Genomic DNA, 51,138 nt, shown 5'->3' with positions numbered 1-51,138 from the left:
CCAGGGTGTGGGCGTTGGCATCGTGCTTGAAGAAATAGAACAGGCCTTCCTCGGTGGACAGGCGGTCGAACAGATAGAGGTCGGTGTCTCCGGCCTGGACGCAGTATTCACGCGGCGCATGCGGGGTATGGATGTAGGGCTGGTAATCAAGAACGCCGTGCTCGTCCAACACCGACTTGAGGATCTCGGGCACCGTCTTCTGCTGAAAAATACGCCAGTCGGAACTCAGGGCCAGGCGGGCCAGTTGCGGCTCCACCAGCAGGCGGTAACGGGTGCGGCGAAAGCCGGTTTTACCCTGGGTGAAGCTGCTGACCAAGCCATGCACATGCCGCACCTGCAGGCCGCCTTGCCAGATCGTCAGCAAGGCCGGCTGGTCGAGGATCTGGCCGAAGTCGATGGCACCGTTGTCGCTGGCCAGTTCGAGCGTCAGGCGAAAAGGCTCGGACAAGGCTTCTTCCAGGGTGAACTCGACGACCTCGAACGCCACCTGTGCGGTCAGCACGGAAAACGTGAACTGCAAATCCCTTTGACGCATGACACACATCTCCACTTAGAGAACCATTGGCCTTCCGAGCCCGACGAAAAAGACCGCAACCCTCCCCGCTCACGGACTATCTTCTGCATCGCGACATCCAGCGCGATATCCAGGACGGTTGCGCGCCCAGCGCCTCACGCAGTGCCTGAAGGCCGTCGCTACGCTCCTCCACATTGAAGGCCAACGCCGCTCGCAGGGCGGGCCAGCAATGCCCTGGAAGATGCTTGGGCGCCTGCAGGGTAAGCTCCAGTCGCTGATCACGCGCCTGGGTCGACGGCAAGCCTCGGAAGGGATGCTTGCCAGAGGCCAGTTCAAAGATCACGCAAGCCACGGCATACAGGTCGGCAGCGGCCGACAAGACACCGCCCTCCAGCAATTCGGGGGCAGCGTAGCCCGGCGTCCAGGCATTGAAGCGACTGCGGCTCAAGTGAGGCAGGCCAGGCAAGACACCCGCCTCGGCCTGACCCAGGCCGAAGTCGAACAGGCGCACGCCCTCTTCACCGAGCATCACGTTGCTCGGTTTCAGATCCCCATGCAGCACGCCGCGTCCGTGGCTGTAAGCCAGGGCGTCAAGCAGCGGCACGGCCACCTCCTGCAAGGCTGTCCACGGCAGGCCCGTCGGGTGCTCGCAGAGCAGCTTGTCCAGCGTCAGCCCGCGCATCAGCTCCATGGTGATGAACGCACAGTGACATTGGGCATCCACTTCAAAGCTGTGCAAACGCACGATGTTCGGATGGCGCAAGCGGCGCGTCAGGGCGAACTCGCTATACAGCACCAGGCTCGCATCCGGCGACTCGGAAAACTCCTCGCCCAACACCTTGAGGGCGTTGTAGGGATCGGGGTCGCCGAACTGTTCATGCAGCAGGTCGCGCGCGCGATAAACCGTGCCCATGCCTCCAGCACCGAGCAGCCGTTCAAGACGATAGCGACCCGCCAGCAATCGCGGCAGCGTGCCTACCGGCGCTGTTTGCGCAGCTTTGGCTTTGCCACGCTTTCGCGCCCGGCTGCGGCCCTTGCCCCTGGGACGCGCCACGGCAGGCGCAGCAGGTGGGGGTTTGACGAAGGCGAAATAGGTCAGGTCGCCGGCCTCAGCCTCACCGGCCAGGATGCGCTGCATATCGGGCTTCATATCCGTCATTGGCGGATCACCACGGCCGTCAGGTTGTCTCTGGCGGCGCCGCGCAATGCCCCTTCAAACAGGCGCTCCAGGGCGATCCGTGGCGACGCAAGGCTCAGCGCCCGGCCTAAGGCATCTCCGCTAAGTCCTTGGTAAAGACCATCGCTGCACAGCAGAAAAACATCGCCCGCATGGACCTCGAACTCCAGCACATCCAGGGCCAACCGCTCGCTGGCGCCCACCGCGCGAGTCAGGGCATTGGCATCGGGATGAGCACTGGCCTGTTCCGGACTCATCCGTTGCTCGTCCACCAATTGCTGCCTCAGCGAGTGATCCTTGGACAGTTGATACAGGCACTGCCCACGCCACAGATAACAGCGGCTGTCGCCCGCCCAGATACAGGCCGCGCGGTTGCCTTGCAGCAACAACGCCACCACGGTGCTGCCAACAATGCTGTCTTGGCGCCCCACACTGACCGTCAACTCCTGGCCAAGGCGCCGGTTGAGCCAGTGCAGGCATTGGCGCAAGTCATTGAGCCGCCCCTCGAAACTGTCACGCAGCGACAACTCCGCCAGGCTGGCGACAATCAGCTGGCTGGCAACATCTCCGCACTGGTGGCCGCCCATGCCATCGGCGACCACCCAGAGCCCCTGCTCCGGGCAATCGAGAAAGGCATCTTCATTGCGCAGCCGCACCTTGCCCGGGTCGGTCCGTGCGGCGCTGCGCCAAGTGCCGGCACCCAACATCAGAGCTGCGCCGGCATACGGAATGAGCGCAGCACGCCCATGTCGAACGGGTTCGGCGTGCGCTGGCTCAGCAGCAGATAGTTGGCACGCAAGCCACCCAGCTCGGCCTTGAGTACCAGCACATCACGACCGGTCAGGTACTCGGTCTGCATCAGGTCGAGCAGACGGAACAACGACCAGGGCCCGGTGTTCTTCTCGATACCGATGGGCCGGCCGACCATCTTGTCCAACACCAGGCTGGCACGCCCTTCTTCAGCATCGGTGGGCCACTTGAAGGACATCGGCACAATAGGGCCGTGCCGGTATTCCAGTTGCCGGTTGCCAAAACGGAACTCGGCCCGACTCACCGCCGGGTCGAGGGTGTAGGGCTCAAGCCTGAACTGCACCTGGGGCTCGGCCGGGTTCTCGGCGAAGAATCCCTGGCGAATCACTTGCGCGGCGACCATCTGCTCAAGGTACGCCTTGTTGATCGGCAGGCTTTGGCCGTCGATGCTGCGCAAGCGGTAGCTACCCGGATCACCACTGACGAAAGGTCGTATGTAGGTGTCGAAGAAGCGCTCGGCGATGCCCTGAGCCTTGAAGAACTCGCGAAAATCGTTGACGGCCACATCGCTGGTGCTATGGGCATTGAACGGATAGCGCTTGCGGATCGCCTTACCGTAGAAACTGTACAGCTCGCTCTGGTATCGCTGGTTGAGGTACTGGTACGAATCATTGAGCACCAGGCGCCAGGCGTCCTCGGCCAGCGAGTTGAACCACAGGCTCACCGGACGCGGCAGGCGCGCCGAGGCATTGCGCAGGCTGCTCAGGGCATCGCGCTGGCCGCTCATGCGCGCCTTGGCCATTTCAAACGCAGCCTGATCAGGCTGGCTGGCCCGCGCCAGGCTGGACAGCTGCAGCTGCAGGTCGTTGATTGCCAGCAACGCCGGGGTCAGGTCCGCCGCCGGGCCGTTGTTGTCGTCCAGCAAGCGGTGCAGCGGGTCGAAGCGACGTTGCAGCGCCTTCTTCGCCGTATCCGGCAGGCTCTTGGCCAGGGCCTGGCGGGCCTTACCTGCGACAGCGGCCAGCCCCTCGCCCTGCGCACCCGGCGCTGCATCCCCGGTCTTGCCAGCCTGCGCCGTCTCGTCGGCAGCCTCGAGCACGCTCTGGAAGCGGGTGTTCTCACGGATCTCCACCAGCAACTGCAAGAGCGGCGAGTTGGCCGCGGTCAGACTGGCCAGTTGTTCGGCCCCATCGCCGGCATCGTTGAACGGCGGCAGGCTGACCCGGCCCAGGGCTTCGCTCCAGTGGTTGGCATAGTCGCGAAAGTACAGTTGCTCCAGCTCGACCATCAGCCGACGCAGATCCATGCCACTGATTCCCGAACCTTCGCCCAGCACCCAGTTGTCACGCAGGATATCGGTGACCAGCGCCGTGCCCTGGATCGAAAAATACTGCTGATAACCCTGCTGGGTATAAAAACCCGGGATCACATAGTCAGTGCCGACAAACAGATTGCCTTGTGGCCCCAGGTGCTGGCTCAGACGGTATTGCGGCAAGCTGCGAGCCTGCTCGCGCAGCACTCGGTAGACCACGTTGGCCAACGATTCGCTGCGCAACACCTGACGGGCCTGGCTCACCAGAGCCTCGTTGAGCGGATAGCTGAATGGCAATTGGAGCAGGCGTTCGAAGTGCCCATTCAGACCGTTCTGCAAGGCGCTGTTGCCGGCGTAGCGGCTCGACCATTCTCGCGCCACCCAGTCCTTGAGCAAGGGCGGATCACGGCGATCCTGCAGGTTCAGCATCAGATACGCGCGCAAGCTGTTGAGCAGGCGTTCGCGATCGCGCATGTTGGCGCGAACCTGCCCTTCGAGCATCTGCGCAACCCTTGGCAACAGTTGCTCCTGCAACTCACGCTCATAGGCACGCAAGAGCACCGGACGGCTGGCATCGCCTTGATACAGCCCAACCCGCTCATGCAGTGGCACCTCGCCCCCGGGCGCAAAGACCTGGGTGGCCGCATAACGAGTGTCGAGGGGTTTGAGCAAGGCCTGCGCGTCATCCCGCGCACTCAAGGCCGCGCGTTGCTCACTCCAGCTCTGCGCCAGTGAACGCAGTTGCTCCAGGCGCCCGTGGTTGGCCGAGAAGCTCCCCGCCCACAGCATGCCAAACACCGCCAGGGCCGCCAGGGCGCCCACGTACAGAGCACGCTGGCCCCAGTGAATGCGTCGGCGCTCGCGTTGGTCCAGGCCGGCCAAGTCGGCCTCGGGAAAAATCACCCGGCTCAACAGGCGATGAATAAAGCGCGAGCGACCGCCGCGCAGGGTCGGCAGGACGGCAGCCGACATGCCCAGGGTCGCGCCGATACTGGCCGTATCTTGATCGAGCTGTTCGATCAGGTGCGGCGCACTGGTCAGGTAGAAGCCCCGCAGCTGGCTGGGGCGCTGATAGCGGTTGCCGGTGAATGCCATGTCGACGAACAGGCACAAGCGCTCTCCGATCTGTCCCAATTGGTGTGGGAAGTCGAGAATGCGCCCACGCCGCTGGGTGTCTCGCTCCTGGTGCATGCGCATGATCACCTGGCTGTTCAAGCGCCGCAGCAACTCCTCGAACTCCTGGCGAAGAACTGCCACATCGGTGCCGCTTTGTTCCTTGCCAAAGCTGGCGCCGAGTACCTGATCGCTTTCCTCACGGCTCATGTGATCAAAGAACTCGTCAAACCCCGCCAGTTGGTCGGCCTTGCTGAGCACCAGGTAGACCGGGACATCGACATGCAATTTCTGATGAACATCCTGCAAGCGCATACGCACCTGCTGCGCCAGGGTCTCCAGTTCCTGCTCGTCGGCGCTCAGCAGTGCCGCTACCGGAACCGTCACCAGCACACCATTGAGCGGGCGGCCACGACGACGCTTGCGCAACAGACCCAGCAAGGTGTTCCAGGCACTGGCGTCGACGTCGGCGGCGCCTTGGCTCAGGTAGCGGCCGGCCGTGTCGATCAGCACGCCATGCTCGGCGAAGTACCAGTCGCAGTGACGGGTGCCGCTGGTGTCGCGGGTCAGCTTGCGGCCCATTTTGTTGAGCGGAAACTCCAGGCCCGAAAAGTCCAGCAGGCTGGTCTTGCCGCTGCCTTGGGGACCGAGCAGCAGGTACCAGGGCAGGTCACTGCGCCAACGCTCGCTGCGACCGCGGTACAGGCTTGAGGTCTTTAGGGTGCGCAGCGCGTCCTTGAAGCGCTCATGGAGCTCTTTGTGCTCCTGGTCGATCAACTCGTCGCGCTGCATGCGCTGCTGCCCGGCCTCGCTGTCCAAGACGGCTTTCTTGCGGACACCGGCGCGCCAGCTGACAAAGACCATCGCCAGCCCCCAGATCAGGAACAACGCGCTGATGGTCAGCAGGCGCGAGGTTGCGCTGGCCCAGAACTTGTTGTCGTTGACGGCCAGTAGTGGCCCGACGAACCACACCAGCGATGCCACACTCAGCACCAACAGCAGCGTCCAGACCCAGGTCTGACGCAGCAAGGCGCCGGCTTTATTGAAGAAGTTTTTCATCACACGTCCCTGTCTTACTGCTGGGGCTGGACCACCACCGGGTCAAGCGGTTGATACGTCTGCAACAGGCTTTCGCGCTGCTGGCCCAGCACCCAGGCAAACCCCGAGTACATCACCAGCAGGCAAACCACGGTGAACAGCGCAACCATCCACCCCGGCACAATGCGCACCAGGCTGCGACGCTGATCGCCGAGCCCTTCCCAATGTGGCGACAGCTCACGAGGCACATCGCCCCGCAGCTGGCGGATCTGCCGGTACAAGGCGTCGCGAATCCCCTCAAGCTCGAGCACGCCGCGGGGAATGACCCGGTACTTGCCCTCGAACCCCAACGACAGGCACAGGTACATCAGCTCCAGCATCGGCAGATGCTTGACCGGGTTCTTCGACAGCCGATCCAGCAGTTGGAAGAACTTTTCGCCGCCGAAGGTTTCGTTGTGAAAGCTGCTGAGCAGACTCATTTGCGACCACTGGCTTTCATTGCCCCAAGAGGTGCTCACCACCGCCTCGTCGACCACGGTGCACAGCACATAGCGGGCGGCCATCACCTGGCTGCTCTGCGCACCGTCCTGCAGGGCTCGCGTGTCGAACTGCCTGAGGCCGGCACTCAGGCGCCTATTGAGTGCACGCAAGTCTTCGGCAGACGTGCTGTGCTTGAGGCGAACCACTTCCGACAGCAGGTCGGACGCCGCCGCCACGAGCGGGTTGAGGCTGACGCTGAAGGATTGCGCAGGGCCCAGGCGTGCGGCATAGATCATCCGTTCCTCTAACTGCTCGAAACGGGGGGGATCGGCGAAGTCGGTCAGCGGGTTGCGCTCCGGGCCATGCCCAAGGCGGTCAAGCAAAACGGTTTTATCGTCCTGAGGGTGTTCCAGATCCTTGATCATGTCGTTCAGTTCCTGATGGCCCAGAATTTCAGCTCAAGCTCGGCGAACTCACCGGAGACGTGGAAGGCGAAACCGCCCGAACGCTCCAGTTGCGCCAAGTCCTCGGGACTGAGGTCGAGGATGAAATAGGTCTTGTTGGAGTGGAATGCGATCTGTCGCGGCGCCACCGGCAAGGGCCGGACCTTGATCCCCGGCAGATGCAGGTTGACCAGTTGCCGAATGCTTTCCACCGGTCCGACCTTGAGGTGCGACGGCAAGCGATGACGCAGTTCTTCAGAGTCACAGTTGGCACTGGCCGCAAGCACGAACGAGGCCGACTCCAGCAGCTTGTGATCATGCAGCGGCGACACCAGCACCCCGTACTGACGGGCCTGCAGCACCAGTTCGATGGCGTGCTGCTCAAGCACCATCGACAGCACCTGGCGAATGGCGTCCATCAGTTTGCGAAAGCTCGCCCCCTGGTCGCTGTGCTGATAGCGGCTGTCCAGCCGTGGACGCTTGCTGTCACTGGCGAAAGTCGCCAGCTCCCCGAGCATGACCAGCAGCGAGCGGTAGAGCTCCTCCGGATGGACATGTTCAAGATCCAGGTAATGGCGCAACAGCAGTTCGGTGCGGTTGATCAGTTGCAGCATCATGAAGTCGCCCACCTCGGCACCACCGACCTTGCCGTTGGAGCGAATCCGCTCGGCGATGGTGTCCCCCCGATGACTGAGCATGCTGATGATCTCTTTCAGGCACGAAAGCAGATAGGTGCTGGCATGGGTGTGCAGGAAGGTCGGCACGAAATCCGGATCGAGGCTGATCACGCCATCGGAGGTGGCATCCAGCACTTCACAGACTTTCAACTTCACATAGGCCTGCCCGCTCTGCTGCTCGCCCAATAGCAGACGGAAGTCCGGACGGGCACAGCTGAGCTGGCTGCTGGAATCATCACCGGCGTTGGAGTCGGCGATTTCCGCCTCGTAGACGATGTAGCGCGCCAGCACATCGGATTGCTCTGCGCGCCGCGCTTCGATGTGGTTGCCCGTGACCAGCGGCAAAGCCAGGTAGACCGGCGTGCTCCCCGTGTTGGGCGGTACATCCAGGGCCAGTGGCTCGGTATCGTCCCCCAGCTCGAACAGGCTGCCGTCCGGCAAGATACCGGAGGCCCGGCTGATCACCAGCTTGCCCATGTTGAGGAACTGCAGATCGATCTCCAGCGCCAGAAATCCCCAACTGTAACTACCCAGCAGCTGGGTACGGGTTTTCATCTGGTAATCGTAGTAACGGTCGTTGTGCTGGAAATGCTGAGGCCGCAGCAACATGCCTTCCTGCCAAATGATTTTATGCACGTTCATCAATTGTCATCCGCTTGGGTGGACACATCGTTGCTGTTGCGGATGCCGGACTGGTCGAGGATCAGGCCGACCTCGGTCACCTCCTGCGGGGTGAGCTGCACCACATAACGCCACTGGCTTTCCGGCAAATCACGATAAGCCGCAAGCACGCCGACGAAACGGCTCCCGTCCTCGACCCGCAACTTGAATTCGAGGCTTTCCCCCGGGCGCAACTCCAGCTCTTCACTGGCCACCAGATCCGGTGCCAGGGACTCCCTGGCGCGCTCGTAGAGACTGAAAAAGTCGGCGTTCTCGAACGCGACGGGATGCTTGAGTTCCATCAACCGCACCACGATCGGCGACGCACGCCCATTGAGGTCGGGGTTGAGCCGGTCGCTGGCACTGAGCTTCAGGTTCAGCTTGGTCAGGGTCGAATACGGCGACATCGATGCGCAGCCGGTCAACAGCCCCAAGGCCATGAGCAGCGTCAGGGCCTTGAGTAATGGGTGGGTACGGCGAGACATGCAGGTCATCCTTGAGCATCGAGGTGGAGGGTGGAGATCAGGCGGATCTGCTCTTCATAGGCCTGAGCAAAATCCCGCGCCAGCAGGCGCTCGTTCCAATCGTCGTCCTGACACAGCGCCTGGTGATAGCGGCGGTACGCTCGCCAGCGGCTACCGGAAGTCGCCAGCAACGGTTGCTGGCCATCGCGCTCGAAACGTAGCGTCAGCTGTTGCGGCGAAAAGTGTTCGAGGGTGCTACGCACTGCTGCGCGGCTGGCGCTGAGCAGCGCCACCTGGTGCGCCTGCAGGTCGCGAAAAGCGCGGGAAATCGCCTGCTCGGCAGACAGTTGCCCAGGCTTGTGGTCCAGCAGCAGGATGCCCAGTAGCGCTTCGCAATCCACGGCGAACTTGAACGGGTTCTGACTGTTGCCCTGGGCCGTGGTGAGGGCCAGGCGCAGCTCGTTTTTCAGCTCGCTGCGGGTTCGCAAGCTCTGCTGCAAGCCCCCCATGCTCTGCTTGAACAGCCCCGCGACATTGATTGCCAGGGCCTCGCGCTGATCGAGATCGAGCGTCTGCAGATCCACCCCCAGGACCGCGCCAAAACGCGCCCAGAAAGCCTCGCTTTGGCAAGCCGGCGCCTTGGGCTCGGGTAGCGCCTGCGGCTCGGGGGGGGCCACCAGTTCCGGGACCAACAGGCATTCCCTATCGATGCGGGCATAGTCAGCTCGCTGTCCAGGCTCCTGGTGTGGCACATCAAGCGCGCTCAGCTCGTCTAGCTCTGCCCCACTGTGTTCCTGCTGGTCCAATGCGTTGAGCGGGTCGAGGTCAATGAATGCGTTATCCGGAATGATGCTGCCGGCCGCTTGTGGACGACCGGCTTCAACGGCGAAGGCTTCCGGGGCTTGCACCAGGCGTGCACGGATCTCGAAATCCCCCAGCAAGTAGACACTGCCCTGCTCGATACGCTGGGCTTGGCCCTTGCGCAGGCGCGCGCCACTGCCACGGTCCTGAATACCGTTGCTGCTGGTATCGGTGAGGAAAAACTGGCCATCGCGGTAGCTGACCAGCGCATGATGGTTGGACAGATGACGGTTGCTATCCGGAATCTGCCACTCGCAATCCTCTCCCCGGCCGATGGTGCCACCCGCCCGCCTGAAAGTTTTGCTGCTCAAGTCCGCCGGCACGAATTGCTTGGCATTGAGCACTTCAAAAACCAGTTCCATGATGCTGCTCCTTGCGCTCACTTGCCGCGATTGACCGCCTGCGGATCACCCAGCGGGCGATAGGTGTCATCGTTGAATTTGTAGTTGCCGCTGCAGGCGCCGAGGCCGACCACAACAACCAGGGTCAAGAGGACGGCTTGCCAGTGACGAACAGACATCAGAAGGTCTCCATAGGTAGACAGTGCACAAGACGCCCTCCCTTGCAGGCGCGCCCAGAAGTACGAAAAACCAGCCAAGGCTGCATGCCTCGCTAGACCACAAAGTCATCAAGATTGATGTTCAGGCGCCCCAGGCGGTACAGCAGCGTGCGACGGGGCAATCCCAGCTCCCGGGCCGCCAGGGTCTGATTGCCGTCGTTCTTGCGCAGGCAATCGAGCAACAGGTGGCGTTCGACTTTTTCCAACTGCTCGCGCAGGTTCAGACCCGACTCTTCGGGCATGACTTCAACGTTCAGGGAGAAATGCTCAGCCATCAGTTCACCGTCTTCACAGAGCAGCACTGCACGCTCCACCAGCCCCTTGAGCTCGCGCACGTTGCCTGGAAAGGCGTAACCGGACAGATGATTGAGGGCCGTCGGCGACCAGCTCACCGGGTCCTTTTGCAGGAAGGCACAGGCCTTGTCGGCGAAATGCCGGGCCAGGTCGAGAATGTCGCCTTCACGCTGTCGCAACGCCGGCAACTCGATCGGGAACTGAGCCAGACGGTAATACAGGTCCTCACGGAACTTGCCCTCGCCCACCAGCGCCGTCAGATCGCGGTGGGTGGCGGCGATGATCCGCACGTCGATGGTGTGCGTGTCGTTGGAGCCCAACGGGCGGATCTCGCCGTCCTGCAGTACCCGAAGCAATTTGGCTTGCAGGGACAGCGGCATGTCGCCGATTTCGTCCAGCAACAAAGTGCCGCCATTGGCCGCATCAAACAGTCCGGGGCGATCGCGGTCAGCGCCCGTGAACGCCCCCTTGCGATAACCGAACAACTCGCTTTCCAGCAGGTTTTCCGGAAACGCCGCGCAGTTCTGCACCACAAATGCCTGGGAACGACGCGGGCCGTAATCATGAATGGCACGCGCCACCACTTCCTTGCCGGTACCGGTTTCGCCACGCAGCAACACGGTGTAAGGGCTGTGCAGGACCTTGCTGATCAACTGATAGGCCTGGCGCATCGCCGGACTGGTGCCGATCAGGCCATAACCACTGGTGATGACCTCGGGGGGCAGAAGCGGCGCAGGCTCGCCCGCGGGCAGGCGCAAACGCTGGAGCAACGCCCATTGTCCAAGGACAAACGCCCCCAGTTGGCCCAACGACTGGGCAAAGGCTTGCAGGTCTTGCTGTTGCGGGCTGGCACACAACAGCAAGCCTTCGACAGCCTTGCGCGCGTTGACCAGCGGTACGCATAACAGTGACTGCCACGCAGCGCTGTGCACGGGCAGGAAGCTGGTGTCGTGGAGGCTGTGGTTCAGGCCCACCAGGCTCACCACCCGGTTCTGGCACAGGGCAAACTGCAGCAGTTGCTCACCGCTGTAATCGCTCGGCAGGTTGATCACTTCCCGCGGTTGCAAAAGGCCACCGAGGCATTCGGCGCGCAGTTGCAGGCAGCTATGGGTGGCATCGAGCAGATACAGCTGACTCAGTTCACAGCCACTGAGCTGTGCTGCGCCTCGCACAAAGTCTTCAAGCAGCACAGCGCCTTCCGTCGCCCGGGACAAAGCGGAGAATTGCGCCAGCAGTGCCTCTGCATAGGCCAGCGGCTGCGGCACCCGAGTGAACATGATGCCCACCTCAGGCGAACTCGCAGGCCACGCCACCGCTGCTATCGAGCGTTGCGTACACACGTTTGAGGTTCTCGCCGGTGGCCATGGCCGCCAGCAGACGGTCGGCCACCAACGGCAGGACGTGCAGGTCGAGCAAGTAGTCGATCAGGCGTGCACCGCTTTCGCTCTGAGTACAGCGTTCGGCCAAGTGATCGACCAACGCCTGGCAGTGGCTGAACTCCAGCTGCCGAGCGTTCAGCCGCTCACCCAGTCGCGCCAACTTGATTTCGATCAGTTCACGCAGCACCGGGCCACTCACCGGGTAGTAAGGCACCACGCGCATACGTGCCAGCAGCGCCGGTTTGAAATGCTTGCTCAATACCGGACGGATCGTCTGCTCCAGGGTGTCGACACTCGGGCGCTCGCCGTTCTCGCACAGCGCGCTTATCCGCTCGCTGCCCAGGTTCGAGGTCATCAGTATCAGCGTGTTGCGAAAATCGATCTCGCGCCCTTCGCCATCGTTGGCCACGCCCTTGTCAAAGATCTGATAGAACAGGTTGAGCACATCCGGATCGGCTTTCTCGACTTCATCGAGCAGCACCACGGAGTAGGGTTTTTGCCGCACCGCTTCGGTGAGCATGCCGCCTTCGCCATAGCCGACATAACCCGGCGGAGCGCCAATCAAGCGTGAAACGGTGTGTTTCTCCTGGAACTCGGACATGTTGATGGTGGTGATGAAACGCTCACCGCCATACAGCAGGTCTGCCAGGGCCAGGGCGGTTTCGGTCTTGCCCACACCGCTGGGGCCCACCAGGAGAAATACGCCGACTGGTGCGTCTGGTTTATTCAGGCCTGCGGCCACGGCACGCATCGAACGATCCAGAACCTGTACCGCCTGGTCCTGACCGCGAATACGGGCACTCAGGTCAGTGGCGAAACTCGCCACCTTGGCGTTGTGCTCACGGGCCAGCTGCGCCAGCGGTACGCCGGTCCAGGCGCTGATGACTTCAGCCACCAGGCGTGGACACACCTCGAAGCTCACCAGCCGATCCCGGGTTTGCGCATCGCTCAGGGCGCGATGGGTGTAGTTGAGTGCCGACTCCAGCTCCACCACGCCAGGCCCGGCTTGCCCATCAGTCTCCCGGCCGGCATCCGGCGAGCCTTCGCTGTCCTGTGTCGAGCGCAGAGGGCTGGCGTCGCGGGCCCTGGCCAATTGCACACGTAACTGCAGCAGGCGCTCGGCCAATGTGCGTTGCTCATGCCAGAGTGTTTCCAGGGCCTGCTGTTGCTCCGCGGCATCGGCCAGCCGCGCTTCCAGGCTGTCCAGGACCTCCTGGTCGATCTTCAGTCCGGCTTCGGCGTCGCGCCGCAGAGCCTGGCACTGACGCCGTCCCTCAGCACACTCGCCACGCAGACGCTCCAGACGCTCAGGCGCCGCTGCAAGGCTGATGCGAACCCGGGCACAGGCGGTGTCGAGGACATCGACAGCCTTGTCCGGCAATTGGCGCCCGGCGAGGTAGCGGGCCGAGAGCTCGGCGGCGGCCACCACGGCGTCATCACGCAGGTAGATACCGTGGCTCTTCTCATAGACCTGGGCCAGGCCTCGCAGAATGCTCACCGCCTCGGCAACGGTGGGTTCGTGCAATTGCACGGGTTGGAAACGCCGAGCCAGGGCCGGATCTTTCTCGAAGTATTTTTTGTATTCGCTCCAGGTGGTGGCCGCAATGGTACGCAGCTCACCGCGGGCCAGGGCCGGCTTGAGCAGGTTGGCCGCATCGGAGCCTCCGGCATTGCCGCCCGCACCGATCAGGGTATGAGCCTCATCGATGAACAGGATGATCGGTTTGGGCGAGGCTTTGACCTCATCAATCACCCCTTTGAGGCGTCGTTCGAATTCACCTTTGACGCTGGCGCCCGCTTGCAGCAGCCCCATGTCCAGCGAGAGCAGCTCAATGTCCTTGAGCACGGGCGGTACTTCTCCGGCGGCGATGCGCGAGGCCAGACCTTCAACGACCGCGGTTTTACCGACACCGGCCTCACCGACCACAATCGGGTTGTTCTTGCGGCGACGGGCGAGGATGTCGACCATCTGCCGGATCGCATCGTCGCGGCACAGCACCGGGTCGAGTTGGCCGTCTCGCGCCTGTTGGGTGAGGTTATGAGTGAAACGCTGCAACAGCGACTCCCCCGCTGCCGCCGGCCCGCCGCCGGAGATTCGTTGCTGTTGTGACAGAGCAAAATCCTTCAGGCGTTCGATGTCCAGCTTCGCCAGCAACGGCTGGTAGCGACTGCCGGCATAACGCATCGGGTTGCGCAGCAAGGCCAGAATCAAGGCCGCCTGCTCGACCTGGCTTTGACCCAGTTCAAGATTGGCCACCAGTAATGCGTCCTGCAGCCACTGCACCAGTTCCGGAGCGAACACCGGGCTGCGCGAGCCGCTATCGCCGACTTGCGATTGCAGTGCCTCAATCAACTCGCCGGCCTCGACTTGCGCGTCCTGCAACGCCCGGGCAAGCAGACCCTGGGGACGCTCCAGCAAACCCAGCAGCAGGTCTTCGACCAGCACCTTGTTGCCGCCACGGGCGACGCAGCGCTCAGCGGAACGCTCCAGGTCGCGGCGGGTTTCAGCGTCCAGTGCCTGGATAAGTTGTTGCAGGTCTAGGTTGATCATGGGTCATCTGTCCTTAATGAATTTTGCTGCCCAGGGTCACCACGCCGTCGGCCTTTTCATGACCGAGCCAACTGGTCCACCCCAGACGACAGGTGTTCTGTTCACCGATGCACAGTTCGCGGATTTCCTCCTGGCGCAGCACCAGGCGAATGTCGTAGTCCAGTGGATCACGCAGGGTGAACCGCACCAGCGCGCACAAGGGCTGGTAACCGAATCCGATCGGCAGGAACTCGTGGAAGCGTTGCCAGTCGAGCTGGCTGATATGAATGCGGAACTTGCCGCTGCGGTCGCGCACCCGCTCGCCCAGTACCAGGTCCTCGGCGAGCAGGCTGTTGGCCTGCCCCAGGCAATTGCGCTGCTCGTCGAGAATCTCTACCCGGCGCTCGATGCACTGCTCGATCACCAGGTCTGCGTGCTTGAAGTAGTAGCGCAGCACCGCCTCGATCAGCGCCGCCGAATGGGCGCGCAAGCTGAGCAATCCCAGGTATGGCAGCAAGCGTTTCCAGTTCAGTTCCTTGGCCTTGCGGATCTCTTCGCCACCCAGGCCGATCAAGGCAAACAAATGCGCTGAAAACGGGTCCAGGGCACCACTCTTGAAGCTGGCGCGATAGCGGTATTTACTCCAGATCGGCAGCATCAGGCGTTGCAGGCGGTGATGGAACAGATCGAGGAAGTTGCGTGTCGGGTTGCCCTCCTCGCCATCGCCCAGGGCCTGCTCGCCATAGAAGGCCGGCAAGGGTGAACCCGCGCCGAACAACCCGATCAGGTTGAAACGCAAACGTGCACGCATCTGGCCGCGCTCTTCAAAAAACTCCACGCGATCAACATCGCTGCCAGGGAAACCCAGGCTCGGATTGGCCTGGAACTCCAGCTGATCGTAGAGTTCCTCTTCACTCAGGTACGGATGGGCATCACGCAAGCGATCGACGACCAACAGTACGGCCTGAAACAGCGAATACTCTCGTATTACCGTGCTCAGTCTGCTTAAAGCAGGGGCTGCAGCCCCATGCGTGGCGCCCATTTGTACACCTCTCCCTGTGTACTTTTTACCCGCAGCTCATGGTAGGAATTGAGACTGGCGTAAAGAGCAAAAAACTCGTTAAGAACCGACGCGAAAACGAACAGGTCGCCTTCACCGATATAGCCTTGGGGATCGATACTCAGCTCGGTGCGTAATCCACGCAGCGGCAAACCTCGGTGCAGGCGGTCGACGTGCTCGTGACGTATCGACTTGAGCCCGCCCAGCAAACGCTTGCTGACCTTCTCCAGGTGCTGGTCGTAGTAGCGTGGCAAATCGTAGGTTTCGAGGATCACCTTCAACGCATCGACGTTGGCCAGCGACAGATAGTTGAGCGACATGTTGCTGATGAGCTTCCACAGAAAATTGCGGTTCAGCGGTGGTGCGTAGCTCGACGTGACCGGTGTGATGTTGCGGAAGCTGAGAAACTCCGGGGTTTCCTCGCACAACTGGTTGATGTCGCCGAGCTTGAGCCGACGCGGCAGGTTCTGGTTGGTGCACATCAGCTCGATCGACAGGGTTTCCTGAGCCTCGGTGTGACGGATGCCGAAGCTCAGGTAGGTATCGAGGCCGTCGTGCAGCAACGATGAGCGCTGGCGAATGCTGTAGTGCGGACGGCTGTGGGGCACGTCGAAACTCGGATCATGCTCGAACGACTCGAAGGGTACATACGCCTGATAACCCAGGCCGCCCGGCTTCCAGCCGGTGACGCTTTCAATGGAAAACACGCCGCAATGTTCCAGTTCGTACTTGGCCGGTAGCAGCAGGTACTCGTCCTGCTTGCCGTCGAGACGAATCGGCAAGGCATCGTGCTTGAACAGGTTGACGATAGGCGTGCAATAGAGCTTCACGTTGTCCAGTGTCGGACGCAGACGTTGCACCCCACTGTTGCGAATATCGAAGCGCAACTCCAAACCGTGCATGCGCTGAAGGATGTCTTGCGCCAACCTCTGCAGCAGATCCAGACCACTGAGATCGACAAACAGGAACTTATCCTGGAGCGCAAAATACTCCTGCAAATAGCGATACCCGCGGAAGGTATTCAGCGGGTACGGGATCAAGGCCTCTTCTTCGGCAAAGCCCACAGGCTGTACACGATTGCCCGGTATCTTGAAGGACATCCCAACGCCGTTGACTCCAGCCAGCGGCTCGCCGTCCACCCCCAACGGCACCAGCTCGATGCCCTCAAGGTTGCGCAGCAGGCTGAGGTAAAGCATCTGACTGATGTAGCGCTCACCGGCCAGGTGCAAGCGCAGACGCTCCAGGTTCAGCTCACCAATATGACCGTCGCAACTCATTTCCAGACGCAGGCTCAACAGTGCACCGTCACCCTTGACCGAGTAACTCAATGCCGTCAGGTCCAGAGGCAGCACATCGGTCGGATAGCAGGTGCGAAATCGGCAGCAGACATCATCAATGGGCTTGCTCTCTACCGGCGTATCTCGCGGTATGTGCTGGGCGGGTCCGGACTGCTGTAGGGGGTCGAACTGCAAGATGCTGAACGCTGGCAATGGCCGCATGTAGTTCGGCCACAGCAGGTGCATCAGCGAGTGGCTCAGCTCGGGCAGTTCGTCGTCGAGCTTCTGGCGTAGACGTCCCGTCAGAAACGCAAACCCTTCGAGCAGGCGCTCTACATCCGGGTCTCGTCCGGCCTCCCCCAGAAAAGGTGCCAAGGCCGGACTGCGCTCGGCGAAACGACGGCCCAGCTGGCGCAGCGCGGTCAGCTCACTTTGGTAGTAGTGGTTAAAGGACATGGGCTCAGTGCCTGGTAGTAAGAGTCATGGATCACTGCGGTGGAACGCGTTGCCAGTAGCCGCGCCGCGTTACCCCACTCTCCAAAGATCCCTGCCGTGTTCGCGACGCGTACCGGATAGCCAACAAAGGTCGTGGCCTGGGTAGCCAACAACCCGGCTGGCGCAGACTGCGTGGTGTGCTGTCATCGTCGTCTCCTTAACTGACCTTGACTTGCCCGCTGCCATCCAGGCACGCGGAAAAACTGACCTGACGCTTGATCCCTTCCACCTCAAGCAAGCCTTCAATGCTGAACGCCAGCTTGAGCGGGTCATGATCACGCGGCAGAGAAACGACACGCACCTGACTGAGCCGCGGCTCGTAGGCTTCGATGAAGTGTTCGATGGCCAAACGGGCCTGGCTCAGGGCATCGTGCAAGCTCAAGCGCATGTCGTTGAGATCGGGCAACCCGTAGTCGGAAAGCGTTTGCACGCTCCCCGCACGGGTGCTGAGCATCTTGCCCAGATGGGCAGCCACCGATGCCATCGCGCCTACCTCGCGGCTCCAGCCGGCACGCTGGTCGGCCTCTGCGCTCAGGCGTTCAAACAGGCTGCCGTATCCGCTCATGACCTGGCTCCCGGTTACTCTTTATCCAGTTTGCCAACCAGAGAAAGCGTGAAGTCGGCCCCCATGTACTTGAAGTGCGGGCGCACGTTCAGGCTCACGCGATACCAGCCCGGCTCGCCCTCCACATCGCTGACGATGATCTGCGCAGCGCGCAGCGGACGACGGCCACGGACTTCGGCACTGGGGTTTTCCTGGTCAGCCACGTACTGACGGATCCATTTATTGAGTTCCAGCTCAAGATCGGTACGCTCCTTCCATGAGCCGAGCTGTTCACGCTGCAGCACCTTCAGGTAGTGAGCCAGGCGGTTGACGATCATCATGTAGGGCAGTTGGGTGCCAAGCTTGTAGTTCAGCTCCGCGGTCTTGCCTTCAGCGCTGATGCCAAAGAACTTCGGCTTCTGTACCGAGTTGGCAGAGAAGAACGCGGCGTTGTCACTGCCCTTGCGCATGGTCAGGGAGATGAAGCCCTCCTCCGCCAGTTCGTACTCACGACGATCTGAAACCAGCACTTCAGTCGGGATCTTGGTTTCGATTTCACCCATGCTTTCGAAATGGTGCAGCGGCAAGTCTTCCACCGCGCCACCGCTCTGCGGACCGATGATGTTCGGGCACCAGCGGAACTTGGCGAAGCTGTCGGTCAACTTGGTGCCGAACGCATATGCGGTATTGCCCCACAGGTAGTGCTCGTGGTTGTTGGCAACGGTTTCCTTGTAGACGAAGGACTTGACCGGGTTTTCTTCCGGATCATAGGGATTGCGCAGCAGGAACCGCGGCAAGGTCAGGGCGATGTAGCGAGAGTCCTCCGACTGCCGGAAGCTCTGCCACTTGGCAAATTGCGGGCCTTCGAAATGATCCTTCAGATCCTTCAGGTCCGGCAGGCCGGTGAAGCTTTCCAGACCAAAGAAGTTCGGGCCTGCGGCGGCAATGAACGGCGCATGTGACATGCAGGCAACGCTGGAGACGTACTGCATCAACTTCACGTCGGGAGAACTGGGCGACATGAAGTAGTTGGCGATGATCGCGCCGACTGGCTGGCCACCAAACTGGCCGTACTCCGCGGTGTAGATGTGTTTGTAAAGGCCGGCCTGCATCACTTCCGGCGAATCTTCGAAGTCGTCCAGCAGGTCCTGCTTGGAGACGTTGAGGATTTCTATCTTGATGTTTTCACGGAAATTGGTGCGCTCCACCAGTAACTGCAGCCCCCGCCAGGCAGACTCCAGCGACTGAAAGTCTTCGTGGTGGAGAATCTCATCCATCTGCTGGCTGAGCTTGGCATCGATCTCGGCGATCATGCGATCGACCATGGCCTTCTTGACCGGCTCGCCGCTGTTCTGCGGTTTGAGCAGCTCCTCGATGAAGGCTGACACTCCGCGCTTGGCGATATCGTAGGCTTCGTCGTTCGGAGTCAGACGGGTTTCGGCGATGATGCCGTCGAGAATGCTGTACTCGCTGCTCTCGTTGCTTTGGTGTTGCGCGGCACGGGTAGTCATGTGTTGTGGCTTCCTTGTCTGATGGGTCAGGCGTCTGGGGCGGCGGCGTTCAGGCCCAGCTCACCGAGCACGCGAACGCGGGATTCGTCGTCGGCGAGAACGCCTTCGATGGCTTTGCGAAACGCAGGGGCATTACCCAGAGGCCCCTTGAGTGCCACCAAGGCATCGCGCAGCTCCATCAGCTTTTTCAACTCGGGCACCTGCTCTACCAAGCTGGCCGGGTTGAAGTCCTTCATCGAGCTGACCCGCAGACTGACCGCCAGCTCATCAGCGTCACTGTCCTCCTGAAGACGGTTAGGCACGCTGAGCGTCAGACTCAGATCCTGCTTGGCCAAGACTTCGTCGAAAGTCATTTTGTCGATACTGATCGGCTTGCGATCTTCCACCTTGCGTTCATCCGGACGCTGGGTGTAATCGCCGATCGCCAGCAGTTTCAGCGGTAGCTCAATCTCCTCCTGAGCTCCGCCGGTCGCGGGTTTGAAGGTGACGTTGATGCGTTCCTTAGGGGCTACAGAGCCTTCTTTGGCCATGGTCCTTTCCTTGCGATTGTCGGCCCGTGGGCCTATTCGAGTACCACCTCGAGGTCGAGATGGCACAGCCTGCGATAAATCTCTTCCTTGCGTTCTCGCACTGCGTGGTTCTGCGGCAACAACTCACAGCAGCTATGCAGGAGGTGCAGCACTTCCAACGCAAGATCCGGCTCCCAGGCGTGCAAGCCTGAGTTCTGCAATTCTTGATCAAGGGTTTCCAGCTGGGTCTTGGCCAGCTCGTACTTCTTGGCGATGAAACACAGCCGCGCCAGGCTGAAATGCCAGAAGAACCTCACGCGACCGCCACGCGCACTCTGCAGGCCTGGCTTGAGTACTTGCACCGCCGCCTTGAGGCCATCCTTGCGCAGGATCGGCAAGACCTCTTCCAGGGCCTCCTCCCAAATCGGCTGGCTGGAGCTGGCGTCGACCTGACGCGGTGCGCTGGTGGCGGATAGGTGAGGCATGACATGGGCGCTGATCCAGCTTCGAGTGGCCGGATCGGCGAAGGGGGTGCCGTCGTGAAAGCGCAACTCAACCACTCCCGGCAGACGCTGCAGCAAGAGCGCAAAGTGAAATTCGACTTCACGCATGGCCTGGTCGGCGTTCAACGCTTGCAAGCACTCCCAGACCATGCGCTGCCCGTCGAACCAAAAGGGTGCCCTGGACAGGCTGGCTTCAAGTTCCAGCAACAAATCAGCGAACTGGCCACCGGCAAAGCGTTCCTGGTAAGCCTTGAGTTTGTCCCCTGGCAGCCCTCGCAATGCCGTGACCTGTTCAGCGTTACGCTCCGGGACAGTATCGATGGGCAACCACAGCATGGTGCGGTTCAGGCGCAGGGAGCGCACGTCGGTAGCCTTCTGCTTGAGCCACCAGGCGCACAGAGGTCGGGCATGCTCCTGCAGCGCACGCAGGACCCTCTGAGCATCCTTTTCGTTATCGATCGACGAGGCCGATGAGAAGAGCTGGGTCGCTGCCTGCTTGACCTGTGCTACCACCGTGCCAACGGCGCCGGGCTCTGGCTGATGCTCGACGGCACGCTGGATCATGCTCGACAGCCGCCGACAGATGGGCAGCAACAAAGGAGCGTCATCGCCAAGATGCTGGGTCAGTACCGCATCAAGCTTTTCCAGATTCAGCACCAGTCGACGAAACAGCGGTAACTGTTCCTTGATCGCGATGTTTTCGCTTAACGCCTGCTCCAGTCGAGGCACCAGCCAACTGATGGCGGCACCACGGGTACGCAGTTTATTGGGGTGAACCTCGACCCAATGCTGTTCACACAGGTACTGCAAGAGGCCGGAACCCGCCAGCAATCCTGCGAAGGACTCGCGCTGATACAGCGCCCAAGTGAGCCAGGCGGCCACTCGCAGATCCTTGGACTGCACACGTAGCAGGTTTTCACTATTTTCAAGAACTTTCAGCCAGTCGATCTGACCGCTTTCATGCATGGACTGGGCCTTGGCCAACTCGTTTTCAAGGGCTTCGTATTCACTTGAAAAGCGAACATCCGCGCCCGCAAAACTCTCTTTGGAAATAGAGACTTTGGCGATCTCAAGATAATGAGCAGACAGTTTATTTGAGTAGTTCATCCATGACCTGTTTAAAGCTTTGCCGCAGAACAAATGGCTAGTGCTTTAAAAATATACCCCCTAACCCATAAGTATTAATTTAAGAAAAATCCTAAACTTACGAGAATAATTCCCTTACCGTTTCAATTTTTCCTACAAGCGCACTCCGCGCCAGGACCTTTGTTACCGACCTTTTCGCTCATGCAGTGCCGTCGCGATGCATTACCACAGATACATACCTCCATTAACCATGCTGTATCAGAAAGTAAAAACGGGGCGAGACAACCTTGTTCAGCTAGCGGCGCACCGAGAGATAAATATAATTAGCTCATGTTTATCAACAACATAAGAAACTTACTTAGAAACTAAAACACAACCTCCTTTCAAGGTCGCGTCCAACAAGAGGAACACTCGGCTCAAGGTGTAACTCCCTGAAATAGCGGTACAACAGCTTCCAAAAAAATGGAAACTGCTCGGCGACTCATTATGAGAGTGCAGGCTTTGCGTTGTTGTAGCACCGGATACGGGCCAGTTATTGCTTAACCTCGATGGTCCTGATGTGTTGTTTGGTCATGGCGTTTGAATGGTGAGCGGAGCCCTAGGCCTAAACATCACCGTTCTTAATTGAGGGCAGCTTTTAGACTCAGAAGTTTCAACTGACTTTACAGACCGGTCTCATATTAACGTTTGCGCACGCTTTACCAGTTTGAGCGCCATCTTGCATCAGAGCCAGGCAAGGTGCGGGTTAAAGCTTAAGGATGAGTCTATGTTCGCGTCAGTCGACACTGCACATTTTGTGCTGTCCATCCCTGCCGTTCGCCACGACCTCAAGGGGCTGGCCTTCAAGGGTTGCGAAGCCATCTGCGAGCTGTATGCGATCCGTATCGAGCTGATTTCGGACAACCCTATGCGTTGTACGAAAACCCTTGATACTCGGTGATGCTGCGTTGAAAACGGTCTCGTGCGCGAGTCCGATCGGAATGCTCATTTACACCCCGTGAAGTCGAACGCGACCCCGGCCGTTCCTCGACCGTTTTCGCCTTGCCTGACCTTCGTCTCGAAACTTTTCGGATAGAGCCTAATGTCGAGCTGAAAAGCCTACTCAACCAACCGGCTTCCTTGCAGTTCGGCCTGGATGGTGAAGGCATCCACGGCCTGATCGACGATTATCGAAATCGGCGACTGCGGTAAATGCATGAACCGCTATGCCAGCGAGAAACTTGGCCATGAGGCAATTTGATCAGCCGCGCATCGAAAACGCCCTCGGCCTTTCCAGCCAAAGCTACAACTTACATACCGACCAGATCGGCACACCGTAGGAAATGACCGATGTCGGAGGACTCGAGGTGCCGCGCGTACTACAAAGCATGAGGAGAACGCTATCGCAGAATCGGATTGAGCAGAATCTGTGTTTTCAGGGGGTATCACGTTTAGGAAAGAGGACTGAACTACAGCACCTTCGGTAAGACGATCCGGCGGGGGGGACGATTTCCCACGCAAGGTCCGATTGAGTTGATGGGCGGGGATAACCTACATCGACATACGCCGACAACAAACCGTGTTCAGCACTTGACCAGACTTGAGCGTTTGAAACGTACTCAATTCTGGACTTAAACGCACTGGATGATGCTGGATTTGAGCGAAAAGCACAGAAACGAAAAAAGGACCCGGAGGTCCTTTTTACGATCGCAGTAGAAATCGACTGAATTCTACAACGCTATATTTGGAGCGGGAAACGAGACTCGAACTCGCGACCCCGACCTTGGCAAGGTCGTGCTCTACCAACTGAGCTATTCCCGCATCGTCTTGGTGTTGCGCATTCTATAGAAATCCGAATGCGCGTCAAGCCCTTGATTCAAAAATACTTATTTTTTCTCGTTGTCGATTTTCAGATGCGGCCAGGCGGCCCGCAGATACTGCAGCATCGACCACAAGGTTAGCCCCGCCGCTACCAGCAGCAAGGCATAGCCCACCAAGACCCAGAAGCTGAAGTCCGAAGGGTTGGCCAGGAGGATCACCAGCGCCAGCATCTGCGCTGCTGTTTTCCATTTGCCCATATTGGACACTGCCACCTGGGCCCGGGCGCCAAGTTCGGCCATCCATTCGCGCAGTGCCGAAACAACAATCTCGCGACCGATGATCACAGCTGCCGGCAAGGTCAGCCACAGGTTGCCGTGCTCTTGCACCAGCAGCACCAGGGCCACCGCCACCATCAGCTTGTCGGCTACAGGGTCGAGGAACGCGCCAAACGGCGTGCTCTGCTGCAGGCGTCGTGCCAGGTAGCCATCCAACCAGTCAGTGGCAGCCGCGAAGGCAAAGACTGAACTGGCCGCCATGTAGCTCCAGCTATAGGGCAAATAGAACAGCAATATGAAAATCGGGATGAGCAGGACGCGTAGAACGGTGATCAGATTAGGGATATTCATCGGCACAACTGGCTACGAGGTGATTGGGCATTCTACTCGCTGTGCAGGTTTGCATAAATCAACTCTGCGAGCTTTTTACTGATTCCCGGTGCTTTGGCTATCTCGTCGATGCTGGCACGAGACAGTTCTTGCAATCCACCAAAATGTTTAAGAAGGTCCCGCCGACGCTTCGGGCCAACGCCCGCCACCCCTTCCAGGGTCGAGGTACGCCGGGTTTTGCCACGTCGGGCACGGTGACCGGTGATCGCGAAGCGGTGAGCCTCATCGCGGATTTGCTGAATCAGGTGTAACGCCGGTGAGTCGCCTTTGAGGGTGAACTCGTGGGCGGCGTCATTCAGGTACAAGGTCTCGAAACCCGCCTTGCGGGTCGCCCCCTTGGCTACGCCGAGGAGGATCAGGTCCGGTACCGCCAGTTCATTGAGCACGTCGCGAGCCATGGACAATTGCCCCTTGCCGCCATCCACCAGAAGGATATCCGGCAGCTTGCCTTCGCCTTCCTTGAGCTTGCTGAAGCGCCGGGTCAGAGCCTGATGCATGGCCGCATAGTCGTCTCCGGCGGTGACACCCTCAATGTTGTAACGGCGGTAATCGGATTTCAGCGGCCCTTCCGGACCGAACACCACGCAGGAGGCCACTGTGGCCTCGCCGCTGGAGTGGCTGATGTCGTAGCACTCCAGGCGCTGCGGTGGCTCGTCCAGGTTCAGAACTTCAGCCAGGGCTTCAAAGCGCGCGGCTACGTGCTGGCGGTTGGCCAAGCGTGCACTCAGAGCCTGTTCGGCATTGGTCACCGCCAGTTGCTGCCAGCGGGCACGGGTGCCACGGACCCGGTGACTGATGGTCAGCTCGCGGCCCCGCAGTTCGTAAATGGCGGCGACCAGCGTCGGGAAGTCTTCGTGCACCACGTTGACGATCAACTCCGCAGGCAGATCGCGCTCAGGACTGCTGACAAAATACTGACCCAGAAAGGCCGACATGACTTGCGCTACATCTTCCTCGATGCCCACCTGGGGAAAGAAGTTCTTGCTACCCAGCACCCGACCGCCACGTACGCTGATCAGGTGCACGCAGGCGCCACCCGGGTTAACGAAGGCCGCGACCACATCCACATCACCGGTGCCACCTTCCATGCTTTGCTGGTCCTGGACTCGGCGCAGCAGGGAAATCTGGTCCCGCAACTCGGCGGCCTTTTCAAAATCCAGAGTGCCGGCGGCCGCCTCCATTGCACTGGAAAGTTCGTCGGTCAAGGCGTTGCTACGCCCCTCCAGGAACATGACCGAGTGGCGCACGTCTTCGGCATAGATCTCGGGTTCCACCAGACCGACGCAAGGCGCCTTGCAGCGCTTGATCTGGTACTGCAGGCAGGGCCGCGTGCGGTTTTTGTAATAGCTGTCCTCGCACTGGCGGACCATGAAGGTCTTCTGCAACAGGCTGAGGCTTTCACGAATGGCGCCGGCACTGGGGTATGGCCCGAAATATTTGCCCTTGTGCTTCTTCGCCCCGCGATGAATGCTGAAACGCGGAAAATCGCCATCCGAAAGAAACACATAGGGATAGGACTTATCGTCGCGCAAGAGAATGTTGTAGGGCGGCCGCCACTCCTTGATCAGCGTCTGCTCCAGCAGCAGCGCTTCGGTCTCGTTGGCGGTAATGGTGGTTTCGATCTGCGCGATACGCGCCACCAGGGCTGCGGTCTTCGGTGCCTGGCCGGTCTTGCGGAAATAGCTGGACAGCCGGTTTTTCAGATTCTTGGCTTTGCCCACGTAAAGCAGGCGTGCATCGCTGTCGAACATGCGATACACGCCGGGACGGCCACTGCAGGTAGAAAGAAAAGCACTGGGATCAAACAGGTCAGTCATTTCAGAGGCTGGCATCAACCATGCCATGACGAACCGCCAGTAGCGTCAACTCGACATCACTACTGATCGACAGCTTCTCGAAAATACGATAGCGGTAGGTGTTCACGGTTTTCGGCGACAGACACAGCTTGTCGGAGATGATCTGCACCTTCTGGCAACCGACAATCATCAGCGCAATCTGAATTTCCCGCTCCGACAAGGCATCGAACGGGGAATCACTGGAAGGCTGGAACGATTTGAACACCAGTTGCTGAGCAATCTGCGGGCTGATGTAACGCTGACCGGCAAAAACCAGGCGAATGGCCTGGACCATTTCATTGAGGCCCGCACCCTTGGTCAGGTAGCCCGCCGCACCGGCCTGCAGCAACCGCGTCGGAAACGGATCTTCCTCGCAGACAGTCACCGCCACGACCTTGATATCCGGATGACTGCGCAGCAATTTGCGCGTGGCCTCAAGGCCGCCGATCCCGGGCATCTTTACGTCCATCAGGACCACATCGGGCTTCAACTCCCGAGCCTTGAGCAGGGATTCTTCCCCTGACTCCGCCTGCCCGACTACTTGCAGGCCATCGATGTCAGCCAACATTCGTGTAATGCCCGTACGAACGAGATCATGGTCATCGACTACTAGCACCCTAATCAAGCAGACACCTCGCGATTTGGTCTTTATAGGTTGCCGGATACCTTAGCAAAAAGCGACGTACAAACCTAATCACAAGCGCTATATAAAAAACATCGGCAAGCGATAAGAGACGCCGCCAACCTGAAGCGAGAAAACGCTCTGGCTTCAGGGCTCGGCGATCAGGGGCTTTTGCGCAGAATCTGGATCTACGACAACTCGCCAGGGTCCTGGTCAGACGAAAGATTGCCCTCTGATCGTCCTTGAACAGTACCCTCCAGCAATTTGAACGGTTTTGAACTATGCCCGGTATTCGCATTGCCGCACAAGCCAAGCCAGGCGCGAGCTTCAAGGTAAATCGGTTCAACACTTTTCCCACTGGCAGAGGCTCGATCCCGCGCATACCTTTCCACCTCTGGCAGGCCGCAAGAACAGCAAACGGGATTGAACCCACAAGGTTGCGCTCAATTGCCGCAGGAGCCTTCCAGAGAATCTTAGGCGCATGAGCATTCCATCCGCAAAAAGCACTCCTCCTCACCCACCACCTTCAACCCTACCCGCTCGTATAGACGCTGTGCCGGGTTGCCCTTGAACACAGTCAGACGCAACAAGCCCCGCCGCTCCGAGCGGGCCTTTTCCATCACCTGCAACAGCGTCCAGGCTCCGGCTCCCTGCCCCCGCCACGCCTCCAGCACGTGCAACTCACGGATGTAGACGGCGCGCAGGTCCCTGCTCAAGCTGACAAACCCCAATACCTTGGCCCCCGAGCAAATCAAAAGATTCTCGCGACCGCTCCACGCCACATCAAACGCCTCGTCAAGCCACAACAGATCATTGCGAATGTAATAGCGCAGCATCGTGGAACGAGTCAGATCCCGGGCGAAGGCCAAATCCGCCTCAGCCGCCGGACGCAATTGAAAGGCGCTCATCAACCCGCAACCGCCCGCGCTTCGACCCGCCATTGCCCCCTATCGCGCCGGGCGATCAGCAGCGCTTCGCCGACGCCTTCCACAGCACCCAGCAATTGTCCCTGGGCGCTCCAGATTGCGCTGCGCCCGGCACAGGACCAGCCGCCGCTGGGTCCGCCATGGTTGGCCATCAGCACCAGTATCCCGTGGTCCCGGGCATATCCTTGCAACAGAGCACTGTCGACGGCATACCCGCCTTCACTGATCAACACCCCGGCGGCGTAGATGCCGGCGCCAGCGTCCACCGCAGCCTGCACATGGCTGGCATGACAGAAATCCGCGCATACCGCCAAGGCCAGGACCTCATTCCCCAACTGCAACGGCGCGCCACCGCTACCCGGAGCAAAAAATCGCTCTTCTCCAGGGTGCAAATGCTGCTTGCTATAAACCGCCAGCGAGCCGTCCGCCCCCAGCACCAGTGCGCCAATCAGCACCGGGCCATCGACGGACAAGCGAATCGGCATGCCCACCACCGTCGTCAGCTTCAACTCGCGGGCCAGATTGCGCAGTGGCTGAAGCCGCGGGGAGTCGGGCGGCAGCGCCAGTTCAGCGACCAACTGCGGTTCATAGCCAGTCAGGGACAGTTCAGGAAACACCAGCAACTGCACCCCCTGCTGCGCTGCCAACCCCATCAAATGCTGATGTCGGGCCAGATTCGCCGACAAGTCTCCAGCAATGGACACCGATTGGGCGGCAGCGAGGGTCAGCACGGTCATGGACATTCCTTGGCGAGACAACGAGAGGCAGCGGCGAGTGTGGCATAAATCCTTTCACGGCTTAATCCATGGCTCATTGCATCAGCTTCCATAGAAATTACTGATTGAATCGCGGCCCCGGCCTCGAGTAAGCTCGCCCCACTTCACGGAGAAACTCATGTTGTCCCAGACCCTTTCCCTGCATCGCCACACCGCCAGCGCACTGCGTTCGGTTGCGGCTGCTCGGGTCAACGGCACCAGTGCTCCGGCGAGCTTTTATTTTGGGTATTGGTTTAGCCACTGGCGCGCCTGATACCCAACCGGCGCCCACTTTAACGGGTCGCCTACCAGAGAATTCTCAACCCCCGGTCGGCCTCCCGACCGGGGGTTTTGTTTTTTCAGGCTCGACGTTTTCAACCACGACTTTCAGCGACATACCGAACTTACCGAGGATTTTCCCCATGAACTACGCCACCTATTACCGCTACGACATGTTCTCCACCTGGCGATTTAGCAGCCTCCGCTCGGGACAGCCTGCCGCCTCCGATCGGTCACCTACCGGTGGCAATTGCACACTTGTGGCCAGTACGGCCAATTGTCGAACACCCCAGTAGGGCCGCGCGCGGGACATCACCCGCCGCCCGCCCAGGAAGACCGAACATGAACTCGTCCGTATCCGCTCTGCCCCTGTCCGCCCACGTCAGCGCCAACGAAACCCTGACCCAGCGCCTGCCCAGCTCTCTGGAGCTCAAGCAGCAATTGCCGCTGTCTCTGGCCCTGAGCCAGCAAGTTGCCGCCCACCGCCAGGCGGTACGCGCCATTCTCGAAGGCCGCGACCAGCGCCTGCTGGTGGTAGTCGGCCCCTGCTCCATCCACGACCCGCAATCAGCCCTGGAATACGCCGCCAACCTGGCCCGCCTGGCCGAAGAAGTGAGCGACCAGATGCTCCTGGTGATGCGCGCCTACGTCGAAAAACCCCGCACCACCGTGGGGTGGAAAGGCCTGGCCTACGACCCGGACCTGGATGGCAGCGACGACATGGCCGGCGGCCTGACCCTGTCCCGGGAACTGATGCGCGAAATGCTGCGCCTGGGCCTGCCGATTGCCACCGAATTGCTGCAGCCCATGGCCGCCGGCTACTTCGACGACCTGTTGAGCTGGGTCGCCATTGGCGCTCGCACCACCGAATCGCAGATCCACCGCGAGATGGCCAGCGGCCTGGAGATGCCCGTAGGCTTCAAGAACGGCACCGACGGCGGCGTCGCCATCGCCTGTGATGCCATGCGTTCGGCTGCCCACCCCCACCGCCATTTCGGCGTCGACAGCCAGGGCCATCCGGCGATCATCCAGACTCCGGGCAACCCCGACACTCATCTGGTATTGCGGGGCGGCCACAGCGGCCCGAACTACGACCGCCAGAGCGTGGCCCAGGTCCAGCGCGACCTGCACAAGCTAAAGATACCGGCGCGGATCATGGTGGACTGCAGCCACGCCAACAGCGGCAAGGACCCACTGCGCCAACCGGCGGTATTCAACGACGTACTGGAGCAACGCCTGCAGGGCGACACTTCGCTGATGGGGGTGATGCTGGAAAGCCACCTGTTCGAAGGCTGCCAGCCCCTGAGCGGCCAGCTGCGCTACGGCGTCTCCGTGACCGACGGCTGCCTGGGCTGGAGCGCGACCGAGCAATTGCTGCGCAATGCCGCGCAGCAACTGCAGCACGCACACAAGGTCGCTGCCGTCCCCGCCTGACCGCCCCTGCTGCAGGCACTGGCTTGCCAGCGAAGACGTCCCCAAGAGCAGCGACTTCTTCGCCAGCAAGCCGGCTTCTGTAATACCCGCCGCGCCCGCAAGAGCGTGGCTGCCCACGAAGGCGCCAGACGGCAACGCCTTGAAGGAACTTTGAGAAGAAATAGCCACCTGAATCCGGTAGGCTCTCAACTTTCTTGAAAGGAGCAACATCCATGGCCAAAGCCACTGCCCGTCACATCCTGGTTGCCAGCGAAGCCAAGTGCAACGAACTCAAAGCCGAGATCGAAGCCGGCGCCGACTTCGCCGAAGTCGCGAAAAAGAACTCCACCTGCCCGTCCAGCCGTGACGGCGGCAACCTGGGCTCCTTCGGCCCGGGCCAGATGGTCAAGGAATTCGACACCGTAGTGTTCAGCGCTCCCGTGAACGTCGTGCAAGGTCCGGTGAAAACCCAGTTCGGTTACCACCTGCTGGAAGTCACCAGCCGCCAGGACTGATCCCCTCGCGACTGCGTCTGCTCAACGGCCCGCCTCCTGGTGGGCCGTTGTGTTTGTGAAAGCGGCTGGCCAGTCACGCGCCGCTAGCGTACAAATCGTGGTCATCGATCACCCGGCTCCTAAGGCTGACAATGCGACTGCTTTCCTCCACTGTGCTTTTCACCGTCCTGCTACTGGGCGCCGCGGGTGCCCAGGCGGCACCGCAACACGCCATGACCGTATACGGCGAACCGGCCAAGTATCCCCAGGGCTTCAGCCACTTCGACTACGTCAACCCCCAGGCCCCCAAGGGCGGAACCCTGCGCCGCTCGGCCATCGAGATCGGGCGCTTCGACCACGTGCTGCCTTATATAGACAAAGGTATCGGCGTTTCCCAGCTCGACGGCCTGGTCTATTCGCCCCTGGCCCTGCGCTCCCTGGATGAGCCCTACACCGTCTACGGCCTAGTGGCCGAAAAGATGGAACGCGCGGAAGACGGCCTGTGGCTGCGCTTCTACCTCAACCCCAAGGCGCGCTTTGCCGACGGCACCGCGATCACCGCCGAGGACGTGCGCTACAGCTATGACCTGCTGATGACCCAGGGCAGCATGCGCTACCGCACCCAGTTCGAGGACGTCAAAGGCGTCACCGTGGAATCGCCACGCGTGGTGCGCTTCGACTTCAAAAGCAATGAAAACCGCACCCTGCCCCTGGATATCGCGACCCTGCCGGTGTTCCCCGAACACTGGTGGAAGAGTCGCGACTTCGCGGGTGGCGGCGGTTACGAAGCCCCCCTGGGCAGTGGCCCCTATCGCGTGGCCAAAGTGGATTCGGGCAACAGCATCACCTTCGCCCGCAACCCCGAATGGTGGGGCAAGGACCTGCCGGTGAGCCGCGGCTTGTACAACTTCGACCATTTCAGCGTCGAGTACTTCGGCGACATCGATGTCGCCCGCCAGGTGCTGCGTGGCGGCGCCTACGACTACAACCGAGAGTTCTCCGCCACCGGCTATTCCATCGGCTACGACAGCCCAGCCCTGAACGACGGTCGCCTGCAAAAGGCCCACCTGGCCCAGTCGGCGCCGCAACCGGCCCAGGGCTACGTGTTCAACCTCGACCGGCCGGTGTTCCAGGACCGCCGGGTGCGTCAGGCCCTGGCCCTGCTCTGGGACTTCGAATGGAGCAACCGGCAGATGATGCGCAACCTCTACATCCGCCAGCAGAGCTTCTTCTCCAACACGCCCCTGGCCGCCCGCAGCCTGCCGGACGCCGAGGAGCTGAAGATCCTCGAACCCCTGCGCGGACAGATCCCCGACGAAGTCTTCACCCAGGTTTTCCAAGCGCCAGAAACCGACGGCAGCGGCGTGATCCGCGACAAGCAAATGCAAGCCCTGGCCCTGCTGGAACAGGCCGGCTGGAAAGCCGAAGGCGACAAACTGGTCAACGCCGAAGGCGAGCCCCTGAGTTTCACCTTCCTCATCACCCAAGGTTCCATCGAGCGCCTGCTGCTGCCCTACAAGCGCAACCTGGCGCAGATCGGCATCAGCCTGAACATCCGCCGCATCGACTCCTCGCAGTACGTCAACCGCCTGATGGCCCGGGACTACGACATGATCGTCACCGGCTACCCGGTGACCACTTCGCCGGGCATGGAGCTGTACAACTACTTCGGTTCGGCGGCGGCCAACGATCCGGGCTCCAACAACTACATGGTGCTCAAGAACCCGGCAGTGGACCGCCTGCTCAACGGCCTGGTGAAGGCCACCAGCCAGCCGGAGATGCTGCGCTACGCCCACGCCCTGGACCGGGTGCTGCAGTGGAACTACTACTGGATTGCCAACTACTACCCGCCCGGCACCTCCACGGTGTGGTGGAACCGCTTCGGCATCCCCAAGGTGCCGGCAAGCAACGACGAAGCCATCGAAAGCTGGTGGGAAGTCAGCAGCACCGCGCTGACCAATGAACAGATGGCCGCCGAGCTGATCCGCCGTGGCAAACCTGGAGGACGCCACTGATGCTGGCCTACATTCTGCGGCGCCTGCTGCTGATCATTCCGACCCTGCTGATCATCCTCCTGGTCAACTTCGTCATCGTCCAGGCGGCCCCCGGCGGCCCGGTGGAACAAGCCATCGCCCGCCTGCAAGGCATTGGTGGTGGCGGCAGCGTCGGCGGCTCCGCCGATGCCATGAGCAGCAGCGGCTCCCGGGCCAGCCGCGGGCTCGATCCCAAGCTGATCCAGGACATCGAAAAACAGTACGGCTTCGACAAGCCGGCCCATGAACGCCTGTGGCTGATGCTCAAGAACTACGCCCAACTGGACTTCGGCAAGAGCTTCTTCCGCGGCGCCACGGTCACCGACCTGATCCTGGAGAAAATGCCGGTGACCCTTTCCCTCGGTCTCTGGGCGACCCTGATCACCTACCTGGTGTCGATCCCCCTGGGGATTCGCAAAGCGGTGCACCACGGCAGCCATTTCGACATCTGGAGCAGCACCGCGATCATCATCGGCTACGCCATGCCGGCCTTTCTGTTCGCCATGTTCCTGATCGTGCTGTTCGCCGGCGGCACTTCGCTGAACTGGTTCCCGGTGCGCGGCCTGGTCTCGGACAACTTCGAGCAACTGAGCACCCTGGGCAAGATCGCCGACTACTTCTGGCACCTGGTATTGCCGGTCAGCTCCCTGGTGATCGGTGGCTTCGCCACCCTGACCATCCTCACCAAGAACTCCTTCCTCAACGAGATCACCCGCCAGTACGTGGTCACCGCCCGGGCCAAGGGCCTGAGCGAGCGCCGCGTGCTCTATGGCCACGTGTTCCGCAACGCCATGCTGCTGGTGGTCTCGGGGATTCCCCAGGCCTTTATCAGCGTGTTTTTCGCCGGTTCCTTGCTGATCGAGGTGATCTTCTCCCTCGACGGCCTGGGGCGCATGAGCTACGAAGCGGCGGTGTCGCGAGATTATCCGGTGGTGTTCGGTTCGCTGTTCATCTTCACCCTGTTTGGCCTCCTGATAAAACTCATCGGCGACCTGTGCTACACCCTGGTCGACCCGCGTATCGACTTCGCCGCGAGGAATGCCTGATGCTCAAGCTTTCTCCCGTCGCCCGCCGACGCTTGGACCGCTTCAAGAAAAACCGCCGCGGCTGGTGGTCGCTGTGGCTGTTCATCGGCCTGTTCATCCTGACCCTGGGCGGCGAGCTGATCGCCAACGACAAACCCCTGATGGTCAGTTACCAGGGCTCGCTGTACTTCCCGGTGTTCAAGCGCTACACCGAGCAGGAATTCGGCGGCCAGCTGCCGTTCCAGGCCGACTATCGCAGCGACTACGTGCAGCAACTGATCCGCAAGGACGGTGGCTGGCTGCTGTTCCCGCCGATCCCTTTCAGCGAAGACACGCCCAACTACGACCTGACCCAGCCGGCCCCCAGCCCGCCGAGCAAGGTCAACTGGCTGGGCACCGACGACCAGGCCCGGGACGTGGCCGCGCGAGTGATCTACGGCGCCCGAGTGTCGATCCTGTTCGCCCTGGCGCTGACCGCCATCAGCGCCCTGATCGGCATCGCCGCCGGCGCCCTGCAAGGCTATTACGGCGGCTGGGTCGACCTCTTGGGCCAGCGCCTGCTGGAAGTCTGGTCCGGGCTGCCGGTGCTCTACCTGCTGATCATCCTCTCGGGCTTCGTCGAGCCGAACTTCTGGTGGCTGCTGGGAATCATGGCGCTGTTCTCCTGGCTGGCCCTGGTGGACGTGGTACGCGCCGAGTTCCTCCGTGGGCGCAACCTGGAGTACGTCAAGGCCGCTCGGGCCCTGGGCCTGAGCGACCGCAAGGTGATCCTGCGGCACATCCTGCCCAATGCCATGAACGCCACCCTGAGCTACCTGCCGTTCATCCTCACCGGCGCCATCTCGACCCTCACCGCCCTCGACTTCCTCGGCTTCGGCATGCCCGCCGGCAGCGCTTCCCTGGGCGAGTTGATCGGCCAGGGCAAGCAGAACCTGCAGGCGCCATGGCTGGGGCTGACGGCGTTTTTCACCCTGGCGCTGATCCTTTCGCTGCTGGTGTTTATCGGCGAAGCGTTGCGCGATGCCTTTGATCCACGATCTTGAAGCGGACTGTAGAAATGCCTGACAACCTTATCGAAATCCGCCAGCTCAAGGTCACCTTCGGCGAACAGACCGTGGTCCGCGACCTGAGCCTGGACATCCGTCCCGGCGAATGCCTGGCCCTGGTGGGCGAGTCCGGCTCGGGCAAGTCGGTGACCGCCCACTCGATCCTGCAACTGCTACCGCAGACCGGCTGTAGCAGCTCCGGCAGCGTGCGTTACCGCGGCCAGGAACTGATGGGCTGCGATCCGGCAACCCTGCAAAAACTGCGGGGCAACCGCATCGCCATGATCTTCCAAGAGCCCATGACCTCCCTCAACCCGCTGCACAGCGTAGAGAAGCAGATCGGCGAAACCCTGCTCCTGCACCGGGGACTGGGGGGCAAGGAGGCCCAGGCGCGGATTCTCGAACTGCTGGAACTGGTGGGCATCCAGAAACCCAAGGAGCGACTCAAGGCCTACCCGCACCAGCTTTCCGGCGGCCAGCGCCAGCGGGTGATGATCGCCATGGCCCTGGCCTGCGAGCCGGAGCTGCTGATTGCCGACGAACCCACCACCGCCCTGGACGTGACCGTGCAGCGCAAGATCCTGCTGCTGCTCAAATCCCTGCAACAGCGCCTGGGCATGTCCCTGCTGCTGATCAGCCACGACCTCAACCTGGTGCAGCGCATCGCCCAGCGGGTGTGCGTGATGAAGGCCGGGGAAATCGTCGAACAAGCCGCCTGCGACACCCTGTTCAACGCCCCGCAACATCCCTACAGCTGCGAACTGCTGCACGCCGAGCCCGAGGGGCGACCGTTGTGCCGCGACAGCCGCGAAACCGTGCTGGAGGTGAACAATCTCAGCGTTGACTTCCAGATAGGCGGCGGCCTCTTCCGGCGCAAGGAATACCTGCGGGCAGTGGACGACATCAGCCTCAGCGTGGAGCAAGGCAAGACCCTGGGCATCGTCGGCGAGTCCGGCTCGGGCAAGTCCACCCTGGGCCAGGCGATCCTGCGGCTGCTGGATTCCCAAGGCAGCATCCGCTTCCAGGGCCAGGCCCTGGACGGCCTCGACCAGAAGCAACTGCGGCCCTGGCGCAAGCAGATGCAGGTGGTGTTCCAGGACCCCTTCGGCAGCCTCAGCCCGCGCATGTCGGTGGCGCAGATCATCAGCGAAGGCCTGGAAGTGCACAGCCAGTACGACGCCCGCCAATGCGACGAACAGGTGATCCGCGCCCTGGAGGAGGTCGGCCTCGATCCCAACAGCCGCCACCGCTACCCCCACGAGTTCTCCGGCGGCCAACGCCAGCGCATCGCCATCGCCCGAGCCCTGGTGCTCAAACCGGCGCTGATCCTGCTGGACGAACCGACCTCGGCCCTGGACCGCACCGTGCAGAAACAGGTGGTGGCCCTGCTGCGCCAGTTGCAGGAAAAGTACGGCCTGACCTACCTGTTCATCAGCCATGATTTGGCGGTGGTGCGGGCCCTGGCCCACGACATGATCGTGATCAAGGACGGCCAGGTGGTGGAGCGCGGTGCCAGCCATGAAGTATTCGCCAACCCGCAACACCCCTACACCCAGGAACTGCTGGCCGCCGCCCACCCCGGCTGACCCGCCGCCGACGTCCTTTTTTCGCAGCCTCGCCAAGGCTCGACAGCGGCTACAGATGCTTCATCCTGTAGCCGCTGCCGCAGGCTGCGAACGGCTGCGCAGCAGACGCTGCCCTCAAGGCCGCCGAAGGTCCTGCGGCCCTTTGCGCGGCCTCGCAGGCTCGGCAGCGGCTACAGCGCAACAACCGGGGCAGACTGCGGCATAATCGCCGCGCCCACTTTCAGGATGCCGCCATGAACGACAGCGAAAGCCTCAAGGATTACCAGCGTGTGCGCCAACTGGCGATCCGTTCGCTGTTCGAGATCATCGAGCAGTCCAGCGAAGGCACGGTGATCGTCGACCGCGACGCCAATATCGTCTGGATGAACGAGCGCTACGCCCGGCGCTTCGGCCTGGAATCGGCGGCCTTCGCCATCGGCAAGCCCTGCGAAAGCGTGATCCCCGGCAGCCTGCTGCGGGAGGTGGTACGCACCGGCCGCCCGATCCTGCTGGACATGCAGGACACCCCCAAGGAACCGCTGGTGGTGATGCGCCTGCCGATCCACGACGCCGCCGGCACGGTGATCGGCGCCATCGGCTTTGCCCTGTTCGACGAACTGCGCAGCCTGTCGCCGATGCTCAAGCGCTACCTGAGCATGCAGGAAGAATTGGCCTCCACCCGCTCTCTGTTGCGGGCCCGGCAGACCAAGTACAACTTCGCCCATTTCATCGGCACCAGCGCCGCCAGCCTGGAAGTCAAACGCCGGGCCCGACGCAGCGCCAGCGCCGAATCCCCAGTACTGCTGCAAGGCGAAACTGGCACCGGCAAGGAGCTGCTGGCCCAGGCCATCCATGCTGCTTCGCCCCGGGCCCACAAGCCCTTTGTCAGCATCAACAGCGCGGCGATTCCTGAGGCGCTGCTGGAGGCGGAGTTCTTCGGCACCGCCCCCGGCGCCTTCACCGGCGCCGACCGCAAGGGCCGCGCCGGCAAGTTGCAGATCGCCCAGGGCGGCACCCTGTTCCTCGATGAAATCGGCGACATGCCCCTGCCCCTGCAAAGCAAGTTGCTGCGAGTGCTGCAGGAAAAAGAGTTCGAACCAGTGGGCTCCAATGAAGTGATCCACAGCGATGTGCGGGTGATCGCCGCCACTTCCACCGACCTGGAAGCGGCGATCAAGCGCGGCGAGTTCCGCGCCGACCTGTACTACCGGCTCAACGTGCTGCCGATCCAGGTGCCGGCCCTGCGCGAACGCCTGGACGACCTGCCGGCCCTGAGCGAAGGGATTCTCGAAGAACTGCGCAGCCAGCATGAACTGGATCGCGAAGCCCTGGCCCTGCTGGCGCAACATGCCTGGCCGGGGAACATCCGCGAACTGCGCAACGTGCTGGAGCGCGCGGCGCTGCTCAGCGACGACCTGATACTCACTGCCGCGGACATTCGCGCGGCAATCGGCAGCTTCAGCCCGGCGCAACGCCATGCGGCCCCGCTGCCCGCCGAGTCGCCGAGCCAGGAAACCTTCGCCGCGGCCCGGGAACGGTTCGAGCGGCAACTGATCAGCGCCACCCTGGCGCAATGCGCCGGCAAGGTGGACGAAGCGGCCCGGCGCCTGGGGCTGGGTCGCTCGACGCTGTACAAGAAGATGGCGGCCCTGGGGATTGCCGAGTCTCAATAACGAGACAAAAATCCCAATTCAGAGACAACCGCTTGTGTGGCGCGGGAGCTTGCTCCCGCTGGGCCGCGCAGCGGCGCCAAACCCAGTGATTGCGGTCTTTCTGACACAACCCGGTGGCCGGCATGAGGAGTGCTGCACACTAAAGCGGGAGCAAGCTCCCTCGCCTCACTGTCTCCAATCAGAGAATATCTGGATAAATCACCTTCGATATATTTAAAAAGTGCTTATATTTCAATAAGTTAACTAACTGGCACAGTTCTCGCTATGACGCTCTCCACACGCAACACCCGACAACAATAACAATCCTGGAGAGACACACCATGAGTGTGATCATTGCCTTGGCAGCCCTGACGCTGCTGATGCTGGCGGCCTACCGTGGCTACAGCGTCATCCTCTTTGCCCCCATTGCCGCCCTGGGCGCAGTGCTGCTCACCGATCCGTCCGCCGTGGCGCCCGCCTTTACCGGGGTGTTCATGGAGAAGATGGTCGGCTTCATCAAGTTGTATTTCCCGGTTTTCCTGCTGGGCGCGGTGTTCGGCAAGCTGATCGAGCTGTCGGGCTTCTCGCGCTCCATCGTCGCCGCCGCGATCCGCCTGCTGGGCACCCGCCAGGCGATACTGGTGATCGTTTTGGTCTGCGCCCTGCTGACCTACGGCGGGGTTTCGCTGTTCGTGGTGGTGTTCGCGGTCTACCCGTTCGCCGCCGAGATGTTCCGCCAGAGCAATATCCCCAAGCGCCTGATCCCGGCCACCATCGCTCTGGGTGCATTCTCCTTCACCATGGATGCGCTACCCGGCACCCCGCAGATCCAGAACATCATCCCCAGCACCTTCTTCAACACCACCGCCTGGGCCGCGCCCTGGCTGGGCGTGATCGGCACCATTTTCGTGTTCTGCGCCGGCATGCTGTTCCTGCAGCGCCAGCGCAACAAAGCGCAGAAGGCCGGTGAAGGCTACGGCACCGAACTGCGCAACGAACCGGAAACCGCCGAAGACCTGAAACTGCCCAACCCCTGGCTGGCGCTGTCGCCGCTGCTGCTGGTGGGCATCATGAACCTGCTGTTCACCCACTGGATTCCCCAGTGGTACGGCAAGACCCACAGCCTCAGCCTGGCGGGCATGGCCGCCCCGGTGACCAGCGAAATCGCCAAGCTCACCGCCATCTGGGCGGTGCAGGCGGCCTTGCTGGTGGGCATCCTGATGGTGCTGGTGTGCGGCTACTCGGCGATTCGCAGCAAGCTCGCCGAGGGCAGCAAGAGCGCGGTCAGCGGCGCCTTGCTGGCGGCGATGAACACCGCTTCGGAATACGGTTTCGGCGCAGTGATCGCCTCCCTGCCGGGCTTTCTGGTGCTGGCCGACTGGCTCAAAAGCATCCCCAACCCGCTGGTCAACGAAGCCATCACCGTGACCCTGCTGGCGGGCATCACCGGCTCGGCTTCGGGGGGCATGAGCATCGCCCTGGCGGCCATGTCCGAAAGCTTCATCAGCGCCGCCCATGCCGCCAACATTCCCCTGGAAGTGCTGCACCGGGTGGCCTCCATGGCCAGCGGCGGCATGGACACCCTGCCCCACAACGGCGCGGTGATCACCCTGCTGGCGGTCACCGGGCTGACCCACCGCGAAGCCTACAAGGACATTTTCTGCATCACCCTGATCAAGACCCTGGCGGTCTTTGTCGTCATCGCCACTTTCTACGCCACCGGCATTGTGTGAGGTATTCATGACCACTCTTTCTGGCAAGACCGCCCTGGTCACCGGCTCCACCAGCGGCATTGGCCTGGGCATCGCCCGGGTCCTGGCCAAGGCCGGGGCCAAGCTGATTCTCAACGGCTTCGGCGATGCCTCGAAGGCCATCGCCGAGGTCGCACAATTCGGCGGCCAGGTCGGCCATCACCCGGCGGACGTCAGCGACCCGGCACAGATCGCCGAGCTGTTCGCCTACGCCGAACGGGAGTTTGGCGGCGTCGACATCCTGGTCAACAACGCCGGCATCCAGCACGTGGCGGCGGTGGAGGAATTCCCCGTGGAGCGCTGGGATTCGATCATCGCCATCAACCTGTCCTCAGTGTTCCACAGCACCCGCCTGGGGCTGCCGGGGATGCGTGCCAAGGGCTGGGGACGGATCGTCAACATTGCCTCGGTGCACGGTCAGGTGGGTTCGGTAGGCAAGGCCGCCTATGTCGCGGCCAAACACGGGGTGATCGGCCTGACCAAGGTGGTGGGCCTGGAAACCGCCACCAGCAAAGTCACCTGCAATGCCATCTGCCCAGGCTGGGTGCTGACCCCGCTGGTGCAGAAGCAGATCGACGACCGGGTGGCGGCCGGGGCTGACCCGCAACAGGCCCAGCATGATCTGCTGGCGGAAAAGCAGCCGTCCCTGGAGTTCGTCACCCCGTCGCAACTGGGCGAGCTGGTGCTATTTTTGTGCAGCGAAGCCGGCGCCCAAGTGCGCGGTGCGGCCTGGAACATCGACGGCGGCTGGCTGGCGCAATAACCCCGCGCCCTGTAGCCGCTGCCATAGGCTGCGATAAGGCGCGCAGCGCCTTCCTAGGCCCTCAAGAGCACGTCTCCTGCAGAGCCGATCGCAGCCAGCGGCAGCGGCTACAGAGCATCCGGCATTAGAATCGGTTTGCGTGCAAAGCAAGAAAAACAAGAGGCATCCCATGTCCGAAATACTCTGGCAACCCAGCGCCGAGCGCATCAGCAAGACCCGCATGGAAGCCTTCCGGCGCCTGGTCAATCACCGTCACGACCTCAACCTGGCCGACTTTCCCGCCCTGCACCAGTGGAGCATCGACCAGCGAGAAAGCTTCTGGCAGGCCATCGTCGACTTCTTCGAGGTCAGCTTTCACCAGCCCGCTGAATCCGTGCTGCGCGAAGGCCCGCAAATGCCCAGCGCCCAATGGTTTCCAGGGGCCACGCTGAACTTCGCCGAGCACCTGCTCAAGCGCCGGGACGACACCGTGGCGGTGGTGGCGATCAACGAGAACGGCCAGCGCGAACCACTGACCTACGCCGAACTGGCGGCCCAGGTCGCCGGCCTGCAGCGCAGCCTGCGGGCTGCCGGGGTCGGCCTCGGCGACCGAGTTGCCGCCTGCCTGCCCAACACCTGGCAGACCCTGGTGGGCATGCTGGCCAGCACCAGCCTCGGCGCGGTGTGGTCCAGCTGTTCGCCGGATTTCGGCACCCAGGGGGTGATCGACCGTTTTGGCCAGATCGAACCCAAGGTGCTGATCACCTGCGCCGGCTATCGCTACGCCGGCAAGGACATCGACCAGACCGCCAAGGTCAACGAGATCCTTGAGCGCCTGCCGTCCCTGGAGCAATTGCTCATCGTGCCCTACGCCCGTCAGCAAGCCCGGGTCGAGGACTACCATACCCAGGCCCGGATCAGCCTCTGGGACGATTTCTATCAGTCTGGCGGCGAGCCCGAATTCGTCCCGGTGCCCTTCGCCCATCCGCTGTACATCCTCTATTCCAGCGGCACCACCGGGGTGCCCAAGTGCATCGTCCACGGCACTGGCGGGGTGCTGCTGCAGCACCTCAAGGAACACGGCCTGCACACCGACCTGGGGCCCGGCGAGCGGCTGTTCTACTACACCACTTGCGGCTGGATGATGTGGAACTGGCTGGTCTCGGCCCTGGCCACTGGCGCCAGCCTGGTGCTCTACGACGGATCGCCCTTCCATCCCACCAACGAGCGCCTGATCGACCTGATCGATAGCGAAGGCATCAGCGTCTTCGGCACCAGCCCCAAGTACCTGGCCGCCCTGGAAAAGGCCGGCAGCCGACCGCGCCTCAGCCACCGCCTGGACAGCCTCAAGACCCTGCTCTGCACCGGCTCGCCGCTGTCGCCACAGAGCTACGACTACGTGTACCGCGAGATCAAACACGACCTGTGCCTGGCCTCGATGTCCGGCGGCACCGACATCGTCGCCTGTTTCGTCGCCGGCAACCCGATCCAGCCGGTGCGCCGTGGCGAGATGCAGGGCAAGAGCCTGGGCATGGCCATCGAAGTGTGGAACGACCAGGGCCAGCCGGTGACCGGCGAAAAAGGCGAACTGGTGTGCACCCGGCACTTTCCGAGTATTCCCGTAGGCCTGTGGCACGACCCGGACCAGAGCAAGCTCAAGGCCTCGTACTTCAGCCTGTTTCCCGGGGTCTGGGCCCAGGGCGACTACGCCGAACAGCTGCCCCATGGCGGCTGGCTGATTCACGGACGCTCGGATGCGGTGCTCAACCCGGGTGGAGTGCGGATTGGCACCGCGGAAATCTACCGCCAGGTGGAGAAGCTGGAACAGGTGCTGGAAAGCCTGGCCATCGGCCAGAGCTGGGAGCATGACGTACGGGTGGTGCTGTTCGTACGCCTGCAGGATGGCGTGGTGCTCGATGAGCCGTTGCAGGAGCGGATTCGCCAGGTGATCCGCAGCAACACCACGCCGCGCCATGTGCCGGCGAAGATCCTCGCAGTGACCGACATTCCCCGGACCATCAGCGGCAAGATCGTGGAGTTGGCGGTGCGCAATGTGGTGCATGGCCTGCCGGTGAAGAATACCGACGCCCTGGCGAACCCCGAAGCCCTGGAGCAGTTCCGCGACCGCGAGGAATTGCGCCACTGACGACGGCCAACCACCGCCGGCGCAGCCCTTCGCGACGCAGGACCTGTAGCCGCTGCCGAGCCTGCGAGGCTGCGCAAAGGGCCGCAGGACCTTCAGCGATCTCAAGAGCAGCGCTTCCTGCGACGCAGTGCCGCCCAGAGCGTTCGCAGCCTGCGGCAGCGGCTACAGGGACCGTTCAGCCCCTCTAGACTGGTCATCTGCCGCAAAAGCAGGTGAAAATAACCCCGCCAGAAACACCTACACTCCATCCGTTTGAATATGCACGGCATGTCCATGCGACTTTTCCAGTACGCGAGCCATGACCTTGCCGCGTAACACCGCTGCGCCCAGGACACACCCGACATGAATGCCCCCCACTCCGGCAGCCAAGCCGCCCACCTGATAGCCCGTCTGGACTGGTCCGCCACGGCCCTCGGTGAATCCGGCCACTGGCCCCAGAGCCTGCGCACCGCCGTGGACATCGTGATCCATTCGCCGATGCCGATGTTGCTGCTGTGGGGCTCCGAGCTGACCCAGATCTACAACGACGGCTTCGCCCTGCTGGCAGGCAACAAGCACCCCCAGGCCTTCGGCCAGCCGGCGCACCTGATCTGGCCAGAGCTGATGGACTTCACCGACCCGGTCTACCGCGCGGTGCTCAACGGCCAGGTGCGCAGCTTCAGCGAGCAGCGCTTCAGCCTGCAACGCAGCGACGGTACTGCACACGACCTGTGGCTGGACCTGACCTACAGCCCGATCCGCGATGAACGCGGCGACGTTGCCGGAATCCTGGTGACCGCCATCGAGACCAACGAGCGCCGGCGCATCGCCCTCGAACTGCAGCAGCGCTCCGACGACAGCCTGCGGGCCCAGCACGAGACCGAGGAGCGCCTGCAACTGGCCCTGGCGGCCACTGATGCGGTGGGCACCTGGGATTGGGACATTGGCGAAGATCGCTTTATCGCCGACACCCATTTTGCCCAGCTGCACAGCGTCAACCCGCAGCTATCCCGACAATTGCCCATCAGTGAGTACCTCAAAGGCGTGCACCCGGAAGACCGGGCCATGGTGGCCCGGAGCATCAAGCACTGCATCACCCAGGGCAGCGAATACGCCGAGGAATACCGCCTGCAACTGGCCGACGGCCAGGTGCGCTGGGTGTTCGCCCGGGGTCGCTGCTACAAGGATCACCACGGCCGGCCGACGCGCTTTCTCGGCGCCGCCCTGGACCTGACCGAGCGCAAACAGATGGAGCAAGCACTGCGCCAGAGCCAGACCGAACTGCAACTGATCATTAACGCCATGCCAGTGCTGATCGGTTACGTCGACCGCGAAGAGCGCTTTCGCCTGAACAACAGCGCTTACCTGGACTGGTACGGCCTGACCCCGCAGGAGCTGTACGGCAAGACCATCCGCGAAGTGGTGGGCGACGAGATCTACGCCACCCGCGCCGAGAACATTGCCGCCGCATTGGCGGGCAAGCCTTGCAGCTTCGAAGCCAACTCGCCCCACCGCGACGGCCGCCCGCGCCATGCCCTGATGAAGTACCTGCCCCGCCATGGCGCCGACGGTGCCATCAACGGTTTCTACATTTTCGTCATCGATGAAACCGAGCGCAGACAGACCGAGGAGGCTCTGCGCAACCTCAACGAAACCCTGGAAGAACGGGTCAACCGCCGCACCGAGGCGCTGGCCGCCGTCAACCAGCGCCTGCAGAACGAAATGTTCGAACGCGAGCGCGCCGAGGACGCCCTGCGCCACGCACAGAAGATGGAGGCCGTGGGCCAACTCACTGGCGGCATCGCTCACGACTTCAACAACATGCTCACCGGCATCATCGGCAGCCTGGACCTGATGCAGCGCTACATCGACAACGGCCGCAGCGATGAGATCGGTCGTTTTACCGAAGCCGCCATGTCCTCGGCCAAACGTGCCGCGTCCCTGACCCACCGCCTGCTGGCCTTCTCCCGACGCCAGTCCCTGGACCGCCAGCCCCTGGACCCGAACCAGCTGGTGCGCTCGCTGCAGGAGCTGTTCAACCACACCAAGGGCGAACACATCCAGCTGCAGATGCAACTGGCGGACGAGGTGTGGCCGGTAAACACCGATGCCAGCCAGCTGGAAAACGCCTTGCTCAATCTGGTGATCAACGCCCGCGACGCCATGCCCGACGGCGGCCGACTGCTGATCGAGACCGCCAACAGTTACCTCGACGGCAGCGACATCAGCACCCTGGAGCCGGTCAAGGCCGGCGACTACGTGATGCTGGGGGTCAGCGACAACGGCGCCGGCATGAGCCCACGGATTCTGTCCAAGGCCTTCGACCCCTTCTTCACCACCAAGCCCATCGGCCAGGGCACGGGCCTCGGGCTGTCGATGATCTATGGTTTTGCTCAGCAGTCCGGCGGACACGTGACCATCAGCAGCGAGCCAGGCCAGGGCACCTGTGTGCGCCTGTACCTGCCGCGCCTGCACAACGCGCCCCTGGAACCGCTGCAACCCACGGGCAGCAGCGCGGCGCCCCAGGCCATGGCCGGGGAAAGCGTGATGGTGGTGGAGGACGACCCGGCGGTGCGCATGCTGGTGCTCAACGTCCTCAGCGAACTGGGCTACCGCGCCATCGAGGCCGAGGATGCACGCAGCGCCCTGCCATTGCTGGACTCGCCACTGCGCGTCGACCTGCTGGTGACCGACGTCGGCCTGCCGGGCATGAACGGCCGACAATTGGCGGAGATCGCCCGCCAACAGCGCCCGGGGCTCAAGGTACTGTTCATGACCGGCTACGCGGAAAAGGCCGCCGAGCGCCAGGGCTTTCTGGAACCGGGCATGGACCTGATGGCCAAGCCGTTTTCCATCGAAGAACTGGCGCAGAAGATTCGCCAGATGATCGGCCGCGAGTCCTGAATTCAGGCATAATCCGCGGCCGCCGATTTCCCGCTACAAGGTTACGCCATCATGAAAGCCCAAGCCCGCCACATCCTGGTGAAAACCGCCGAAGAAGCCGAGCAGCTCAAGCAGCGCATCGCCAAGGGCGAAGCCTTCGACGTGCTGGCCAAGAAATACTCCACCTGCCCGTCGGGCAAGCGCGGCGGCGACCTGGGGGAAGTGCGTCCGGGGCAGATGGTCGGCGCCATTGATCAGGTGATTTTCAAGAAGCCCCTGCGCACCGTGCACGGCCCGATCAAGAGCAAATTCGGCTATCACCTGGTGCAGGTGTTCTTCCGCGACTGACCACTCAAGCCCCGTTCTGTGGGAGCCGGCGTGCCAGCCCAAGCGCCCGCAACCGGCAAAGGCCTGTTCGTCGGCCAGCCGGCTCCTACAACGCGGGCTCCCGGGGAAGCAACGCCCCGGGATGCTGAATCACCCGACTCGCCAATCGATGCCCGGCCTCTGCGGCCTGCACCGGGCTGCCGCCGCGCAAACGACAGGCCAGATAAGCCGCGCTGAAGGAGTCTCCCGCCGCCGTGGTGTCCACCACCTGCGCCACTGGCAGCGCCGGTATCTCATGACTCTCGCCGCCGCAACGCACCAGGCACGAATCCGCCCCGCGCTTGACCACCACCTCGGCAATGTTCGGGTAGGCCGCAAACACGCCATGGGCATAGTCATGGCCAAACAGCGCCTGCTCGTCCTCCAGGGTCAACAGCGCCAGATCCACATGCTCCAGTACCTGCAGATAGGCCACTCGCGCCTGCTCCACCGAGGCCCAGAGCCTTGGCCGATAGTTGTTGTCAAACACGATCTGCGCCCGACGGATGCGCGCTTCCACCAGCAGGTCAATCAGCTTTTTGCGTCCCACCTCCCCGAGCACCGCCAGGGTGATGCCGCTGAAATACAACACATCGTAATCGCACAAGTCCGCCAGGATCGGCCCCGCCGCCGCGGTGTTGAAGCAGTCCCGTACCGCCGCCTCATTGCGCCAATACAGAAAACGCCGCTCCCCCCGGGCATCGGTCTGAATGCAATACAACCCCGGCAAACGCCCGGGCAGGCGCTGAACCTTTCCCAGGCCGATACCCTCCTGCGCCCAGCTCTGGCACATGGCATCGCTGAAGCTGTCGTAGCCCAGGGCGGTCACGTAATCCACCTGCGCCTGCTGCCCGAGCTCCCGGCACAGATACACCGCAGTGTTCAAGGTATCGCCACCAAAGCTCTGTAGCAGACTGCCGTCGTGACGCTGTTGCAGCTCGATCATGCATTCGCCAATGGCGGCAATGCGCTGCTTCCCGTTCATGTTCTTGACCTCCCCTCAAAGCACACACCACCTAGTAGAACCTGGCTTGCCAACGAAAGCGTCCTCAGAGTTGCGCCCTAACCCAGGGTCTGTTCGTCGGCGAGCCGGCTGCTACGTTCAGAAGCAGGTTTCCAGACTCTCGATCACCTGCAGGCGCTCATCCACCAGCAAACCGGTACGCCACTTGTCGAAGGTCAGGCACGGGTGCGATGTACCAAAGGAAATGATGTCGCCAATACGCAGCTCCACTCCCGGCGCCACGGTGAGAAACGCGTGCTGATCCATCACCGCCGTCACCTTGCACGCCCCCACATCATCACTGGCACCGGCCTCGGCTCCAGCGCGGTAACGTCGCAGCGGCACCGGCAAGCCAGCGTCATAGGCGACATCGCGCTTGCCCAGGGCCACCACCGCAAAGCCCGGCTCCGGCAGCGACTGCACATGGGCCCAGACTTCCATCGCCGGACGCAGGCCTTCGTGCAGATCACTGCGTCGATCCAACACACAGCACTGAGCCTCTTTGTAGATACCGTGGTCATGGGCGACATAACTGCCCGGACGCAGCACGCTGAGGAAACGCCCCTTGGCGTTGTGGGTCTCGAAGGACTCGGCGATCAGGTCGTACCAGGCCGAACCCGAAGCCGTGATGATCGGCCGCTCGATGGCAAACAAACCATCGTTGTGCAGATCCACCGCCAGACGCACCAGGGAATCGGCAAACTGCCGAATGCCACTGATGGCCTGGTCGCCGTGGATCACCCCTTCGTAACCTTCGATACCGCACAACGCCAAAGCTGGCTGCGCCTGGATCGCCTTGGCCAGGGCCAGTACTTCCTGCTCGCTGCGGCAACCGCAACGACCGCCCACCACGCCGTACTCGATCATCACCTTGAGGGTGACGCCGCGCTGGGCGAAAAACGCCCCCAGATCGGCCACGTTGTCCGGGTGATCCACCATGCAATAGAAATCGAAATCGGCATCCGCCAACAGCTCGGCGATCAGCGCCATGTTCGGCGCCCCCACCAGTTGGTTGGCCATCAACACCCGGCGCGCGCCATGGGCGTAGGCGGCGCGAGTCTGTACTGCCGTGGCCAGGGTGATGCCCCAGGCGCCGGCGTCCAACTGCCGCTGAAACAGCGCGGGCATCATGCTGGTCTTGCCGTGGGGCGCCAGCTCGGCGCCGCTGTCACTGACAAACTTCTGCATCCAGCGAATGTTGTGTTCCAGCGCCTCGCGGTGCAGCACCAGGGCCGGCAGGCTGACGTCGCTCAGCAGACTCGCGCCGATAGCAGCGGCGCCCTTTTCCACCAGGGGCAGATTCAAAGCGGAAGACATGTTGGCACTCCTTATCAAGGCGGCTGCGCACAGCCGCGACACTGTCATCAATCGTTGATACGCCGGGCCAGGCGGTTGGCGCTGTCGATCAGCACCCGGCGGTATTCCTGGTAATGGCTCTGCGCATCGGCCCTCGGCGCGACGATGCACAGGGTGCAGATGCACACCCCGCGCTCATCGCGCACCGGCGCGGCAAAACAATGGGTGAAGGTGTCGGCGACGCTGTCGAAGGAAAAGAACCCCTCCTCGGTGGCCTGACGGATTTCCTTGAGGAAGGTCTCCAGCGGCAGGCGCTCACCATTAGGCAGCATGAAGTCCTGGTCATCGATCATCTCGACGATCTGCTCATCGCTCATATGCCCCAGCAGCAACCGCCCGGAGGCGGTCCAGGGGATCGGCGCGTTCTCGCCAATGTCCGAGGTAATGCGGAAATTCCGCTCGCCCTCCTTCATCAGCGCCACGGTGTATTTGCGCCCGTTGAGCAGGCACATCTGCGCGGTTTCCCGGGTCTGGCTGACAATTTCCTGCAACGCCTGATCAGCCTCGCGGCTCAGATCGAAATGGCGCAAATGAGCCTGCCCGAGAAAATACAGCTGGCGGCCCAGGTACACATGACCGTCCTTGCCTACCGGCTCCAGCACCCGCCGCTCCAGCAAGGACGCCACCAACTCATAGACCGTGGACTTGGGACTGCCAATGCCCTTGGCGATATCGTTGGGCCGCAGCGGCTGGCCGATCTCCTTGAGGAAATCGAGAATATCGAAGGCCCGATCCAGGCCCTTGGCCCGGCGCTTGATGCTGTCTTCACTCATCTACCCACCCCTATGCAAAACACAATCCCTGTAGCCGCTGCCGCAGGCTGCGAACGCCCTGAGCGACACGCCGTCGCAGGGGCCGCAGCGATCTCATCACCCTGCGCCCGCGTTGCGGTCGATCGCAGCCTCGCCCAGGCTCGGCAGCGGCTACAGAAGCGCACTCAAGGCTTCTTCTTGTAGGCCACACAATCGATCTCGACCTTGCAGTCCACCATCATGCTGGCCTGCACACAGGCCCGGGCCGGCGCGTGTTCGGGCTTGAAGTACTCGCCGAACACCTTGTTGAAACTCCAGAAATCCCGCGGGTCTTCCAGCCACACGCCAACCCGCACCACATCCTCCAGGCCGTACCCGGCCTCTTCGAGAATGGCCACTAGATTGCGCATGGTCTGATGCGTCTGCTCGACGATCCCACCGTGAATGATCTCGCCATCCAGCGCCGGCACCTGGCCGGACACATGCAGCCAGCCATCGGCTTCGACGGCGCGAGCGAAAGGACGCGGCTGGCCACCGCCTGCGGTGCTGCCGGTGCCGTAACGGGTGATGCTCATGAGCGATTCTCCTGGTTGAAGATTGACCATCTGGCCGCCCTGCCCGAGCGTCACCCGACTCGCCGCGGACTTCTGCGCAAACTCTGCCGCAGCAACCCGCGATGGCCTGGAAACGCACAGGCGTGGAACAAATAAATTCCGCTATAACAGAATAAAATATCAAATAGCGGAACAGGCGCCAGAGTGTGCCATGGAGCACAAAGGAGATAACAGGGGGGATGGAAAAACTTTCCGGAACGAGGAACGGAGAAATGAGAAACGGCCATCAGCCAATGTCAGGCATTTCTGTATTTGCTGAAGGCACACCCGAATGCCTGGTGATACTGCTCGCCACCTTCTACATTCCGTTGCGTCGCAGCAGTCCGCGACCGGATTTGGCCGTCCGAATCTCCATGAGCACACTTCAGTATTCCTTCATGGAGCGTCACTGCTATGGATCTCCAACCTTTCACCTGCACCACCGACCACCCCGTCGCCTTCATCAACCCACAAGCGCCGTTACTCGACCTGCTGACCTACGCCGGCCTGCGCATCCGCGCCGCCCGGGACATGCTGGACAGCCTTGCCGACATGACCAGCCGCAATGCCGATCACCTCGACCTGAAGCGCTTCTCCAGCGTGGCGACCCTGCTGTTACAGGACGGCTGCGATGTGTTGCATGCAGTTGAGCAACGGGTAATGGATCTGCCCCGTGAGTAATGGTCAGGTTTCGCAAAAAACAACACACAAGTGTTGTACAAAAATATGAATGTTGTACCGTGCAGAAATCCAAGCCATGAGGCGAGGTGATGAAATTCAGCGAATTCAGACGATGGTTGAAAGCTCAAGGCGTGGTCTTCGAGGCCGGTAAAGGCAGCCACTTCAAAGTTAAGGCCCCAAACGGCAACCAGACCACCTTCGCGGATCACGGCAGCAAGGAAATGCCCGAACCCACCCGCAAGGCAATCATCAGGCAATTGGGGCTCTAGGACTCACATCCATTCTCTGCATGCTGAAATATCGCCTCCGAGGAGTGACCATGTACGACTACGCCCTTCGCTTCGAGCAAGACCGTGCACCGGGACTGGCGGTCTTCTGCCGCGATCTGCCCGAACTCAATAGCTTTGGCGATGATCCTGAGCACGCCATCAACCAGGCCATCGACGCGCTCGAAACCACTCTGTCCCTTTACGTCGACCAGCGCCGCGCCATTCCCCCGGCCTCCGCGCCGCTACCAGGGGAACAGGTCATTCATTTGCCAATGGTGACCGTGGCCAAGATAGCGCTGTGGAACACGATGATGGAGCGGGACATGCGCAAGGCCGATCTATGCCGACTGCTCGGAATCCACCAAGCCCAGGGAGATCGCCTGGTGGACTTTCTACACAGCTCCAAAATGGAACAGCTGGAAAATGCCCTGGCAGCCCTAGGTAAACGTCTTGCAGTATCAGTGGAGGCGGCATAGCCCAAAATGGCCGAACGCAGGCATTGATCCGTGGGCAACCCGGCAGTAGGCCGGGTTAGCCGCACCGGGCCTCAATCAACATCAGCCACGCACAACACCCACCACAGATTCCGCGCCCCCTGGCAGGCGACATAGGCAGAAGAAATAGCCGAGCCCCTGGTCAACTCACACCAATCAGGACTATCGAACCGATACACCACCAGCTCGGAAAACGGCGCCGGAAACACTGCATCCAGCGCTTCGAACACCACCTGGCGGGCATTGGCCACGGACCCTCCACGACTGGACGGATGACAACCGCCCCGCAGCAGCGCCGCCAGCAACGAGCCCTCGAACTCGTATCGATTGAGCATGGAACAGGGCCCGAAGTCAGGCTCGATCTGCCCGATGGCCGTCGAGCTGGCGAGGCCGCTGAAACGCTCGAGAAACTCGGCCAGTCGCGGCCTCTCACCCAACACCTTGATGGCGGGATCAGGCTTGAAGAAGCAGGACACCACCTCGCCACACTGGGCAAGCACGGCAAGCAGTTCGGCAAGGGGCTGCTTGTCGACGACAAACTCGCTGGCAGCGGTCAATGGCGCTAGCGCATCGTGCTTCAGGTTTTCATCTTGATTCATGCTTAAGCACCGAAGGTTGATCACAAACAGGCAAACACCCCAGCGGCTATCGCATCCTGGGCTTTTGCGACCGCAGACAACTGCAACGGCACCGCTCGGAGCGAACAGGCCGGGAGGGGCGACAATGTATCGGCCGCACCGTTGCACGGCAAACCCGAAAACCATCCCCGCCCGCACC

The 51,138-nt window shown here is 61.8% G+C and carries 43 protein-coding genes and 1 tRNA gene; 16 read left to right on the top strand and 28 right to left on the bottom strand.

Translation table 11 applies throughout. The features are described 5' to 3' along the window. The 17 genes from J5M73_RS29080 to tssA form a co-directional block, all read right to left on the bottom strand. A partial coding sequence (locus tag J5M73_RS29080) for a contractile injection system protein, VgrG/Pvc8 family (RefSeq protein ID WP_279381767.1) occupies positions 1-535 on the bottom strand: 535 nt, incomplete at its 3' end. 76 nt (positions 536-611) lie between these two features. Then, on the bottom strand, positions 612-1,673 hold the full coding sequence (locus J5M73_RS29075) for a serine/threonine-protein kinase (RefSeq protein ID WP_207816788.1): 1,062 nt from the start codon (positions 1,671-1,673) through the stop codon (positions 612-614). After that, the gene (locus J5M73_RS29070) at positions 1,670-2,398 is read right to left on the bottom strand and encodes a PP2C family serine/threonine-protein phosphatase (RefSeq protein WP_207816787.1); all 729 of its coding nucleotides are present in this window, start codon (positions 2,396-2,398) and stop codon (positions 1,670-1,672) included. The genes J5M73_RS29075 and J5M73_RS29070 overlap by 4 nt, the downstream gene beginning before the upstream one ends. Beyond that, on the bottom strand, positions 2,398-5,925 hold the full coding sequence (gene tssM / locus J5M73_RS29065; RefSeq protein WP_207816786.1) for a type VI secretion system membrane subunit TssM: 3,528 nt from the start codon (positions 5,923-5,925) through the stop codon (positions 2,398-2,400). Before tssM ends, J5M73_RS29070 begins: the two co-directional genes overlap by 1 nt. Positions 5,926-5,939: 14 nt before the next feature. Further along, complete coding sequence (gene icmH, locus J5M73_RS29060; protein WP_207816779.1) at positions 5,940-6,809, bottom strand: type IVB secretion system protein IcmH/DotU; 870 nt, start codon at positions 6,807-6,809, stop codon at positions 5,940-5,942. Positions 6,810-6,814: 5 nt separating this feature from the next. Continuing rightward, complete coding sequence (tssK, locus tag J5M73_RS29055; protein WP_102864956.1) at positions 6,815-8,146, bottom strand: type VI secretion system baseplate subunit TssK; 1,332 nt, start codon at positions 8,144-8,146, stop codon at positions 6,815-6,817. Beyond that, on the bottom strand, positions 8,146-8,649 hold the full coding sequence (gene tssJ / locus J5M73_RS29050) for a type VI secretion system lipoprotein TssJ (RefSeq protein ID WP_207816769.1): 504 nt from the start codon (positions 8,647-8,649) through the stop codon (positions 8,146-8,148). Before tssJ ends, tssK begins: the two co-directional genes overlap by 1 nt. A gap of 5 nt (positions 8,650-8,654) precedes the next feature. After that, on the bottom strand, positions 8,655-9,851 hold the full coding sequence (tagH, locus tag J5M73_RS29045; protein ID WP_207816761.1) for a type VI secretion system-associated FHA domain protein TagH: 1,197 nt from the start codon (positions 9,849-9,851) through the stop codon (positions 8,655-8,657). 17 nt (positions 9,852-9,868) lie between these two features. Continuing rightward, positions 9,869-10,009 (bottom strand): type VI secretion protein, encoded by a 141-nt coding sequence (locus tag J5M73_RS29040; protein WP_102864953.1) that lies wholly within the window; start codon positions 10,007-10,009, stop codon positions 9,869-9,871. Positions 10,010-10,101: 92 nt separating this feature from the next. Beyond that, positions 10,102-11,619 (bottom strand): sigma 54-interacting transcriptional regulator, encoded by a 1,518-nt coding sequence (locus tag J5M73_RS29035; protein ID WP_207816758.1) that lies wholly within the window; start codon positions 11,617-11,619, stop codon positions 10,102-10,104. A 10-nt stretch (positions 11,620-11,629) separates the two neighbouring features. Beyond that, positions 11,630-14,272 carry a type VI secretion system ATPase TssH gene (tssH, locus tag J5M73_RS29030; protein WP_207816751.1) on the bottom strand — a complete coding sequence of 881 codons (2,643 nt, stop codon included), beginning with the start codon at positions 14,270-14,272 and terminating at the stop codon, positions 11,630-11,632. 13 nt (positions 14,273-14,285) lie between these two features. Further along, positions 14,286-15,293: a type VI secretion system baseplate subunit TssG gene (gene tssG / locus J5M73_RS29025; RefSeq protein ID WP_102864952.1), complete on the bottom strand. Its 1,008-nt coding sequence runs from the start codon at positions 15,291-15,293 to the stop codon at positions 14,286-14,288. Continuing rightward, positions 15,257-17,044, bottom strand: a complete 1,788-nt coding sequence (gene tssF / locus J5M73_RS29020; RefSeq protein WP_207816748.1) for a type VI secretion system baseplate subunit TssF — start codon at positions 17,042-17,044, stop codon at positions 15,257-15,259. Before tssF ends, tssG begins: the two co-directional genes overlap by 37 nt. A gap of 196 nt (positions 17,045-17,240) precedes the next feature. Then, entirely contained in the window at positions 17,241-17,648 is a 408-nt protein-coding gene (tssE, locus tag J5M73_RS29015) for a type VI secretion system baseplate subunit TssE (protein WP_102864950.1), read from the bottom strand. Positions 17,649-17,662: 14 nt separating this feature from the next. Further along, positions 17,663-19,138, bottom strand: coding sequence for a type VI secretion system contractile sheath large subunit (gene tssC / locus J5M73_RS29010; RefSeq protein WP_102864949.1), 1,476 nt, complete (start codon positions 19,136-19,138; stop codon positions 17,663-17,665). A 26-nt stretch (positions 19,139-19,164) separates the two neighbouring features. Beyond that, positions 19,165-19,668: a type VI secretion system contractile sheath small subunit gene (gene tssB, locus J5M73_RS29005; RefSeq protein WP_102864948.1), complete on the bottom strand. Its 504-nt coding sequence runs from the start codon at positions 19,666-19,668 to the stop codon at positions 19,165-19,167. Between the two features lie 32 nt (positions 19,669-19,700). Next, on the bottom strand, positions 19,701-21,257 hold the full coding sequence (gene tssA / locus J5M73_RS29000; RefSeq protein ID WP_102864947.1) for a type VI secretion system protein TssA: 1,557 nt from the start codon (positions 21,255-21,257) through the stop codon (positions 19,701-19,703). A gap of 745 nt (positions 21,258-22,002) precedes the next feature. On the opposite strand from tssA, the gene J5M73_RS28995 reads away from it, so the two are divergent. After that, positions 22,003-22,176 carry a hypothetical protein gene (locus J5M73_RS28995; protein ID WP_162884065.1) on the top strand — a complete coding sequence of 58 codons (174 nt, stop codon included), beginning with the start codon at positions 22,003-22,005 and terminating at the stop codon, positions 22,174-22,176. A gap of 784 nt (positions 22,177-22,960) precedes the next feature. On the opposite strand, the gene J5M73_RS28990 is transcribed toward J5M73_RS28995, so the two are convergent. From J5M73_RS28990 to J5M73_RS28965, 6 genes are all read right to left on the bottom strand, one after another. Next, positions 22,961-23,036 (bottom strand) — tRNA-Gly (locus tag J5M73_RS28990). A 65-nt stretch (positions 23,037-23,101) separates the two neighbouring features. Further along, complete coding sequence (gene pgsA / locus J5M73_RS28985; RefSeq protein ID WP_060839891.1) at positions 23,102-23,662, bottom strand: CDP-diacylglycerol--glycerol-3-phosphate 3-phosphatidyltransferase; 561 nt, start codon at positions 23,660-23,662, stop codon at positions 23,102-23,104. 32 nt (positions 23,663-23,694) lie between these two features. Continuing rightward, a complete protein-coding gene (gene uvrC / locus J5M73_RS28980; RefSeq protein ID WP_102864946.1) occupies positions 23,695-25,518 on the bottom strand; it encodes an excinuclease ABC subunit UvrC in 1,824 nt (607 codons plus the stop codon). Position 25,519: 1 nt separating this feature from the next. Beyond that, positions 25,520-26,161: a UvrY/SirA/GacA family response regulator transcription factor gene (gene uvrY, locus J5M73_RS28975; RefSeq protein ID WP_011061841.1), complete on the bottom strand. Its 642-nt coding sequence runs from the start codon at positions 26,159-26,161 to the stop codon at positions 25,520-25,522. 470 nt (positions 26,162-26,631) lie between these two features. Beyond that, a complete protein-coding gene (locus J5M73_RS28970) occupies positions 26,632-27,066 on the bottom strand; it encodes a GNAT family N-acetyltransferase (RefSeq protein ID WP_102864945.1) in 435 nt (144 codons plus the stop codon). Further along, on the bottom strand, positions 27,066-27,821 hold the full coding sequence (locus J5M73_RS28965) for a carbon-nitrogen hydrolase family protein (protein ID WP_207816738.1): 756 nt from the start codon (positions 27,819-27,821) through the stop codon (positions 27,066-27,068). Before J5M73_RS28965 ends, J5M73_RS28970 begins: the two co-directional genes overlap by 1 nt. A 639-nt stretch (positions 27,822-28,460) precedes the next feature. Here J5M73_RS28965 and J5M73_RS28960 point away from each other — a divergent pair. The 12 genes from J5M73_RS28960 (at position 28,461) to J5M73_RS28905 (ending at position 45,195) form a co-directional block, all read left to right on the top strand. Then, the gene (locus J5M73_RS28960) at positions 28,461-29,552 is read left to right on the top strand and encodes a 3-deoxy-7-phosphoheptulonate synthase (RefSeq protein ID WP_115580342.1); all 1,092 of its coding nucleotides are present in this window, start codon (positions 28,461-28,463) and stop codon (positions 29,550-29,552) included. 212 nt (positions 29,553-29,764) lie between these two features. Beyond that, complete coding sequence (locus tag J5M73_RS28955) at positions 29,765-30,046, top strand: peptidylprolyl isomerase (RefSeq protein WP_007924449.1); 282 nt, start codon at positions 29,765-29,767, stop codon at positions 30,044-30,046. Positions 30,047-30,177: 131 nt separating this feature from the next. Continuing rightward, complete coding sequence (locus J5M73_RS28950; protein WP_207816736.1) at positions 30,178-32,040, top strand: extracellular solute-binding protein; 1,863 nt, start codon at positions 30,178-30,180, stop codon at positions 32,038-32,040. Next, positions 32,040-33,104, top strand: coding sequence for a microcin C ABC transporter permease YejB (gene yejB, locus J5M73_RS28945; protein ID WP_207816734.1), 1,065 nt, complete (start codon positions 32,040-32,042; stop codon positions 33,102-33,104). The genes J5M73_RS28950 and yejB overlap by 1 nt, the downstream gene beginning before the upstream one ends. After that, complete coding sequence (locus J5M73_RS28940) at positions 33,104-34,126, top strand: ABC transporter permease (protein ID WP_207816732.1); 1,023 nt, start codon at positions 33,104-33,106, stop codon at positions 34,124-34,126. Before yejB ends, J5M73_RS28940 begins: the two co-directional genes overlap by 1 nt. Positions 34,127-34,140: 14 nt before the next feature. Beyond that, on the top strand, positions 34,141-35,715 hold the full coding sequence (locus J5M73_RS28935) for an ABC transporter ATP-binding protein (RefSeq protein ID WP_207816729.1): 1,575 nt from the start codon (positions 34,141-34,143) through the stop codon (positions 35,713-35,715). A gap of 233 nt (positions 35,716-35,948) precedes the next feature. Then, positions 35,949-37,367, top strand: coding sequence for a sigma 54-interacting transcriptional regulator (locus J5M73_RS28930; RefSeq protein WP_102864938.1), 1,419 nt, complete (start codon positions 35,949-35,951; stop codon positions 37,365-37,367). 320 nt (positions 37,368-37,687) lie between these two features. Continuing rightward, the gene (locus tag J5M73_RS28925; protein ID WP_207816727.1) at positions 37,688-39,079 is read left to right on the top strand and encodes a GntP family permease; all 1,392 of its coding nucleotides are present in this window, start codon (positions 37,688-37,690) and stop codon (positions 39,077-39,079) included. A gap of 7 nt (positions 39,080-39,086) precedes the next feature. Next, a complete protein-coding gene (gene hbdH, locus J5M73_RS28920; RefSeq protein WP_207816725.1) occupies positions 39,087-39,860 on the top strand; it encodes a 3-hydroxybutyrate dehydrogenase in 774 nt (257 codons plus the stop codon). Positions 39,861-40,029: 169 nt separating this feature from the next. Further along, positions 40,030-41,985, top strand: coding sequence for an acetoacetate--CoA ligase (locus J5M73_RS28915; RefSeq protein ID WP_207816724.1), 1,956 nt, complete (start codon positions 40,030-40,032; stop codon positions 41,983-41,985). A 342-nt stretch (positions 41,986-42,327) separates the two neighbouring features. Then, on the top strand, positions 42,328-44,868 hold the full coding sequence (locus tag J5M73_RS28910) for a PAS domain-containing sensor histidine kinase (protein WP_102864934.1): 2,541 nt from the start codon (positions 42,328-42,330) through the stop codon (positions 44,866-44,868). A 51-nt stretch (positions 44,869-44,919) separates the two neighbouring features. After that, positions 44,920-45,195 carry a peptidylprolyl isomerase gene (locus tag J5M73_RS28905; protein ID WP_011061856.1) on the top strand — a complete coding sequence of 92 codons (276 nt, stop codon included), beginning with the start codon at positions 44,920-44,922 and terminating at the stop codon, positions 45,193-45,195. 85 nt (positions 45,196-45,280) lie between these two features. On the opposite strand, the gene J5M73_RS28900 is transcribed toward J5M73_RS28905, so the two are convergent. From J5M73_RS28900 to J5M73_RS28885, 4 genes are all read right to left on the bottom strand, one after another. Then, the gene (locus J5M73_RS28900; RefSeq protein WP_102864933.1) at positions 45,281-46,198 is read right to left on the bottom strand and encodes a sugar kinase; all 918 of its coding nucleotides are present in this window, start codon (positions 46,196-46,198) and stop codon (positions 45,281-45,283) included. Positions 46,199-46,315: 117 nt separating this feature from the next. Beyond that, complete coding sequence (locus J5M73_RS28895; protein ID WP_110653569.1) at positions 46,316-47,533, bottom strand: amino acid deaminase; 1,218 nt, start codon at positions 47,531-47,533, stop codon at positions 46,316-46,318. Between the two features lie 47 nt (positions 47,534-47,580). Continuing rightward, positions 47,581-48,345, bottom strand: a complete 765-nt coding sequence (locus J5M73_RS28890) for an IclR family transcriptional regulator (protein WP_207816723.1) — start codon at positions 48,343-48,345, stop codon at positions 47,581-47,583. Positions 48,346-48,509: 164 nt separating this feature from the next. Further along, entirely contained in the window at positions 48,510-48,899 is a 390-nt protein-coding gene (locus tag J5M73_RS28885; protein ID WP_102864930.1) for a RidA family protein, read from the bottom strand. A 432-nt stretch (positions 48,900-49,331) separates the two neighbouring features. Here J5M73_RS28885 and J5M73_RS28880 point away from each other — a divergent pair, with 432 nt between their 5' ends. From J5M73_RS28880 to J5M73_RS28870, 3 genes are all read left to right on the top strand, one after another. Next, the gene (locus J5M73_RS28880) at positions 49,332-49,598 is read left to right on the top strand and encodes a hypothetical protein (protein WP_207816722.1); all 267 of its coding nucleotides are present in this window, start codon (positions 49,332-49,334) and stop codon (positions 49,596-49,598) included. Between the two features lie 89 nt (positions 49,599-49,687). Further along, entirely contained in the window at positions 49,688-49,867 is a 180-nt protein-coding gene (locus tag J5M73_RS28875) for a type II toxin-antitoxin system HicA family toxin (RefSeq protein WP_102864928.1), read from the top strand. Between the two features lie 50 nt (positions 49,868-49,917). Further along, positions 49,918-50,343, top strand: coding sequence for a type II toxin-antitoxin system HicB family antitoxin (locus tag J5M73_RS28870; protein ID WP_102864927.1), 426 nt, complete (start codon positions 49,918-49,920; stop codon positions 50,341-50,343). 71 nt (positions 50,344-50,414) lie between these two features. Here the strand turns inward: J5M73_RS28870 and J5M73_RS28865 are convergent. Further along, on the bottom strand, positions 50,415-51,138 hold a 724-nt coding region (locus J5M73_RS28865; RefSeq protein WP_207816721.1), incomplete at its 5' end, for a hypothetical protein.

The sequence above is a fragment of the Pseudomonas sp. 50_B genome (assembly GCF_017491625.1).
Classification (GTDB): domain Bacteria; phylum Pseudomonadota; class Gammaproteobacteria; order Pseudomonadales; family Pseudomonadaceae; genus Aquipseudomonas; species Aquipseudomonas danubii.
Note: the sequence above shows the minus strand (reverse complement) of the source record. Positions and strands in the feature narration are given on the sequence as shown.

Bases quoted from the DNA above. Each gene is read 5' to 3' on its own strand.
- J5M73_RS29075 (WP_207816788.1), bottom strand. From the start codon at position 1,673: ATGACGGATATGAAGCCCGATATGCAGCGCATCCTGGCCGGTGAGGCT.
- J5M73_RS29070 (WP_207816787.1), bottom strand. From the start codon at position 2,398: ATGTTGGGTGCCGGCACTTGGCGCAGCGCCGCACGGACCGACCCGGGC.
- tssM (WP_207816786.1), bottom strand. From the start codon at position 5,925: ATGAAAAACTTCTTCAATAAAGCCGGCGCCTTGCTGCGTCAGACCTGG.
- icmH (WP_207816779.1), bottom strand. From the start codon at position 6,809: ATGATCAAGGATCTGGAACACCCTCAGGACGATAAAACCGTTTTGCTT.
- tssK (WP_102864956.1), bottom strand. From the start codon at position 8,146: ATGAACGTGCATAAAATCATTTGGCAGGAAGGCATGTTGCTGCGGCCT.
- tssJ (WP_207816769.1), bottom strand. From the start codon at position 8,649: ATGTCTCGCCGTACCCACCCATTACTCAAGGCCCTGACGCTGCTCATG.
- tagH (WP_207816761.1), bottom strand. From the start codon at position 9,851: ATGGAACTGGTTTTTGAAGTGCTCAATGCCAAGCAATTCGTGCCGGCG.
- J5M73_RS29040 (WP_102864953.1), bottom strand. From the start codon at position 10,009: ATGTCTGTTCGTCACTGGCAAGCCGTCCTCTTGACCCTGGTTGTTGTG.
- J5M73_RS29035 (WP_207816758.1), bottom strand. From the start codon at position 11,619: ATGTTCACTCGGGTGCCGCAGCCGCTGGCCTATGCAGAGGCACTGCTG.
- tssH (WP_207816751.1), bottom strand. From the start codon at position 14,272: ATGATCAACCTAGACCTGCAACAACTTATCCAGGCACTGGACGCTGAA.
- tssG (WP_102864952.1), bottom strand. From the start codon at position 15,293: ATGGGCGCCACGCATGGGGCTGCAGCCCCTGCTTTAAGCAGACTGAGC.
- tssF (WP_207816748.1), bottom strand. From the start codon at position 17,044: ATGTCCTTTAACCACTACTACCAAAGTGAGCTGACCGCGCTGCGCCAG.
- tssE (WP_102864950.1), bottom strand. From the start codon at position 17,648: ATGAGCGGATACGGCAGCCTGTTTGAACGCCTGAGCGCAGAGGCCGAC.
- tssC (WP_102864949.1), bottom strand. From the start codon at position 19,138: ATGACTACCCGTGCCGCGCAACACCAAAGCAACGAGAGCAGCGAGTAC.
- tssB (WP_102864948.1), bottom strand. From the start codon at position 19,668: ATGGCCAAAGAAGGCTCTGTAGCCCCTAAGGAACGCATCAACGTCACC.
- tssA (WP_102864947.1), bottom strand. From the start codon at position 21,257: ATGAACTACTCAAATAAACTGTCTGCTCATTATCTTGAGATCGCCAAA.
- J5M73_RS28995 (WP_162884065.1), top strand. From the start codon at position 22,003: ATGTTCGCGTCAGTCGACACTGCACATTTTGTGCTGTCCATCCCTGCC.
- pgsA (WP_060839891.1), bottom strand. From the start codon at position 23,662: ATGAATATCCCTAATCTGATCACCGTTCTACGCGTCCTGCTCATCCCG.
- uvrC (WP_102864946.1), bottom strand. From the start codon at position 25,518: ATGACTGACCTGTTTGATCCCAGTGCTTTTCTTTCTACCTGCAGTGGC.
- J5M73_RS28970 (WP_102864945.1), bottom strand. From the start codon at position 27,066: ATGAGCGCCTTTCAATTGCGTCCGGCGGCTGAGGCGGATTTGGCCTTC.
- J5M73_RS28965 (WP_207816738.1), bottom strand. From the start codon at position 27,821: ATGACCGTGCTGACCCTCGCTGCCGCCCAATCGGTGTCCATTGCTGGA.
- J5M73_RS28960 (WP_115580342.1), top strand. From the start codon at position 28,461: ATGAACTCGTCCGTATCCGCTCTGCCCCTGTCCGCCCACGTCAGCGCC.
- J5M73_RS28955 (WP_007924449.1), top strand. From the start codon at position 29,765: ATGGCCAAAGCCACTGCCCGTCACATCCTGGTTGCCAGCGAAGCCAAG.
- J5M73_RS28950 (WP_207816736.1), top strand. From the start codon at position 30,178: ATGCGACTGCTTTCCTCCACTGTGCTTTTCACCGTCCTGCTACTGGGC.
- yejB (WP_207816734.1), top strand. From the start codon at position 32,040: ATGCTGGCCTACATTCTGCGGCGCCTGCTGCTGATCATTCCGACCCTG.
- J5M73_RS28940 (WP_207816732.1), top strand. From the start codon at position 33,104: ATGCTCAAGCTTTCTCCCGTCGCCCGCCGACGCTTGGACCGCTTCAAG.
- J5M73_RS28935 (WP_207816729.1), top strand. From the start codon at position 34,141: ATGCCTGACAACCTTATCGAAATCCGCCAGCTCAAGGTCACCTTCGGC.
- J5M73_RS28930 (WP_102864938.1), top strand. From the start codon at position 35,949: ATGAACGACAGCGAAAGCCTCAAGGATTACCAGCGTGTGCGCCAACTG.
- J5M73_RS28925 (WP_207816727.1), top strand. From the start codon at position 37,688: ATGAGTGTGATCATTGCCTTGGCAGCCCTGACGCTGCTGATGCTGGCG.
- hbdH (WP_207816725.1), top strand. From the start codon at position 39,087: ATGACCACTCTTTCTGGCAAGACCGCCCTGGTCACCGGCTCCACCAGC.
- J5M73_RS28915 (WP_207816724.1), top strand. From the start codon at position 40,030: ATGTCCGAAATACTCTGGCAACCCAGCGCCGAGCGCATCAGCAAGACC.
- J5M73_RS28910 (WP_102864934.1), top strand. From the start codon at position 42,328: ATGAATGCCCCCCACTCCGGCAGCCAAGCCGCCCACCTGATAGCCCGT.
- J5M73_RS28905 (WP_011061856.1), top strand. From the start codon at position 44,920: ATGAAAGCCCAAGCCCGCCACATCCTGGTGAAAACCGCCGAAGAAGCC.
- J5M73_RS28900 (WP_102864933.1), bottom strand. From the start codon at position 46,198: ATGAACGGGAAGCAGCGCATTGCCGCCATTGGCGAATGCATGATCGAG.
- J5M73_RS28895 (WP_110653569.1), bottom strand. From the start codon at position 47,533: ATGTCTTCCGCTTTGAATCTGCCCCTGGTGGAAAAGGGCGCCGCTGCT.
- J5M73_RS28890 (WP_207816723.1), bottom strand. From the start codon at position 48,345: ATGAGTGAAGACAGCATCAAGCGCCGGGCCAAGGGCCTGGATCGGGCC.
- J5M73_RS28885 (WP_102864930.1), bottom strand. From the start codon at position 48,899: ATGAGCATCACCCGTTACGGCACCGGCAGCACCGCAGGCGGTGGCCAG.
- J5M73_RS28880 (WP_207816722.1), top strand. From the start codon at position 49,332: ATGGATCTCCAACCTTTCACCTGCACCACCGACCACCCCGTCGCCTTC.
- J5M73_RS28875 (WP_102864928.1), top strand. From the start codon at position 49,688: ATGAAATTCAGCGAATTCAGACGATGGTTGAAAGCTCAAGGCGTGGTC.
- J5M73_RS28870 (WP_102864927.1), top strand. From the start codon at position 49,918: ATGTACGACTACGCCCTTCGCTTCGAGCAAGACCGTGCACCGGGACTG.